Annotated in this window: 48 protein-coding genes and 1 pseudogene; 26 read left to right on the forward strand and 23 right to left on the reverse strand. The window is 65.5% G+C overall.

The genetic code is table 11. From position 1 onward, the window contains the following. Positions 1–102: 102 nt before the first annotated feature. Positions 103–936 carry a peptide chain release factor N(5)-glutamine methyltransferase gene (gene prmC, locus QM612_RS08550; RefSeq protein WP_415253477.1) on the reverse strand — a complete coding sequence of 278 codons (834 nt, stop codon included), beginning with the start codon at positions 934–936 and terminating at the stop codon, positions 103–105. A gap of 186 nt (positions 937–1,122) precedes the next feature. Between prmC and ahpC the strand changes: the two genes are divergently transcribed. The 3 genes from ahpC (at position 1,123) to oxyR (ending at position 4,296) form a co-directional block, all read left to right on the forward strand. Then, positions 1,123–1,686 carry an alkyl hydroperoxide reductase subunit C gene (gene ahpC, locus QM612_RS08555; protein WP_415253478.1) on the forward strand — a complete coding sequence of 188 codons (564 nt, stop codon included), beginning with the start codon at positions 1,123–1,125 and terminating at the stop codon, positions 1,684–1,686. Between the two features lie 123 nt (positions 1,687–1,809). After that, positions 1,810–3,393 carry an alkyl hydroperoxide reductase subunit F gene (gene ahpF, locus QM612_RS08560; RefSeq protein ID WP_415253479.1) on the forward strand — a complete coding sequence of 528 codons (1,584 nt, stop codon included), beginning with the start codon at positions 1,810–1,812 and terminating at the stop codon, positions 3,391–3,393. A gap of 3 nt (positions 3,394–3,396) precedes the next feature. Continuing rightward, complete coding sequence (oxyR, locus tag QM612_RS08565) at positions 3,397–4,296, forward strand: DNA-binding transcriptional regulator OxyR (RefSeq protein WP_415253480.1); 900 nt, start codon at positions 3,397–3,399, stop codon at positions 4,294–4,296. 93 nt (positions 4,297–4,389) lie between these two features. On the opposite strand, the gene msrA is transcribed toward oxyR, so the two are convergent. Genes msrA through QM612_RS08580 form a run of 3 tightly spaced genes read right to left on the reverse strand, consistent with a single transcriptional unit; the run spans position 4,390 to position 7,413 of the window. Then, positions 4,390–5,046 (reverse strand): peptide-methionine (S)-S-oxide reductase MsrA, encoded by a 657-nt coding sequence (msrA, locus tag QM612_RS08570; protein WP_415253481.1) that lies wholly within the window; start codon positions 5,044–5,046, stop codon positions 4,390–4,392. Positions 5,047–5,062: 16 nt separating this feature from the next. After that, positions 5,063–7,213, reverse strand: coding sequence for a diguanylate cyclase (locus QM612_RS08575; protein WP_415253482.1), 2,151 nt, complete (start codon positions 7,211–7,213; stop codon positions 5,063–5,065). Positions 7,214–7,257: 44 nt separating this feature from the next. Then, positions 7,258–7,413 carry a hypothetical protein gene (locus tag QM612_RS08580; RefSeq protein ID WP_415253483.1) on the reverse strand — a complete coding sequence of 52 codons (156 nt, stop codon included), beginning with the start codon at positions 7,411–7,413 and terminating at the stop codon, positions 7,258–7,260. Between the two features lie 110 nt (positions 7,414–7,523). On the opposite strand from QM612_RS08580, the gene QM612_RS08585 reads away from it, so the two are divergent. From QM612_RS08585 to rlmM, 3 genes are all read left to right on the forward strand, one after another. Then, positions 7,524–9,266: a glutamine--tRNA ligase/YqeY domain fusion protein gene (locus QM612_RS08585; RefSeq protein WP_415253484.1), complete on the forward strand. Its 1,743-nt coding sequence runs from the start codon at positions 7,524–7,526 to the stop codon at positions 9,264–9,266. After that, on the forward strand, positions 9,266–9,841 hold the full coding sequence (locus QM612_RS08590; protein WP_415253485.1) for a nucleoside deaminase: 576 nt from the start codon (positions 9,266–9,268) through the stop codon (positions 9,839–9,841). Before QM612_RS08585 ends, QM612_RS08590 begins: the two co-directional genes overlap by 1 nt. 115 nt (positions 9,842–9,956) lie before the next feature. After that, on the forward strand, positions 9,957–11,006 hold the full coding sequence (gene rlmM, locus QM612_RS08595) for a 23S rRNA (cytidine(2498)-2'-O)-methyltransferase RlmM (RefSeq protein WP_415253486.1): 1,050 nt from the start codon (positions 9,957–9,959) through the stop codon (positions 11,004–11,006). Positions 11,007–11,106: 100 nt separating this feature from the next. On the opposite strand, the gene QM612_RS08600 is transcribed toward rlmM, so the two are convergent. Both QM612_RS08600 and ubiH read right to left on the reverse strand, forming a co-directional pair. Beyond that, complete coding sequence (locus tag QM612_RS08600) at positions 11,107–12,309, reverse strand: FAD-dependent oxidoreductase (protein ID WP_415253487.1); 1,203 nt, start codon at positions 12,307–12,309, stop codon at positions 11,107–11,109. Next, complete coding sequence (gene ubiH / locus QM612_RS08605; RefSeq protein WP_415253488.1) at positions 12,306–13,535, reverse strand: 2-octaprenyl-6-methoxyphenyl hydroxylase; 1,230 nt, start codon at positions 13,533–13,535, stop codon at positions 12,306–12,308. Before ubiH ends, QM612_RS08600 begins: the two co-directional genes overlap by 4 nt. Before the next feature lie 46 nt (positions 13,536–13,581). On the opposite strand from ubiH, the gene QM612_RS08610 reads away from it, so the two are divergent. The 3 genes from QM612_RS08610 to QM612_RS08620 all read left to right on the forward strand — a co-directional run bounded on the left by QM612_RS08610 (position 13,582) and on the right by QM612_RS08620 (position 15,811). After that, positions 13,582–14,169, forward strand: coding sequence for a DUF6580 family putative transport protein (locus QM612_RS08610; protein ID WP_415253489.1), 588 nt, complete (start codon positions 13,582–13,584; stop codon positions 14,167–14,169). A gap of 63 nt (positions 14,170–14,232) precedes the next feature. Continuing rightward, positions 14,233–14,781 carry a cob(I)yrinic acid a,c-diamide adenosyltransferase gene (locus tag QM612_RS08615; RefSeq protein ID WP_415253490.1) on the forward strand — a complete coding sequence of 183 codons (549 nt, stop codon included), beginning with the start codon at positions 14,233–14,235 and terminating at the stop codon, positions 14,779–14,781. 118 nt (positions 14,782–14,899) lie between these two features. After that, on the forward strand, positions 14,900–15,811 hold the full coding sequence (locus QM612_RS08620) for a histone deacetylase family protein (protein WP_415253491.1): 912 nt from the start codon (positions 14,900–14,902) through the stop codon (positions 15,809–15,811). Between the two features lie 7 nt (positions 15,812–15,818). Here QM612_RS08620 and msrB read toward each other — a convergent pair whose 3' ends face one another. Next, positions 15,819–16,223 carry a peptide-methionine (R)-S-oxide reductase MsrB gene (gene msrB, locus QM612_RS08625; protein WP_415253492.1) on the reverse strand — a complete coding sequence of 135 codons (405 nt, stop codon included), beginning with the start codon at positions 16,221–16,223 and terminating at the stop codon, positions 15,819–15,821. Positions 16,224–16,359: 136 nt separating this feature from the next. Between msrB and lptD the strand changes: the two genes are divergently transcribed. From lptD to QM612_RS08655, 6 genes are read left to right on the forward strand one after another with little or no spacing between them, the layout of a single operon-like run. After that, a complete protein-coding gene (gene lptD / locus QM612_RS08630) occupies positions 16,360–18,669 on the forward strand; it encodes an LPS-assembly protein LptD (RefSeq protein ID WP_415253493.1) in 2,310 nt (769 codons plus the stop codon). After that, a complete protein-coding gene (locus QM612_RS08635) occupies positions 18,666–20,087 on the forward strand; it encodes a peptidylprolyl isomerase (RefSeq protein ID WP_415253494.1) in 1,422 nt (473 codons plus the stop codon). Before lptD ends, QM612_RS08635 begins: the two co-directional genes overlap by 4 nt. A gap of 5 nt (positions 20,088–20,092) precedes the next feature. Beyond that, positions 20,093–21,070: a 4-hydroxythreonine-4-phosphate dehydrogenase PdxA gene (pdxA, locus tag QM612_RS08640; RefSeq protein WP_415253495.1), complete on the forward strand. Its 978-nt coding sequence runs from the start codon at positions 20,093–20,095 to the stop codon at positions 21,068–21,070. Next, complete coding sequence (gene rsmA, locus QM612_RS08645) at positions 21,067–21,900, forward strand: 16S rRNA (adenine(1518)-N(6)/adenine(1519)-N(6))-dimethyltransferase RsmA (RefSeq protein WP_415253496.1); 834 nt, start codon at positions 21,067–21,069, stop codon at positions 21,898–21,900. The genes pdxA and rsmA overlap by 4 nt, the downstream gene beginning before the upstream one ends. A 46-nt stretch (positions 21,901–21,946) precedes the next feature. Continuing rightward, positions 21,947–22,327 (forward strand): Co2+/Mg2+ efflux protein ApaG, encoded by a 381-nt coding sequence (apaG, locus tag QM612_RS08650; RefSeq protein ID WP_415253497.1) that lies wholly within the window; start codon positions 21,947–21,949, stop codon positions 22,325–22,327. A gap of 13 nt (positions 22,328–22,340) precedes the next feature. Then, complete coding sequence (locus QM612_RS08655; RefSeq protein ID WP_415253498.1) at positions 22,341–23,291, forward strand: symmetrical bis(5'-nucleosyl)-tetraphosphatase; 951 nt, start codon at positions 22,341–22,343, stop codon at positions 23,289–23,291. On the opposite strand, the gene QM612_RS08660 is transcribed toward QM612_RS08655, so the two are convergent. Beyond that, positions 23,249–23,578 carry a hypothetical protein gene (locus QM612_RS08660; protein WP_415253499.1) on the reverse strand — a complete coding sequence of 110 codons (330 nt, stop codon included), beginning with the start codon at positions 23,576–23,578 and terminating at the stop codon, positions 23,249–23,251. The genes QM612_RS08655 and QM612_RS08660 overlap by 43 nt on opposite strands. Positions 23,579–23,582: 4 nt before the next feature. Continuing rightward, positions 23,583–24,782 (reverse strand): formate-dependent phosphoribosylglycinamide formyltransferase, encoded by a 1,200-nt coding sequence (gene purT, locus QM612_RS08665; protein ID WP_415253500.1) that lies wholly within the window; start codon positions 24,780–24,782, stop codon positions 23,583–23,585. A 67-nt stretch (positions 24,783–24,849) separates the two neighbouring features. Between purT and QM612_RS08670 the strand changes: the two genes are divergently transcribed. From QM612_RS08670 to QM612_RS08710, 9 genes are all read left to right on the forward strand, one after another. Then, a complete protein-coding gene (locus QM612_RS08670; RefSeq protein WP_415253501.1) occupies positions 24,850–25,767 on the forward strand; it encodes a hypothetical protein in 918 nt (305 codons plus the stop codon). 104 nt (positions 25,768–25,871) lie between these two features. Beyond that, a complete protein-coding gene (locus tag QM612_RS08675; RefSeq protein WP_415253502.1) occupies positions 25,872–26,756 on the forward strand; it encodes an SPFH domain-containing protein in 885 nt (294 codons plus the stop codon). A gap of 25 nt (positions 26,757–26,781) precedes the next feature. Continuing rightward, complete coding sequence (locus QM612_RS08680; RefSeq protein ID WP_415253503.1) at positions 26,782–26,961, forward strand: Arc family DNA binding domain-containing protein; 180 nt, start codon at positions 26,782–26,784, stop codon at positions 26,959–26,961. Next, the gene (locus QM612_RS08685) at positions 26,958–27,134 is read left to right on the forward strand and encodes a DUF4177 domain-containing protein (protein WP_415253504.1); all 177 of its coding nucleotides are present in this window, start codon (positions 26,958–26,960) and stop codon (positions 27,132–27,134) included. The genes QM612_RS08680 and QM612_RS08685 overlap by 4 nt, the downstream gene beginning before the upstream one ends. Position 27,135: 1 nt before the next feature. Continuing rightward, positions 27,136–28,521, forward strand: a complete 1,386-nt coding sequence (locus QM612_RS08690) for an alpha/beta fold hydrolase (RefSeq protein WP_415253505.1) — start codon at positions 27,136–27,138, stop codon at positions 28,519–28,521. Beyond that, positions 28,522–29,055 (forward strand): hypothetical protein, encoded by a 534-nt coding sequence (locus QM612_RS08695; RefSeq protein WP_415253506.1) that lies wholly within the window; start codon positions 28,522–28,524, stop codon positions 29,053–29,055. It abuts the gene before it with no gap. A 187-nt stretch (positions 29,056–29,242) separates the two neighbouring features. After that, positions 29,243–30,040, forward strand: a complete 798-nt coding sequence (locus QM612_RS08700; RefSeq protein WP_415253507.1) for a DUF4198 domain-containing protein — start codon at positions 29,243–29,245, stop codon at positions 30,038–30,040. Positions 30,041–30,067: 27 nt separating this feature from the next. Beyond that, on the forward strand, positions 30,068–30,955 hold the full coding sequence (locus QM612_RS08705; protein WP_415253508.1) for an EF-hand domain-containing protein: 888 nt from the start codon (positions 30,068–30,070) through the stop codon (positions 30,953–30,955). A gap of 148 nt (positions 30,956–31,103) precedes the next feature. Continuing rightward, on the forward strand, positions 31,104–33,452 hold the full coding sequence (locus tag QM612_RS08710) for a TonB-dependent hemoglobin/transferrin/lactoferrin family receptor (protein WP_415253509.1): 2,349 nt from the start codon (positions 31,104–31,106) through the stop codon (positions 33,450–33,452). Positions 33,453–33,644: 192 nt separating this feature from the next. Here the strand turns inward: QM612_RS08710 and QM612_RS08715 are convergent, their stop codons facing one another. Both QM612_RS08715 and QM612_RS08720 read right to left on the reverse strand, forming a co-directional pair. Then, positions 33,645–35,030 (reverse strand): DNA-processing protein DprA, encoded by a 1,386-nt coding sequence (locus tag QM612_RS08715; protein WP_415253510.1) that lies wholly within the window; start codon positions 35,028–35,030, stop codon positions 33,645–33,647. A gap of 7 nt (positions 35,031–35,037) precedes the next feature. Beyond that, entirely contained in the window at positions 35,038–37,149 is a 2,112-nt protein-coding gene (locus tag QM612_RS08720; protein WP_415253511.1) for a RecQ family ATP-dependent DNA helicase, read from the reverse strand. 263 nt (positions 37,150–37,412) lie between these two features. On the opposite strand from QM612_RS08720, the gene QM612_RS08725 reads away from it, so the two are divergent. Continuing rightward, positions 37,413–38,216, forward strand: a complete 804-nt coding sequence (locus tag QM612_RS08725; RefSeq protein ID WP_415253512.1) for a M15 family metallopeptidase — start codon at positions 37,413–37,415, stop codon at positions 38,214–38,216. 9 nt (positions 38,217–38,225) lie between these two features. Here QM612_RS08725 and rfbD read toward each other — a convergent pair whose 3' ends face one another. From rfbD to QM612_RS08765, 8 genes are all read right to left on the reverse strand, one after another. After that, positions 38,226–39,113: a dTDP-4-dehydrorhamnose reductase gene (gene rfbD, locus QM612_RS08730; RefSeq protein ID WP_415253513.1), complete on the reverse strand. Its 888-nt coding sequence runs from the start codon at positions 39,111–39,113 to the stop codon at positions 38,226–38,228. Beyond that, positions 39,110–39,670, reverse strand: coding sequence for a dTDP-4-dehydrorhamnose 3,5-epimerase (rfbC, locus tag QM612_RS08735; RefSeq protein WP_415253514.1), 561 nt, complete (start codon positions 39,668–39,670; stop codon positions 39,110–39,112). The genes rfbD and rfbC overlap by 4 nt, the downstream gene beginning before the upstream one ends. Next, entirely contained in the window at positions 39,667–40,554 is an 888-nt protein-coding gene (gene rfbA / locus QM612_RS08740) for a glucose-1-phosphate thymidylyltransferase RfbA (RefSeq protein ID WP_415253515.1), read from the reverse strand. The genes rfbC and rfbA overlap by 4 nt, the downstream gene beginning before the upstream one ends. Continuing rightward, positions 40,551–41,606 carry a dTDP-glucose 4,6-dehydratase gene (gene rfbB / locus QM612_RS08745; protein ID WP_415253516.1) on the reverse strand — a complete coding sequence of 352 codons (1,056 nt, stop codon included), beginning with the start codon at positions 41,604–41,606 and terminating at the stop codon, positions 40,551–40,553. The genes rfbA and rfbB overlap by 4 nt, the downstream gene beginning before the upstream one ends. An 18-nt stretch (positions 41,607–41,624) precedes the next feature. Next, positions 41,625–42,134 (reverse strand): single-stranded DNA-binding protein, encoded by a 510-nt coding sequence (gene ssb, locus QM612_RS08750; protein ID WP_415253517.1) that lies wholly within the window; start codon positions 42,132–42,134, stop codon positions 41,625–41,627. Between the two features lie 138 nt (positions 42,135–42,272). After that, complete coding sequence (galA, locus tag QM612_RS08755; protein WP_415253518.1) at positions 42,273–44,825, reverse strand: beta-galactosidase GalA; 2,553 nt, start codon at positions 44,823–44,825, stop codon at positions 42,273–42,275. Next, positions 44,822–45,976: an arabinogalactan endo-beta-1,4-galactanase gene (locus QM612_RS08760; protein WP_415253519.1), complete on the reverse strand. Its 1,155-nt coding sequence runs from the start codon at positions 45,974–45,976 to the stop codon at positions 44,822–44,824. Before QM612_RS08760 ends, galA begins: the two co-directional genes overlap by 4 nt. Before the next feature lie 68 nt (positions 45,977–46,044). Beyond that, positions 46,045–48,690: a TonB-dependent receptor gene (locus QM612_RS08765; protein WP_415253520.1), complete on the reverse strand. Its 2,646-nt coding sequence runs from the start codon at positions 48,688–48,690 to the stop codon at positions 46,045–46,047. A gap of 407 nt (positions 48,691–49,097) precedes the next feature. Between QM612_RS08765 and QM612_RS08770 the strand changes: the two genes are divergently transcribed. Continuing rightward, positions 49,098–50,096, forward strand: coding sequence for a polyprenyl synthetase family protein (locus tag QM612_RS08770; RefSeq protein ID WP_415253521.1), 999 nt, complete (start codon positions 49,098–49,100; stop codon positions 50,094–50,096). 63 nt (positions 50,097–50,159) lie between these two features. Here QM612_RS08770 and QM612_RS08775 read toward each other — a convergent pair whose 3' ends face one another. From QM612_RS08775 to QM612_RS08790, 4 genes and pseudogenes are all read right to left on the reverse strand, one after another. Beyond that, on the reverse strand, positions 50,160–50,951 hold the full coding sequence (locus QM612_RS08775) for a dienelactone hydrolase family protein (protein ID WP_415253522.1): 792 nt from the start codon (positions 50,949–50,951) through the stop codon (positions 50,160–50,162). A gap of 125 nt (positions 50,952–51,076) precedes the next feature. Further along, positions 51,077–52,489, reverse strand: coding sequence for a UDP-N-acetylmuramoyl-L-alanine--D-glutamate ligase (murD, locus tag QM612_RS08780; protein ID WP_415253523.1), 1,413 nt, complete (start codon positions 52,487–52,489; stop codon positions 51,077–51,079). A gap of 7 nt (positions 52,490–52,496) precedes the next feature. Beyond that, positions 52,497–53,951, reverse strand: a complete 1,455-nt coding sequence (gene murL, locus QM612_RS08785; RefSeq protein WP_415253524.1) for a UDP-N-acetyl-alpha-D-muramoyl-L-alanyl-L-glutamate epimerase — start codon at positions 53,949–53,951, stop codon at positions 52,497–52,499. Then, positions 53,948–54,659 (reverse strand): annotated as a pseudogene (locus QM612_RS08790) (bifunctional aspartate kinase/diaminopimelate decarboxylase); the annotation flags it as partial. The gene murL and the pseudogene QM612_RS08790, both read right to left, overlap by 4 nt.

The following is a 54,659-nucleotide window of genomic DNA, read 5'->3' on the forward strand; positions in this document are numbered from 1 at the left end:
TCCAGCTTTTTCAATGACTTACCAAAGAGCTAGATTGGACAAACATTCGTTTGTCAGAAGCAGCCGGCTTTCGCCGGAATGACGGCTTGTTCAGACCTTACCCTAAAGGATGCAGCCCAGCGTCACGCGGTCGCGTTGTTCAAGGTCACGCGCGGTTTCGACTTCGACAAACCCCGCATCGACCAGTAACACGCGCACCGCATCGCCCTGCTCCCAGCCGTGTTCCAGCAACAGCCAGCCGCTCGCTGCGAGATGGCGCGGCGCAGCGCGGACGATGCGGCGGATCGCATCCAGCCCGTCCGCACCGGATGCAAGCGCGCTGGCCGGTTCGAAGCGAAGATCGCCTTCGCCCAGATGCGGATCACCCTCGGCGATGTAAGGCGGGTTGCTGACGATCAGGTCGAAGCGTTCGTTGCCGAGTGCCTCGCACCAGTCGCCACGGCGGAACCAGACATTGTCGATGCCGTTGCGCCGTGCATTGCCCACCGCCACCGCCAGCGCGGCCTTGCTGGCATCGGTGGCGATCACTGCCGCCTTCGGGCGTTCCCTGGCGATGGCAAGCGCAATCGCGCCGCTGCCGGTGCCAAGGTCGGCCACGCGCGCGGGTTCGTCCATCGGCAAGCGCGCCAGCGCCAGTTCCACCAGCAGTTCGGTTTCCGGGCGCGGGATCAGGGTTGCCGCGTTGACGTCCAGTTCCAGTGTCCAGAAGCCCCGGCTGCCGGTCAGGTAGGCCACCGGCTCGCCAGCGGCGCGGCGCTCCAGCAGGGCATCGAAACGGGCCGCGGCATCGGCCTCCAGCGTGTCACCGGCATGCGCGAACAGCCAGCTGCGCGGACGCTGCAAGACGTGCGCCAGCAGCAGGTCGGCATCGGTGGCGTCGATCCGCTGGCGCGCGCGGGCCAATGCATTTGAAATCGTGGTCGGGACTGCATCCATGCGTGGATGTTAGCGGCGCAGGCTTGCGGGGCTGGCATCCGTGCATCATTTCAATAGACTATATCTATCAATCGCATTTCAATAATCGATTTTCAATATCAATCGAAGCCCACTAATCTTGCCGTCCATCGCAACACCCGTTCCACCCACATTTCATCCCCCCAACACAAACAGAGGAACCCCCCGATGTCCCTGATCAACACCAAGGTTCAGCCGTTCAAGGCCAATGCCTTCCACAACGGCAAGTTCGTCGAAGTCAGCGACGAGAGCATGAAGGGCAAGTGGTCGGTCGTGATCTTCATGCCCGCCGCCTTCACCTTCAACTGCCCGACCGAAGTCGAGGACGCCGCCGCCAACTACGCCGAGTTCCAGAAGGCCGGCGCCGAGGTCTATATCGTCACCACCGACACCCATTTCTCGCACAAGGTGTGGCACGAGACCTCGCCGGCGGTGGGCAAGGCGCAGTTCCCGCTGGTCGGCGACCCGACCCACCAGCTGACCCGCGCGTTCGACGTGCATATCGACGAGGAAGGCCTGGCCCTGCGCGGCACCTTCATCATCGATCCGGAAGGCACCATCAAGACCCTGGAAATCCACGACAACGCGATTGCCCGCGACGTCGCCGAGACCCTGCGCAAGCTGAAGGCCGCGCAGTTCGTCGCCAGCCACCCGGGCGAAGTGTGCCCGGCCAAGTGGAAGGAAGGCGCGCAGACGATCAAGCCGTCGCTCGACCTCGTCGGCAAGATCTGATTGCGCCTGCTGTCATCCCGGCGCAAGCCGGGATCCAGCTCTTCCGAAACATCGAAATGAAGAACTGGGTTCCGGCTTTCGCCGGAACGACGGGCTTGTTTTGACCGAAATCTGGAGCACGCCATGTTGGACGCCGATCTCAAGACCCAGCTCGCCGCCTATCTGGAAAAACTGCAGCAGCCGATCGAACTTGTCGCCTCGCTGGACGATTCCGATGCCGCGCGCGAACTCGACACGCTGCTGGATGAAATCGCCGCACTGTCGCCGAAGATTTCCCGCGCGGTCGGCAGCGATGCGCGCAAGCCTTCGTTCCTGATCCGCCGCGCCGGCAGCGATGTGCAGGTGGGCTTCGCCGGTATTCCGCTGGGCCACGAGTTCACCTCGCTGGTGCTGGCGCTGCTGCAGGTCGGCGGGCATCCGGTGAAGATCGACGAGGCACTTGCCGCGCAGGTGCGCAACTTGCCGGGTGAGTACAACTTCGAGACGTTCATGTCGCTGCATTGCCAGAGCTGCCCGGACACGGTGCAGGCGCTGAACGCGATGAGTGTGCTCAATCCGCGCATCCGCCACATCGCCATCGACGGCGCGCTGTTCCAGAGTGAAGTTGAGGCGAAGCAGATTTTGTCGGTGCCGACGATTTACATGAACGGCGAAGAGTTCGACGCCGGGCGCATGAGCATCGAACAGATCGTGGCGAAGCTGGATACTGGCGCAGCGGCGCGCGCTGCCGAAGAACTGAAGCAGCGCGAACCCTATGACGTGCTGGTGGTCGGCGGCGGCCCGGCGGGCGCGGCGGCGGCGATCTATGCCGCGCGCAAGGGCATCCGCACCGGCATCGTCACCGAGCGTTTCGGCGGACAGGTGCTGGACACGATGGCGATCGAAAATTTCCCGTCAGTGGAGTACACCGAAGGCCCGAAGCTGGCGGCGTCGCTGGAAGCGCATGTGCGCAGCTACGGCGTGGACATCATCACCGCGCAGCGCGCCAGCGCATTGCATCCTGCCGCGCGCGAAGGCGGGCTGGTCGGCATTGAACTGGAAAGCGGCGCAACGTTGCAGGCAAAGACGGTGATCCTGTCCCCCGGCGCGCGCTGGCGGCAGACCGGCGTGCCCGGCGAGGCCGAGCATCGCAACAAGGGCGTGACCTACTGCCCGCACTGCGATGGCCCGCTGTTCAAGGGCAAGAAGGTGGCGGTGATCGGCGGCGGCAATTCCGGCGTGGAAGCGGCCATCGACCTTGCCGGCATCGTTGAACACGTCACCTTGCTGGAGTTCGACGGCAGGCTGCGCGCCGACGAGGTGCTGCAACGCAAGCTGCACAGCCTGCCCAACACCACCGTCCACGTGAACGCGCAGACCCAGGAGATGGTGGGCGATGGCAGCAAGCTGACCGGCTTGCGCTTCACCGACCGCACCAATGGCGAAGTCAGTGATCTGGAACTGGCCGGCGTGTTCGTGCAGATCGGCCTGCTGCCCAATACCGACTGGCTGAAGGGCGCGGTGGAATTGAGCCCGCGTGGCGAGATCGTGGTCGATGACCGCGGCCATACCAGTCTGCACGGCGTGTTTGCGGCGGGCGATGCCACCACCGAGCCGTACAAGCAGATTGTGGTGGCGATGGGTTCGGGTTCGACCGCCGCGCTGTCCGCGTTCGACTTCCTGATCCGCCATTCGGCTCCGGCGCAAGCCGAAGCACAGGCGGCCTGAGCCATGAACCTGCGCGACCTCAACTATCTGGTCGCGCTGGCCGACCTGCGTCATTTCGGCAAGGCGGCGGATGCCTGCTTCGTCAGCCAGCCCACGCTGTCCACCCAGATCAGGAAGCTGGAGGAAGAGCTTGGCGTCACCCTGATCGAACGCGCGCCGCGCAAGGTGATGCTGACTGCCGCCGGGCAGGACATGGTGCAGCGCGCGCGGCGGATCGTGGCCGAAGTCGAGCAGATGAAGGAAGCCGCGCGACGCAGCAAGGATCCGGAATCCGGCACGCTGCGGCTGGGCGTGTTCCCCACCCTTGCGCCGTATCTGCTGCCGCATGTGGTGCCGGATTTGCGCGAACGCTTCCCGCAACTCGTGCTGCTGCTGGTCGAGGAAAAAAGCGACGTACTGCTGCAACGCCTGCGCGAAGGCAAACTGGACGCCGCGTTGCTGGCGCTGCCGGTACACGATGAGCAACTGCATGCGCAGTTCCTGTTCGAGGAACCCTTCGTGCTGGCTGCACCACAGCACCACGAACTGGCGAAGAAGAAGCAGCTGGACATGGATCAGTTGTCCGACGAAACCCTGCTGCTGTTGGAAGACGGCCACTGCCTGCGCGATCAGGCGCTGGACGTGTGCCGCCTGTCCGGCGCGCAGGAAAAGGCCGGCTTCCGCGCCACCAGTCTGGAAACCCTGCGGCAGATGGTGGCCGCTGGCGTGGGCGTGACCCTGCTGCCGGCGCTGTCCGTACACGAACCCATCGTGCAGCCTGCCGGCATCAAGCTGGTGCCGTTCCGCAAACCGGCACCCAGCCGCCGCATCGCGCTGGTGTGGCGCAAGTCCTCGGCACTGGATGGCTTCCTGCACACGCTGGCCGATGCCATCGGCGCGCGGGCGCGAGCGCAATTGTCATAGGGCAGATCCAAGCCCGCATCCACGACCGTCGGGCGTCCGCTCCGCCGCTCGAAATGCGGCGTCGCGTTCCACCCAACGCTCTTGCCGCAGCGTTTACGGCATTGCGTCGATGCCAACAGGACAAGCCACGCCGGTGCCGCCCAGTCCACAATAACCAAACGGGTGCTTCGACAGGTATTGCTGGTGTTCGTCTTCTGCGTAATGGAACGTCGGCGCAGGAAACACGATCTCGGTGGTGATCGCGGCATGCCCGGCATCGCGCAACCGCTGCTGGTAGGCATCGCGGCTGGCGATGGCGGCATCGAACTGCGCCTGCGTGCTGCAATGGATAACGGAGCGGTATTGCGTACCGATGTCATTGCCCTGACGCATGCCCTGGGTGGGATCGTGGTTTTCCCAGAATGTCCTCAGCAACGCATCGAAGGCGATATCGGCAGCGGCGTATGCCACCAGCACGACCTCGGCATGGCCGGTTTCGCCGGAGCAGACTTCCTCGTAGCTCGGATTCGGCGTGTAGCCACCGGCATAACCAACGGCGGTGGTGAACACGCCGGGCAGCGCCCAGAACTTGCGCTCCGCGCCCCAGAAGCAGCCCATGCCGAACTGCACCAGTTGCAGGCCATCGAATGCGCAGGCAATCGGCCGGCCATGCACGTGATGCACGTTGTGGATCGGCATTGGCGCGTCACGACCCGGCAATGCGCGGGCGGGATCGACCATGCGTTGCTTCCAGCCACCGATGCCCAGCATGCGAATGCCCTCGCCTTCAGTCCGCGTATGTCGAAGCCGCGCAGATACGGTTGCGCCCTTCGTCCTTGGCCCGGTATAGCGCCTTGTCCGCGCGCGCCAGCAATTGCCCGGCGCTCTCGTCGGTCTGTCGCCACGCGCCCAGCCCAACGCTGATCGTCAGCCGCAGCGTTTCACCCTGCCAGCGCAGCGGCGCGCGTTCCACCGCCTGGCGCAGGCGCTCGCCCACGATCCGCGCGGCAGCGGCATCCAGCCCCGGCAGCAGGATCAGGAACTCCTCGCCACCGTAGCGTCCCAGTACGTCCTCGGCGCGCAGGCCGGCCTGCAGCATCTTCGCGACCTGACGCAGGCATTCATCGCCACAGGCATGGCCGTGGGTGTCGTTGATCTTCTTGAAGTAGTCCAGGTCGATGAACAGCAGTGACAACGGATGCCCGGCGTGGCTGGCGGTGAACTCGGCAGCCAGCCTGCGATCCAGCGCGGCGCGGTTCATGCAACCGGTGAGTTCGTCGGATTCGGCGGAACGGCGCAGGTTCAGGTTGGCACGCGCTTCCTCCAGATGCTGCACCGCCGCCGACGCCATTTCCGCCAGCACCTGACGGTCGGCATCGGTCACGTCGATGCGGCTGGGCAGCACCAGTGCCGCCCAGCCGGGCGATGCCACCCGGATCGGCACGACAAGGTAGCGGTCGGCATGGCCGTCGCGGGCAAGGCTGACCTGTTTTGGCGCGCGCTCCATCGCGCAGCCGTGAACCACAGGGCGCGACATCTGCACCGCGCGCGCGGTATCGGTGGGGCGTGCCACCGCCTGCACGAACAATTGTTCCTGCCCCCAGCAACGCTCGGCCACCACCAGACCTTCATCGGTACCCAGCAGTTGCCCGGCATGGCCACCCAGCAGGCGCAGCGCGACCGACGCGATGCGATCCTCTGGCGCATCGCGCAGCACGCCCTGCAGGCTGCGCAGCAGGCTGGTGCGCACCTGTTCGCGGCGCAGGCGCTCCTCGCTTTCGAGCCGCGCCGTGGTTTCATCAACCAGCTTCCGGCGCACCACGCCAACCCGGCTGCTCATGCCCACGAAGATCACCAGCGATGCCAGCACCAGTGCAAACTGATAGCCGTTGCGCGTGAGCATGCTGTCATCCAGCAAGCCACGAATCATCGCCAACTGCGCGATCGCGCTCACGAACAGCGCCAGCAACGCCACCGCCGTGGCCATCGCCATCGGAATGCCGCGCCGCGCGGCATCGACCGTTGCAACCAGGCCTGCCAGCGCTGCCGCGACCCATGCCAGCGTGGTGACGAATTGCAGCAAAGGCAGTATCGCGCGCAATGGCACCAGGGCAAGCAACAGCGGGACGGCCGTCAGCAGCAGCAACTTCGGCAGGCTGCGCACCACGCGCGATGCCGAATTGCCGACCTCGGCGAAACGCAGCATCAGCCACAGGCCTGCAACGCTGAACAACGCCATCGACATCCAGAACCAGCGCACGCCCAGGACACCCAGCGCGGCAAGCCCGGTCAGGTCATAGACATGCCCCTGGATGGTCGCCGCAAACAGCAGTGCAGTCAGCGCGTGGATTGCGTGCATCAGGAACAGGTCGTCGCGCACTGCCCAGTACAGGCTCAGCGACGTGACCAGCAGGGTGATCCATGCGGCATACAACGCACTGGCAAACACCATTTGCCGCGCGGTGAGCTGCAACGCGCTGTCCACGCTCATCACCCGTGGCGTGGTCACGGCATCCACACCGGGCCCGATGGTCAGCTGGAAACTTTGCGGGCCAACCTTGCTGACCGGCAGCAGGAAGACATGGCCTGCAGGCGCGAAATCATCGCCCTTCGACGGGGTGAAGAAGCCGGGCAGTTCCTCTTGCCACGGCCGCCCGGCGGCATCCAGGCCATCCAGCCGCAGCGATTCCACCGGGTCACGCGGCAACCACAGCACCCAATGCCCCGGGAACCCCTTCGGCAGGTTGAAACGCAAGTTGGCAACCCGTGCGCCTCCTGCGACATCCGCCATCGGGATTCGTCCATGCACCGGCTCGCCCTGCACGAACGGGGTGGACTGCACGATCACCGGCACTTCCGCATTCAGCGGTGCATCGGCGCGCACCAGCCACAACAGGGTCATGCCCAGCACCACCAGCACGGACAAGGCCGCAAGCATCGGGAGCAATCGTTTCAGGGCTGGCCCGTCCAGGGCCGGCGTCTTCAAGGCGGGCATGCAGCCCCCTCGATGTCGTCCACCGCGTCGATGCAGCCCGTCAATGCCCGGCCATGCACGAATGCCGGCAAACCTTCGGCCTGCAGTGCCTGCGGCACCGATTGGGCGTCGATCAGATTGGCGGCTTCATAGACGGTGTGCATTGACCCCTCCCCCCGAGAGGCTTTAAGCATGAATCGTGCCATATCCTTGGAAACGTGTCCGGGATCACCCTCCGCTACACTTGGCAGCTGTCCAGAACGCCTGTTTCCCCGTGTCCTCCAATCCCTCACAGAACGCTGCCGACGCCCCGACCCGGACGGATTTCATCCGCCAGATCGTCCGCGACGACCTCGCCGCCGGCAAACACGCCGCCATCAAGACCCGTTTCCCGCCGGAGCCAAACGGCTACCTGCACATCGGCCATGCCAAGGCGATCTGCCTGGATTTCGGGGTGGCGGCGGAGTTTGGCGGCAGTTGCAACCTGCGGCTGGACGATACCAACCCGGCCAGGGAAGACCCGGAGTACGTGCGCGCCATCCAGGACGACGTGCGCTGGCTGGGCTTCGACTGGGCCAGTCTGCGCCATGCCTCGGACTACTTCGGCGTGCTGTACCTGGCTGCCGAAAAATTGATCCGGCAGGGCGACGCCTTCGTCTGCGACCTCACCGCCGAGGAAGTGCGCGAATACCGTGGCACGCTGACCGAACCGGGCCGCAATTCGCCCTACCGCGAGCGATCCGTGGAGGAAAACCTCGACCTGTTCCGGCGCATGCGCGCGGGCGAGTTCGCCGACGGCGCGCGCACCCTGCGCGCGAAGATCGACATGGGCAGCGGCAACATCAACCTGCGCGACCCGGCGCTGTACCGGATCAAGCACGTCGAACACCAGAACACCGGCAACCAATGGCCGATCTACCCGATGTACGACTACGCGCATTCGCTCAGCGACGCGATCGAAGGCATCACCCATTCGCTGTGTACGCTGGAGTTCGAGGACCACCGCCCGCTGTACGACTGGTGTGTCGATAAGGTGGATCTGGCGAACAACCCCGACCTGCTGGAACCGCTGCTCGCCCACGGCCTGCCGAAGGAAGCCGGCAAGCCGCGACAGATCGAGTTTTCGCGCTTGAACTTCAATTACCTCGTGATGAGCAAGCGCAAGCTGCTGGCGATGGTGGATGACAAGTTGGTCGATGGCTGGGACGATCCGCGCATGCCGACGCTGCAGGGCATCCGCCGCCGTGGTTACACGCCCAGCGCGCTGCGCCTGATGGTGGAGCGCGTCGGCATCAGCAAGCAGAACTCGCTGCTGGACATCAGCATCCTGGAAGGTGCGCTGCGCGATGATCTGGACGCGCACGCGCCGCGTCGCATGGCCGTCATCGACCCGCTGAAAGTGGTGCTGACCAATCTCGATGCGGCGTTTGATGAAACATTGACCTTCGCCAACCATCCGAAGGACGCGGCGCAGGGCGAGCGCGGCATCCCGTTCTCGCGCGAGCTGTGGATCGAGCGCGAGGACTTCGCCGAAGTACCGCCGCCCGGCTTCAAGCGCCTGACCGTGGGTGGTGACGTGCGCCTGCGCGGTGCCGGCATCGTCCGTTGCGATGAAGTGGTGAAGGACGGCGCAGGCAATATCATCGAACTGCGCTGCACGCTTGATCCCGAATCCCGCCCCGGCATGGAGGGCGCGAACCGCAAGGTGAAGGGCACCATCCACTGGGTCAGCGCGAAGCATGCCGTCGCGGCGGAAATCCGCCTGTACGACCGCCTGTTCATCGTCCCCAATCCGGACACCGACGAAGGCGGCAAGACCTATCGCGACTACCTCAACCCCGAGTCGCGCCGCGTCGTCACCGGCTTTGTTGAACCTGCCGCCGCACAGGCCGCGCCGGAGCAGGGCTATCAGTTTGAGCGCCTTGGTTACTTCGTCGCTGACCGCTACGACCACCGCGCCGACAAGCCCGTATTCAACCGCAGCGTGACCCTGCGCGACACCTGGGCAGGCAAGTGATGTTGTACGCGCAGGTGCATCTCACCCTGCCCGCATGGGTACACGACGCGGTCGATCCGGCGCGCGCCTATCCATCCGATGCGGACAAGGTGGCGCTTGCCATCGAACTGTCGAAGTTGAATGTCGAAGCGAACTCCGGCGGCCCGTTCGGCGCGGCGGTGTTCGGCCCGGACGACCGCATCATCGCGGTGGGCGTGAACCGCGTGGTGCCGCATGCATGCAGCGTGGCGCACGCGGAAATGATGGCCTACATGCTGGCGCAGGGCCGCACCCAGCGCCTGCGCCTGAACCGCGATGCCAACGACAACGCCATCGGCCCGATCACGCTTGCCACCTCCTCCCAGCCCTGCTGCCAGTGCTACGGCGCAACGGTGTGGGCCGGCATCGACCGCCTGCTGATCGGCGCACGCGCGGCTGACGTGGAGGCATTGACCGAGTTCGACGAAGGCCCGCTGCCGGCGGACTGGATTGGCGAATTGCACAAGCGCGGCATTGAAGTCATCCGCGATGTCGAGCGCGATGCCGCCTGCGCGGTGCTGAAGGCCTATGGCGAACAAGGCGGGCCGAACTATTGACGGCCTCTGCCAGCCCTGTAGAAGCGCAGCTTGCTGCGCTTTGCGTGACGCCATGCGGAGCAAGCTCCGCATCTACGAAACCGTGTAACGCCTGTCCTGCAAGGCAATGATGACGATGTCGGGTTTACTCGGTTATTGCAGGCAGGGCTTCGAACCGGAACTCGCGGCGGAGCTGACCGAGCGCGCCGCCGAAGCAGGTTTTGCGGGCTATGCACGTACGCAGCGCGACAGCGGTTTCGTGGTGTTCGTTTGCGACGAGGCAGATGCGCTTTCGCGCGCGCTGCCATTTTCCTCGCTGATCTTTGCGCGGCAGAAGCTGCGGCTGATCGCGGAATTGCAGGGGCTTGATCCGAAAGACCGCATCGCGCCGATGATTGAAGCGTTGCACGGCCAGCCGATGTTCGGCGAATTGGTGATGGAGCATCCGGATTCCGACGCCGGCAAACCGCTGGCCGGGCTTGCTCGCAGTCTTGGCAATGCATTGCGTCCGGCACTGCGCAAGGCGGGCTTGCTCGCCGCGCAGGACGATGAACGCTTGCCGCGCCTGCATGTCTGCTTCGTCACAGGTGACCACGCTTTCCTCGCCATCAGCCAGCCCACTGACAGCGCGCCATGGCCGCTCGGCATCCCGCGCCTGCGCATGCATGCGGATGCACCCTCACGCTCTGCACTGAAGCTGGAAGAAGCGCTGTTGGTGCTGCTTACAGAACGAGAGCGTGCATCACTGCTGCGCGATGGCATGCGCGCCGCCGACCTCGGCGCGGCACCCGGCGGCTGGACCTGGGTACTGACCCGCCACGGCCTGCGCGTGCAGGCCATCGACAACGGCCCGCTGCGCCAGCATGTTCTGGATACCGGCCTTGTCGAACACCTGCGCGCCGATGGTTTCAGTTGGCAGCCGCAGCAGCCGCTGGACTGGATGGTCTGCGACATGGTGGAACAGCCGCGCCGCGTGGCCGAGCGCATGGCGACATGGCTGCGCGAGGGCTGGTGCCGCCACGCGATCTTCAACCTGAAACTGCCGATGAAGAAGCGCTGGCAGGAAACGCGGCTCTGCCTTGATCTGTTTGCGCAGCAGGCGCAAAGGCCACTGACTATCCGGGCGAAGCAGCTTTATCACGACCGCGAAGAGATCACGGTGTTCGTGACAGCACCCCGACCATAGGGTGGGGTTCACCCCACCAACCTGCGCGACACATGCTCGGCCATTCATCCACCCTCATCCGCCTTCGGCACCTTCTCCCGCCAGCGGGAGAAGGAAAACATCAAACGCCCGCCGCATGCCGCCACAACGCACGCGCCAGCGGCGGCACTTTCCCGGCAATGCCCAGCGCATGCCCGCGCAGCAGCGTGGGCAGCAAGGCGTCATTGCTGTAGGCGCGGTTGATCGCTTCGAAGGCATGCGCGTTCACCGCGTTTTCGCTGCGTCGCGTGCGCGCCCAGCGCGCCAGCCGCGAAGGTGATGCGATATCGCCGCCCTTCGCCTTCGCATCGCGCAGCATCGCTTGAAGCGCGGAAACATCGCGCAGGCCAAGGTTCACGCCCTGCCCGGCCAGCGGATGCACGACGTGAGCGGCATCGCCCAGCAGCAGCACGCGACCAGCGACGTGACTCTTCGCCAATTGCCTGCTCAGCGGGAATGCGGCACGCGGCGATTGCAGCGTGAAGCAGCCAAGCTCGCCGCCGAAGGCCTGCGCCAGTTCGCGCCCGAACACATCGTCATCGACCGCAAGCAAGCGCGTCGCCTCGGCATCCGGCAGTGTCCACACGATGGAACCCAGCCGCCCGCGCAAGGCTGCATCGCCATCGGCATTGCATGGCAGCAGTGCAACCGGGCCGGTCGGCAGGAAGCGCTGCCAGCAGGTGTCGCGATGCGGCGCTTCGCTGGCGACGAAGGCAACCAGCCCGCGCTGCCCATAGTCATGTGCGCTGGTTTCGATGCCGGCAAGCTGGCGTAGCGCCGACTGCCCGCCATCGGCGGCGATGGCGAGCTTTGCATCGAGCATCACGCCATCGTCCAGCCCAACACGCACGCCGCCTTCGTCCTGCTCCAGCGTTTCGATGCCGGCAGGGCAATGCAGGCGCACGCCCGCCGCCGGCAGCGCCTGCCACAGCGCATCGACCAGCAGGCCGTTTTCCACGATCCAGCCAAGCTGCGGCTGGCCCAGTGCATCGGCATCGAACACCAGCGGATCGCCGCCTGCCGCATCCCAGACGCGCATGCCGCGATACGGCTGCACCCGCGCTGTCGCGACCTGCGGCCACACGCCAAGATCGCCGAGCAGCGCGGCGTTGTCCGGGGCGAAGGCATACACGCGCAGGTCGCGCGTCTCGCGCCGCCACGGTGCGGGCCGCTTCGGTTCCACCAGGGCGACTTGCAGGCCTTCGCGCGCCAGCATCAGCGCAGTGGCCGCGCCGACCACGCCGCCGCCGGCGATGACTGCATCCAGCATCCCGCGCCGATTCATGCCGCCGCCTTTCGACACAACGCCGGCACATCGCCGCGATACCCCATCGCGCCGCCAACCAGCCAGCCCTGCAACCAGCCCATTGCATCGCCCGCCACCAATCCGGCGCTGCGCAGCGGGCGCAGCAGCGGTGCATCGTTCGATGTGAGCTTCGCCAAGCCATCCGAAAACGCCAGCGTGCGGCTGCGGTCATCGCTGCGGCGCGCGGCATAGCGCGCGAGCATCGCGGCATCGCCCGGATCGCTTGCAGCTTCAATACATTCGGCCAGGGTCAGCGCATCGCGCAGGCCGAGGTTGAAGCCCTGCGCGCCGAGCGGATGCAGCGACTGCGCGGCATTGCCGACCACCACGCCGCGCGATGCCGTCAGCGCATCGGCCATGCAGCCGACGATGGGATAGGCGCTGCGCGGGCCGACCGCGAGGAAGCGCCCGGCGCGCCAACCGAAAGCGTGCTGCACGCGGGCGAGGAAGGCATCGTCATCGAGCGCAGCCACGGCGTCCGCTTCGTCGCGCGGCACGCCATGCACCAGTCCGTAATGCCCATCGCCGCGCGGCAGCAGCGCAGTCGGGCCGTGATCGGTCAGGCGTTCATACGCAGTGCCGTCGGGCGCGCGCTGCGTACGCAGGCGGGTGACGAACAGGGTCTGCGCGTAATCGTGTTCATGTGCATTGATGCCGAGTGCGTCGCGCACCGCGCTGCGGCTGCCGTCGGCGGCGACGACAAGCCTTGCGCCGATCTGCCGTTCGCCGTTGTCATCCGCGATGCGAATGATGCGGTGTGCTGCATCGGCATCACCCAAGCCGATGAAGCGCGCAGGACGATAGCGAGTCAGGTGCTTCAATTGCAGCAGCCGCGCCTCCAGCGCCTCGCCGAAATCACGCGCCACCACCACCCGCCCGAACGCCTCGCGACCATGCGCGGCGGCGTCCAGCTTCACCCGCCCGAAATCACCGGCACGGCTGATGTGGATGCGCCGGATCGGCCCGGCCGGCGCGCGCAGCAGCGGCAACACGCCAAGTGCGTCCAGCGCGTTGACGGTGGCCTCGGCGAAACTGAGATTGCGCTGGTCGAAGACCGCGGGCAACGCGCCGGCCGGCGTGGCCTCGACCATGCCAACGTCCAGCGCCAGTGCGTCCAGCGAGATGGCAAGGCTGGCACCCACCAGCCCGCCACCCACGATCAGCACATCGTGAATGGGAGTTCCGCTGGGGGCGCCTGTGACCATTGCGCTATGCTACCGGCTTCGCTGATTGCATCGAAATCACACAGCCATGAATCGTCCTGCATCGCTCGCCGCCGGCCCGCTCACGCTTGCCGCGCTGATCTTCGTCGCGGCGCTGACCCGCATCATTCCGCATCCGCCGAACTTCTCGCCGATCGAGGCCATCGCGCTGTTCGGTGGCGCGTATTTCGCCAACCGGCGCATGGCCATCGCCGTGCCATTGCTGGCCATGCTGGTATCCGACATCGCGCTGGCCGCGACCAAGGGTTCGACCTATCTGGAATACGTCACCAGCCTGGCCTATCTGCCCAGCCTGGTCGCCATCTATGCCTGCGTGCTGCTGTCCACGCTGCTCGGCTTTGGCCTGCGCGGCATGGTCACGGGCGGTCGCGTGCTGGGCTACTCGCTGGCAGGTTCCCTGCTGTTCTTCGTAGTCACCAACTTCATGGTATGGGTCAGTGCGCTGGTGATCCCGGGCTATCCGGCCTGCAACGCTGGCCTGCTGGCGTGCTACGTCGCCGGCATCCCGTTCTTCCAGTGGACGGTGCTGGGCACGCTGTTCTACGCGGCGCTGCTGTTCGGCGGCTTTGAACTGCTGCGCCGGTACAACCCGGCGCTGCACGCGCAGACGGTCTGACGCCCCTCATCCGCCTTCGGCACCTTCTCCCCGCATGCGGGGAGAAGGAAAAGCAGAAAAGACATGGGCAATCGTCTTTCGAAGATCTACACCCGCACCGGCGATGACGGCAGCACCGGGCTGGGCGACGGTTCGCGCACCGGCAAGGATTCGGCGCGAGTCGCGGCGTATGGCACGGTGGATGAAGCCAATTCCTGCATCGGCCTGCTGCTGGCAAGCGATCTGCCGGACGACATCCGCGAACTGCTGACCCGCATCCAGCACCAGTTGTTCGATCTGGGCGGCGAGCTGTGCATCCCCGGCCATGCGGCGATTTTCGATGCCGACATCGATGCGCTGGAAGCGCGGCTCGACCACTACAACGACGACCTGCCGCCGCTGAAGGATTTCATCCTGCCCGGCGGCGGCGAAGCGGCGGCACGCTGCCACATCGCCCGTACCGTGGTGCGCCGCGCCGAGCGCGAGACGGTGGCGCTTTCGCGGGTGGAGGACGTGCGCCCGCAGGCGGTGCGCTACCTCAACCGCCTGTCCGACCTGCTGTTCGTGCTGGCGCGCGTGCTGGCCCGCGCCAGCGGGCATGGCGAAGTCCTCTGGGCGAAGCAACGCCGCTAGCCGATGCCCTATCGGCATCGGCTGCGTTGCCGAGCGACCGGCCATGGATGGCCGGGCCGGGGTATCCGCAGTCCATACTGCTGCGCCATGGATGGCATCTTCGGAGTCAATCGAAGCGATGCGGATTTACACTCACTCAGCCTGTCTGGATCACGACACCGGCGCAGGACACCCCGAGCGTCCCGAGCGCCTGAGCGCGGTCACCGATGCGCTGCGCAAGGCACTGCCCGCACTGGAATGGCATGACGCCCCGCGCGCGACACGCGGCCAGTTGCTGCGCGTGCATGCGCCGGAACTGCTGGATGCGGTGCTGGAAACCCGCTCACCGGAACTGGTGCGGCTCGACCCGGATACCGTGCTTTCGCCCGGTTCGGCGCAGGCTGCGCTGCATGCCGCAGGCGCGGGCGTTGCCGCCGTCGATGCCGTCATCGCCGGGCATATCCCGCGCGCGTTCTGCGCGGTGCGCCCGCCCGGCCACCACGCTACTGCCGACATCGCGATGGGCTTTTGCCTGTTCAACAACGTGGCGGTGGCGGCGCGCCATGCGATTGACAAGCATGGGCTGGAGCGGGTCGCCATCGCCGATTTCGACGTTCACCACGGCAACGGCACGCAGGCGATCTTCGAACGCGATGCCCGCGTGTTCTACGCCAGCTCGCATCAGTGGCCGCTGTACCCGGAGACCGGCGCGCGACACGAAACCGGCGTTGGCAACATCCGCAACGCGCTGCTGCCGGCAGACGCCGAGGGTCTGCGCTTCCGCCGCGCGTGGGAGGAACTGCTGCTGCCGGCAATGGACGATTTCCGCCCGCAACTGCTGCTGGTGTCCGCCGGCTTCGACGCACACTGGCGCGACCCGCTGGCGCAGTTGCGCCTGCAGGCGGAGGACTTCGACTGGATCACCCGCGAACTTGTGCAGCTTGCAAACCGCCACTGCGGCGGGCGCATCGTGTCCACGCTGGAAGGCGGCTACGACCTGGACGCACTGGCCGAATGCAGCGTGGCGCACGTCGCCGCACTGGGCGGCTGAAGCACGTTCAGGCCGGTTCCGGCTGGAAGGCCAGCGCCGCCGAATTGATGCAGTAGCGCAAACCCGTGGGCGGCGGGCCGTCCGGGAACACATGCCCGAGGTGCGAGTCGCAGCGTGCGCAGCGCACTTCGACGCGCTGCATGCCGTGGCTGTCGTCGGCATGCTCGGCAATCACGCCCGCTTGCAGCGGGCGCACGTAGCTGGGCCAGCCGCTGCCGGAGTCGTATTTGTCGGCCGATGCGAACAGCGCAGCGCCGCAGGCCACGCAGGCGTAGGTGCCTGCTTCCTTGTGATCCCAGTACTTGCCGGTGAACGGAGGCTCGGTGGCCGAGCAACGGCAGACCGCGTACTGCTGCGGGTCGAGGCGTGCGCGCCATTGCGCGTCGGTGCTGGGCAGATCGTGGCCGGCCATGGGTGAAAGGCTCCTTCTTGCGCCGATGCGCAGGGTGGACCATACCCTGCGCAGCGGGCGTGAAACGCGGCGCTGTTTGCCGCTTCAGGCCGGTTCCGGCAAGCTAACCGCCCGTTTTTCCCGCCCTGGATCGCCCGTGCGCCCAATCCTGCGCCTGCTTCCCCTGCCGCTGATGATCGCGCTGTCGTTGCAGGCGCAAGCCGGCGATGACGACCCGCCGAACTGGCGTCTGTGCCCGATCGGCGACGTGATCCCGCCCTTCGCCGAGGCGCAGGCCGCGCCGGAAGGCGTGAACATCGACAACACCAGCCAGCCCACCGACATCGAGGGCGATGTGCTGTCCGGCACCGAGGCCAACCCGATCTTCCAGGGCAACGTGACCATGCGCCGTGGGGATCAGTTCATGGGCGCGGACCAGATCACCTTCGATCAGGAGCAGGAGCGCTATACCGCCGAGGGCAGCATCCGCTATCAGGGCGGTGGCCTGCGCATGCGCGCGGCGCGTGCGGAAGGCAACCAGGGCGACGAATCCCACACCATCCACGACCTCGACTACCAGCTGCTGTCGCGGCGCGGCAACGGCGGCGCAGACCGCGTGACCCTGAACGGCAGCATCGGCGCGCTGCACGGCGCCACCTATTCCACCTGCACGCCGCAGGATCGCCATTGGGAGCTGCGCGCCAGCAGCATCGAGATCAATACCGACACCGGCATGGCGGTGGCACGCGGGGCAACGCTGAAGGTGGGCAAGGTGCCGGTGCTGTACATGCCGTGGTTCATGTTCCCCACCGATGACCGCCGCCGCACCGGCCTGTTGATGCCGTCGATTTCCAATTCCGGGCGCAATGGCTTCGACTACCGCCAGCCGATCTACCTGAACCTCGCGCCCAACTACGACGCCACCCTCAACCCGCGCCTGATGAGCGAGCGCGGCGTGCAGCTTGGCGGGCAGTTCCGCTACCTGGTCGAAGGCGGCAAGGGCACGCTGGACGTGGCCTGGATGCCGGACGACAAGCTGCGCGACCGTGAGCGCTCATTGCTGCATTTCGATGGCGTGCAGAATCTTGGCCCGCACTGGCAGGCACGCGCCGACCTGAACTGGATCAGCGACCCGCGCTATTACGAGGATTTCAGCAGCAGCATCGATGGCCTGTCGCAGGCGACCTCGTACAGCGCGCTGGGCGTGTATGGACGTGGCAGCGGCTGGACTGCCGGCATCACCGCCGACCACTGGCAACTGGCCGACTACACCCTGACCGATGCGGTGCTGCCCTACAACCGCCTGCCGCGCGCGTATGCAAATTGGGAGTCGAAACTGGCTGGCCCGCTGCGCGGCGGCATCAATGCCGAGGCCGTGCGCTTCCAGCACCCGGACCAGGCCATCGCCGGCGGCAGCCGGCTTGACCTGTACCCGTGGCTGGCGGTGCCGCTGGAAGGCGATGCCTGGTTCCTGCGCCCGCAGCTGGGCTATCGCTACACCACCTATGCGCTGGATCGCGCGCTGGGGCAGACGCTGGCCGGCAATTCGCCCTCGCGCGGGCAGTCGGTCTTCAGCGTGGATGCCGGGCTGTTCTTCGAACGCAATACACAGGTCAAGGGCCACGACTACCTGCAGACCATCGAGCCGCGCCTGTTCTACCTGAACGTGCCCTATGCCGATCAGGCCGACATGCCGGTGTTCGATACCCAGCCGCTGACCTTCAGCTGGGGCCAGCTGTTCCGCAGCAACCGCTATTCCGGCGCAGACCGCCAGGCCGATGCCAACCAGCTCACGCTGGCGGTCAGCACCCGCATGATCCGCCAGTCCGACGGGCGCGAGCGGTTCTCCGCCAGCCTCGGCCAGATCCGCTATTTCGAGGATTCGCGGGTGCGCCTGCCCGACGAGCCGATCACCGAGAAAAGCCGCTCGGCCTGGGTGGTTGATACCAATTACGCACCCACCGACCGCTGGAGCTTCGGCGCTTCCTACCAGTGGGATCCCAAGTTCAAGCGCACCGACCTGGCCAGCGCCCGCGCCCGCTACCTGCTGCCGGACGACGGCGTGTTCAACCTCGCCTATCGCTACCGCCGGTCGCAACTGGAGCAGATCGACCTGTCCTTCCTGTACCCGGTCACGCCCAGCTGGAGCGTGGTGGGTCGCCAGTACTACTCGCTGCACGACGACCGCACGCTGGAAACCCTGGCCGGCGTGCAGTGGGACAGCTGTTGTGTTGCGGTTCGGCTTGTGGGCCGCCGCTACGTGCACAATCGGGCCGGTGACCTGGACAACGCCATCCTGTTCGAGATCGAACTGAAGGGCCTTGGCTCCGCTGGTCAGGACACCAGACGCACCTTGCGGCGTTCGATCCTCGGCTACAATCGGGACGACCTGTATCTGGTGCCGCCGCAGACCGCCACGGGCCAGTCCCAACCGCCCGACACCGCCGCCACCGACACGACCCCATGACCCCAATTTCCCGCCTGCGCCTCCCCCGCACCCTGATCGCCACCGTTCTGTCCGGCCTGCTGCTCGCCAGCGGCGTACAGGCACAGACCGCCACCCAGCCGGTGGACCGGATCGCCGCCGTGGTGAACGAGGACGTGATCCTGCGCAGCGAGCTGGACCGCGCCGTTGCCAACATCCGCGCCCAGTACGCCGGCAGCCAGACCCAGTTGCCGCCGACCGATGTCCTGGAGCGACAGGTGCTGGAGCGGCTGGTGCTGCTGCGCCTGCAGATCGCGCGCGCTACCGATGCCGGCATCACCGCCAGCGATCAGGACGTGGCGCAGGCCGTGCAGGGCGTGGCCGAGCAGAACGGCATGACCGTCGAACAGCTGGCCGCGCGCCTCGCGCAGGATGGCATGTCGATCAACGAGTTCCGCAACAACCTGCGCGACGAAATCATCACCCAGAAGCTGCGTCAGAGCTTCGCGCAGGGCCGGATCAACGTGAGCGAGGGCGAGGTCGATGCCGCCATGGCCTCGGCGACCGCCACCGCCAGCCAGCAATACCGCCTTGCCCACATTCTGGTCGGCACGCCGGACGGTGCCAGCCCCGAGCAGATCGCCACCGCCGAGAAGAAGATCGCGGGCGTGAAAGGCCTGATCGACCGTGGCGAGATGGACTTCGCCACCGCCGCCGTGCGCTACTCGGACAGCCCCAACGCACTGGAAGGCGGCGATCTGGGCTGGCGCGCCCTGAACGAAATCCCGCCGGCCTTCGCCAACGCCATCCAGCAGATGCAGAAGGGCCAGATCCTGGGCCCGGTGCGCGGCCCCAGCGGCTTCCAGCTGCTGCAACTGGTGGACAGCCGCACCCAGGCGGCGGGTGGCGGTGAGCAGGTGACCCAGTACTCCGCCCGCCAGATCCTCATCAAGATCGACGACAAGACCGATGACGCCGCCGCCAAGGCCAAGGCCGACACCCTGGCCGCGCGGCTTGCCGGTGGTGCCGATTTCGCCAAGCTGGCGACCGAGTCCTCTGACGATGCCGGCACCCGCCGCCGTGGCGGTGACCTGGGCTGGTTTGTTGCCGACCGTTACGGCACCGACTACGGCGTGCAGGTCGCCTCCTTGTCCGATGGCGAAACCTCGGCCCCGTTCAAGACCGATGCCGGCTGGGTGATCCTGCAGCGCGTCGGCAGCCGCCAGGTGACTGCCGGCAACGAGCAGCTGCGCGCGCGGATCCGCGAAACGATTGGCCGCCGCAAGCTGGAAGAGGAATGGGATCGCTTCCTTCGCGAGATGCGCGGTGAAGCCTATGTCGATGTGCGCGACGCGCAGGGCAAGTCCACCCGGCCGGAACTGCCGGAAACACCGAAGGAGCAGCACAAGGTGACCCCGGTGGACGCGCATCCCGAAGGAACCCGCGCCGCCGGCTTCTGACCCGCATGCGCCCCCGGCTCGCACTCGTCCCCGGTGAGCCCGCGGGCATCGGCCCTGAACTCATCGCCCGCGCGGCCCAACTGGGCTGGGACGCCGAGCTGACGATTTTCGGCGATGCCGCCAGCCTGCAGCGCGCCGCCGATGCGCTGCACCTGCCATTGGAACTGCATCGCGCAGGCAGCACGCCGGCATCGGCACGCAGCATCGGCATCATCGACATCCCGCATCCGGTCGCAGCGGCATTCGGCAGGCCGGAGCCGGCCAATGCCGCGTCCGTCGTCGAAGCGCTGACTCGCACCGCGCAGGCCTGCCTCAGCGGCGAAGCGGACGGCCTCGTCACCGGCCCTGTCCACAAGGCCGCGATCAATGACGGCGGCATCGCCTACACCGGCACCACCGGGCTTTTGGCCGCGCATGCCGGCTGCGAGGTGGTGATGATGCTGGCGAACCCGGCCATGCGCGTTGCCCTGCAAACCGTGCATCTGCCGCTGCGCGAAGTGGCCGGGCGGATCACGCCCGATGCACTGGAACGCACGCTGCGCATCGTCGATACGGCGCTGCGCACGCAGTTCGGCATCGCCGCACCCACCATCGCCGTTCTGGGCCTGAATCCGCACGCCGGCGAGGACGGTCATCTTGGGCGCGAAGAACTCGACATCATCATCCCCACGCTGGAACGCCTGCGCTGTGCGGGCATGCAGCTGGTCGGCCCGCTGCCTGCCGACACCGCCTTCCTGCCCGGCAAGCTGCGCGGCTTCGACGCGGTGCTGGCGATGTACCACGACCAAGGGCTGCCCGTGCTCAAGCACGCCGACTTCGCGAACGCGGTGAACATCACCCTTGGCCTGCCCTACCCGCGTGTTGCCGTGGATCACGGCACCGCGCTGGATCTGGCCGGCACGGGCGTGGCCGATCCGTCCAGCCTGTTCGCCGCGATCCGCTGCTGCACGCAGTTGGCCGCGCATCGGAGGGGCCTGCCATGAGCACTGGCTTTACCGAACCGGCCAAATCAAACCCTTCTGGCTTTTTCGCCGAGGCGAAAAAGCATCTCGGCCAGAACTTCCTGCACGAGAAGGGCGTGATCGACAAGATCGTGCAGGCCATCGACCCGAAGCCGGGCGATGCCATCGTCGAGATCGGGCCGGGGCAAGGCGCACTGACCTTCCCGCTGCTGCGCCGGCATGGCGAAGTCACCGCCATCGAGTTCGACCGCGACCTGCACGCGCCGCTGCAAGCCGCCGCGCGCGAACACGGCACGCTGCGGTTGATCGAAGGCGACGTGCTGGGCGTGGATTTCAGCAAGCTTGCGGCAGCGCTTGGCGTCGAAAAAATCCGCCTTGCCGGCAACCTGCCCTACAACCTCAGTTCGCCGATCCTGTTCCACGCGCTCGACCACGCCGCCGCGATCCGCGACATGCATTTCATGCTGCAGAAGGAAGTGGTGGAGCGCATGGCCGCTGGCCCCGGCAGCAAGGTCTATGGCCGTCTCAGCGTGATGCTGCAGGCCTACTGCACGGTGACGCCACTGTTCGTGGTGCCGCCGGGCGCGTTCCGGCCCGCGCCGAAGGTGGATTCGGCGGTGGTGCGGCTGGTGCCCAAGCCGCTTGAACGCATCGAGGTGCAGGATCGCGCGGTGTTCGCCAATGTCGTCCGCGCCGCCTTCGGCCAGCGCCGCAAGACCCTGCGCAATGCCCTGAACGGCGTGGCAGATGGCGCGTCCATCGAAGCCGCCGGCTTGCGCCCGGACGCACGCGCCGAGCAGGTGGAGGTGGCCGGTTTCGCAAAGCTGGCGAACCTGCTGGCACCGGGCTGAACGCCGCTTCATGCGCCGCGCCGCGCAGGCTCGCTAGAATGCGCGCATGAGCAGCACCGATTACGAACTCGACATCGCGGTTGATACCCGCTTTCTGGACGACCAATCCGCGCCGGAAGAGGGCCGCTTCGTCTTTGCCTACACCATCCACATCCGCAACCAGGGCAAGGTGCCGGCGCGCCTGCTGGGTCGCCACTGGCTGATTACCGACGGCAACGGCAAGGTGCAGGAAGTGGTGGGCGAAGGCGTGGTCGGCGAGCAGCCGTGGCTGCGCCCGGGCGACGGCTTTGAATACACCTCCGGCGCGGTGCTGGAAACCGACATCGGCACCATGCGCGGCAGCTACGACGTGCTGGCGGACGACGGCACCCGCTTTGCCGCGCCGATTCCGCCGTTCACGCTCGCCATCCCGCGCACCCTGCACTGACGCGGGTGGACTGATGGCCGTCTGGGCAATTGGCGACCTGCAGGGTTGCTACGACGTGACCCAGCGCCTGCTGGAGAAGATCCGCTTCGACCCGGCGGTGGACAAGCTGTGGTTCTGCGGCGATCTGGTCAACCGTGGTGGCCAGTCCATCGAAACCCTGCGGCTGGTGCATTCGCTGCGCGATGTCAGCCATGTGGTGCTGGGCAACCACGACCTGTCGCTGCTGGCGATTGGCGAACGCACGCCGGACGAACAGCGCAAGGTCAATCCCGACCTGCAGGGCGTGCTGTTTGCGGACGATGCGCGCGTGCTGCTGGACTGGCTGCGCGGCTGCGAACTTGCGCATGTGGATCGCCAGCTCGGCTGGATGATGGTGCATGCCGGCCTTGCGCCGAAGTGGACCACGCAACTTGCGGAGAAGCATGCGCGCGAAGTCGAAGCCCGCCTGCGCGGCGAACATTTCCGCAAGCTGCTGAAGAACATGTACGGCGACGGCCCGGAATGGTCACCGCGCCTGAACGGTGCCGAGCGCGACCGCGCGATCATCAATGTGTTCACCCGCATGCGCTATTGCAGCCCGCGCGGGCGCATCGCCTTCGAGCACAAGGGCGAACCCGGCACCCAGCCGCCCGGCCTGTACCCGTGGTACGCGGTGCCGGGCCGCGCCCAGCGCGACCTGAAAATCGTCAGCGGCCACTGGAGCACGCTGGGCCTGTTCGTCGGTCAGGGCGTGCATGCCATCGACACTGGCGCGGTCTGGGGCGGCAGGCTCACCGCACTGCAACTGGATGCCGACACCCTGCACGTGGTGCAGGTGCCGGGCCGCGACGTGCCCGCGCCACCGCCAAAGACGCGCCCACAGAAACACCGGCACCACCACCGTCACGGGCCACGTCGCGAGCCACGCGCGGATGGCGGCAGTCAGGCACCCGCTTCGGGTTCGGGCGGCGCTGCACCTGGCTGAGCCGCGCTGCGGTTGCGGTCACGGAAGCCGAACGCGGCGGTGTCGCTGCGCGCCGACACGATCATCCGCACCATGTTGGACGGCACCATCAATTCCAGCTGCACCTCGCGGCCTTCCGGCGTGCGGCCTTCCAGCGTCATCTCGATGAAGGCACCTGCGGTATCGACTTCGACACAGGACACATGCGGGCCGGCGGGGCCGTCCTGCAAATAAGGCTTGATGGCACCGCCCAGCGCGTCCAGCGCCTGCGGAAAGAAGAACACGGCATAGCCGGCGGCATCGTTCATGCAGTCATTCCTCCACGTCAGCAAGCAGGTGTACGGTCAGTGCGGCGGCGGCATCGCGGGCGATGGCGCGGGCTTCGTCCACGCTCGCGCCGCGCGCCAGCGTCACCGCAACCCGGCGATGGCCCGCCACCTTCGGCTTGCCAAACAGGCGCAGCGCAGTGTCCGGCTTTGCCAGCGCGGCATCCACGCCTTCGAATACCGGCACGCCATGTCCGTGCGCCAGCACCGCGCAGGATGCCGACGGCCCGTTCTGGCGAATCATCGGAATCGGCAATCCAAGGATGGCGCGCGCATGCAGGGCGAACTCGGAAAGCGCCTGCGACACCAGCGTCACCAGACCGGTGTCGTGCGGACGCGGGCTGACCTCGCTGAACCAGACGTCATCGCCCTTGATGAAGAACTCCATGCCGAATACGCCCCAGCCGCCAAGGTCATCGGCCACCGCGCGGGCAATGTCCTGCGCGCGCTGCAGCGCCAGTGGCGACATCGGCTGCGGCTGCCAGCTTTCGCGATAGTCGCCATCGCGCTGCAGATGGCCGATCGGCTCGCAGAAACTGGTGCCGCCGGCGTGGCGCACGGTGAGCAGGGTGATTTCGTAATCGAAATCGATGAAGCCCTCGACGATGCAGCGCCCGGCACCGGCACGACCGCCGGTTTGTGCGTAATCCCACGCAGCGTCGATGTCGGCATCCACGCGCACCAGCGACTGGCCCTTGCCGGAGGAGGACATCACCGGCTTGACCACGCAGGGCAGGCCCAGCGCGGCCACCGCTTCGCGATATTGCGCATGCGTATCCACGAAACGATACGGCGAGGTCGGCTGGCCCAGCGTTTCCGCCGCCAGCCGGCGGATGCCCTCGCGGTTCATGGTCAACTGCGCGGCGCGCGCGGTGGGGATCACGCGGGCGATGCCTGCGGCTTCCAGCTCCACCAGGGTCTGCGTGCTGATCGCCTCGATTTCCGGCACCACCAGATCGGGGCGCTCGCGTTCAATCAGCGCGCGCACGGCATCGGCATCCAGCATGTCCAGCACATGGCTGCGATGCGCGATGTGCATCGCCGGTGCGCCCGCATAGCGGTCGGCGGCGATCACCTCCACGCCGAAGCGCTGCAGTTCGATGGCGACTTCCTTGCCGAGTTCACCCGAACCCAGCAACAGCACGCGGGTGGCGTGCGGGGAAAGCGGCGTGCCAATGCGGGTCATGCGCAAATCCTGCGGTCGGGCGTGGGGACCTGCGCATTCTAAAGGCGCGCCATGCGATCCTTTGCGGATGCCGATTTCCCTTTTCGCGCGATTGTCACTGCCGGCCTGCCTGCTGGCGACCTGCTTATTGACGGCTTGTTCGTCGCCACCGCTGCCGTTCTCGCGCCTGTCCGGGCTGATTACCAGCGGTGAACTGGATGAAATCAGCGGCATCGCCGCATCACGCGCGCATGACGACGTGTTGTGGGTACACAACGACGGCGGCAACCCGGCGCGTCTTTACGCAATCAGCCGGCGCGGCAGGCTGCTGGCACGGTTCGACGTGCGCGGCGCCAAGAACATCGACTGGGAAGACATCGCCGCGTTCGAACTGGACGGCAAGCACTACCTGCTGGTGGCCGATACCGGCGACAACGGCGGCCAGCGCCGCGACTTCGTCCTGCATGTATTCGAGGAACCGGCCACGCTGGAACCAGGCAGCCTGAAGCCGGCATGGCGCATCCGCGCGCGCTGGCCGGACGGCCCGCGCGACTGCGAGGCGGTGGCGGTGGATGCCGCAAGCGGGCAGGTGCTGCTGGTCTCCAAGAAGCGCAGGCCGGCGGAATTGTTTTCGATGCCGCTGGCCGACCCCGGCAACGCATTTGTCGAACCGCGCCGGATCGGGCGGCTGGAGGGCGTGCCCGAAGCCGACGCCGAGCTGCAACGCAGCGACCCGAAGCTGGCAAAGCTCTTTCCACACGTCACCGCTGCCGACATCTCGCCCGACCGCAGCACGCTGGCGGTGCTGACCTACGGCAGCGTGCTGTTCTACCGCCGCGTGGGCGACGAAAGCTGGGCCGATGCCGTGGCCCGCCCGCCCGAGACCCACGACGTGCCACTGATCCCGCAGGCCGAGGCCTTGGGCTGGAGCGCGGGCGGCGGTGGCCTGTACGCCACCGGCGAGTTCAACCCCGCGCCGCTGTTCTATCTGGTGCCGCAAGGCTGAACCGGGCTGCGCCGTTTGTCGGAACGGCCTTGCGAAACTGATATCATTTTGATATCAATCTCTCGAACGCCGCTTCCTGCGGCGGACTTGCAGAGGCCGCAGCCATGAAAGAACGCCCCATCCACTCGCTTCCCGGCATCCCCTATCTGATCGGCGTGTTCACACTGACCGTCCTCGCCGTGTGGCTGGTCGCCACCGGCATCGGCCCGGATCCGGACATCAACGGCCCGGTCTCGGGCCTGCGCATCGTCGCCGGCATCGTGGTCGGCATCTTCGCGTTCCTGAGCCTCATCGGCCTTTACACGGTGCAGCCCAACCAGGCCGCCGTCATCAGCCTGTTCGGCAAGTACATCGGCACGGTCAAGGACAACGGCCTGCGCTGGAACAACCCGTTCTTCTCGAAGAAGAAGGTGTCGCTGCGCGTGCGCAACTTCGAAAGCGGCAAGCTCAAGGTCAACGAGCTGGACGGCAGCCCGATCGAAATCGCCGCCGTGATCGTGTGGCAGGTGGTGGATGCCTCCGAGGCCGTGTTCAACGTGGATGACTACGAAAGCTTCGTGCATATCCAGTCCGAGGCCGCGCTGCGCTCGATGGCGACCAGCTACCCCTATGACCAGCACGAGGAAGGCCAGCTTTCACTGCGCAGCCACGCCGCCGAAATCAGCGAACACCTGCAGAAGGAACTGGCCGAACGCCTGGCCGATGCCGGCGTACAGGTGCTGGACGCGCGCATCAGCCACCTTGCCTACGCACCGGAAATCGCGCAGGCCATGCTGCAGCGCCAGCAGGCCAACGCGATCATCGCGGCGCGCACGCGGATCGTCGCCGGCGCGGTGGGCATGGTCGAGATGGCACTGGCCGAATTGCAGAAGAACGGCGTGGTGCAGCTGGACGAGGAGCGCAAGGCGCAGATGGTCAGCAACCTGCTGGTGGTGCTGTGCGGCGAGCGCAGCACCCAGCCCATCGTCAACACCGGCACGCTGTACTGAAGCCGCGCCACGGACGCCACGCGACGTGAACGAGAAGAAGGCCTACCCGCTGCGCATCAACGCCGACGTGCTGGCGGCGGCGCAGCGCTGGGCCGATGACGAGCTCCGCAGCCTCAACGCGCAGATCGAATACGTGCTGCGCGACGCGCTGCGCAGGGCCGGGCGGTTGCCCGCGCCAAAAACCAACCCGGAGGATGAAACATGAGCAATCGCTGGCAATACAAGGTCGTCGAGGTTTCACCCGCGTTCTTCGGGAAATCCGGCGAAAAGCTGCAGGACGAACTCAACAAGCTGGGCACGCAAGGCTGGGAGCTGGTCGAGGTCATCCAGTCGCAGGCGATGGATACCTACCGCATGTTCCTGAAAAAGGAGGCCTGACATGCTGCACATCGCACACCTGCTGGAACAGCGCTTCCACGCGCGCAGCAGCACGCGCATGCTGATTGTCTCGCTGCTGTTGCTGGCGCTGGGCCTCGGCCTGTTGCTGTCAGGCCGCGCCAGTGCGCAAACTGCCGACACGCCCGCCGCACTCGCCACCCGCGCACTGGATCATCTGGATGCCGGGCAGTACGCGCAGGTCGAAGCGATGTTCAGCGCGAACATGGCGGCGGCAGTGCCCGCCGACAAACTCAAGGCGGTGTGGGAATCGCTGCCGGCGCAGGTCGGCAAGGCCGGCGGGCGCGGCGAAGCCAAGGTGTCCACAGAGGGCGGCGCGACACTGGTGAAGGTGCCGCTGCACTACGAACTGGCGGAACTGGTGGCGAGCTTCGCCATTGATGGCGAAGGCAAGATCGTCGGTTTCCTCATCCAGCCCGCGCAGGCCGCTGCGCCCGCGCCCGCACCGGCAGTTGCCGAAGATGCTGCCTACATCGAACGTGATTTCAGCATCGGCGAAGACGCACGTGCCCTGCCCGGCACGCTGGCAATCTCGAAAAATATCGACAAGCCCGTGCCCGCCGTCGTCCTCGTGCATGGCTCCGGCCCGCAAGACCGCGACGAAACCATCGGCGCGAGCAAGCCCTTCCTCGACATCGCCCGCGGCCTGGCCGCGCAGGGCATCGCCGTGCTGCGCTATGAAAAACGCACCAAGGCACGCCCGCAGAATTTTGCCAACGGCAACTTCGGCGTGGACGAGGAAACCACCTTCGACGCCGTGCAGGCGGTGGATGCGCTGCGCAAGACGGACGGCATCGACGGCAAGCGCGTCTTCGTGCTCGGCCACAGCCAGGGCGGCATGATGGCCCCGCGCATCGCTGCGCTGTCCGGCCACGTCAGCGGATTGGTGTTGCTGGCCGCGCCTGCGCGCCCGCTGCTGGACATCGTGATCGAACAGAACCGCCGGCTGGCCGTGCTGGACGATGGCAAGACCAGCGATGCCGAACGCGACGCCATCAACGCGCTGATCGAACAGGTACGCATTACCCGCAACGCCGCCACCGATCCGGCGACGAAAACGGTGATGGGCCAGCCGGTTGGCTACTGGCGCAGCATCGATGGCGTGGATCCCGTCGCCGAAGCGCAACGCGTGGCGCTGCCGATGCTGGTGCTGCAGGGCGCGCGCGACATCCAGGTGGTCGATGCCGACTGGCAGGCATGGAAGGCCGCGTTCGACGGCGATGGCAAGGTGCAGTTCAAGCTGTACGAAAAACTCAACCACCTTGCCATCCCCGGCGAAGGCGAAGGCTCGCTGGCCGAATACCAGCAGCCGGGCCATGTCGATCCGCAGTTGATTGATGACGTGGCCGCGTGGATCAAGGCGCACTGAATGACGCACGCATCGGCATCACGGTCGTTCGAGGTCAGCCCGCCCGCCGCGTTCGCCTGGGTGACATTGGTGTTGCTGGGCGGCGTGCTGCCGCTTGGCATCATCGGCGTGGCATGGTTGACGCATCAGCAGATGCACGGCGTGTCGTTCGCGCTGATCGTCATTCCGTGCGTGTTGGTAGCACTACTGCTGTTGATGCGGCGGCGCTCGGTGCGGTTGCACGACGGCATGCTGGACGTGCGCGCGGCGCTGTATCGCAAGCGCGTGGCGGTGAGTGAACTTGATCTGCAGCGCGCACGCATCGTCGATCTGGCCGAACGCACCGAACTGCGCCCGTGGCTGAAAAGCAACGCCGTGTCGATGCCGGGCTTCCACGCCGGCCACTTCCGGCTGCGTGGCGATTTCGGCAAGGCGTTCTTCCTGCTCACCCAACGCGAGCGCGTGCTGTGGCTGCCGCTGCGCGACAGCAAGACCCAGTTGCTGCTCAGTCTGGAACGCCCGCAGTCACTGCTGGACGCGCTCGCCGCGTCGTAACCACAGTTACGTAGGCGTGGAGCTTGCTCCACGCATCACCTGCGTCTCATGTGCCGAGCAAGCTCGGCACCTACGGGTTGATTACAAACTTGTTGCAACTCATTCTCGTTTAGGCGCACAATGCGCGCCGCCAGCAGCCGCATCGTCCGGTTTCGCCAGCCCTACTCTCCCCGGACTGGAACCGTCGATGAAACCGCTGCCCCTGCTGGCTGGCCTGTTGGCCGGCATCGCCACCTTTGCCGCCGCCGCGCATACGCCCTACCTCGCGCCCAGCGATTTCGCGCCGCAGCCGGGCGCGACCATCGCGCTGGATGCCGCGTTCGCCGAAACCTTCTTCGTGCCGGAATCGGCATTCGACGGCAGCACGTTTGAAGTCACCGGCCCGGACGGCAAAGCCATCGCGCCGGACAAGGTGCAGCCGTTCAAGCTGCGCGTGGTGGCCGAGCATGTCCTGCCGAAGACGCCGGGCACCTATCGCTTCAGCACCGGGCCGCGCCTCGGCGCGTTCTTTCGCACCTGGGAAATCAACGGCAAGCGCGAAAGCTCGCGCGATGCCGATGCAAGGATTCCGGCAGGCGCAAAGATCATCTCCGATTTCCGTTCGCTGACGCGCGCAGACACCTACGTCAGCATCGGTGCGCCCGACCGCGCCGCGCTTGCGCCGCGTGGCGAAGGCCTTGAACTGGTTGCCATCGATCATCCCAATGACCTGTACGTGGGCGAACACTTCGCCTTTACCGTGCAATACGACGGCAAGCCGCTGGCCGGCCAGAAGGTGGAAATCACCGAGGCGACGTGGACGTCCGACCGCAAGCCGCAGGTCATCGAACTGACGACCGATGCCAACGGCAAGGCAACGATGGAGCTGAAGCAGGCCGGCACCTGGCTGGCGCTGAGCCGCCATCGCACGCCCGCACCAGCAGATGCCGGCGTCAGCGAATACAGCAACAGCACCACCCTCAGCTTCCGCGTGCTCGCGCAGTAAGCGCACGCCACTTCCGGAGACACCCGCATGAACACCCAGCATTCCGCACTGCTTGCAGCCGCCATCGCCTGCATCCTTGCCACGCCCGCCATCGCCCAGAACGCACCTGCACGCCCGGTCATCGGCGGCCACGGCGAGAACGTGACCGCCTTCATCGCCCAACACGACGACAACGGCGACGGCAAATTGACGTGGGCAGAGTTCGAAGCCTTCCGTCGCGCACGCTTCGATGCCACCGATGCCAACAAGAACGGCACGGTCGATATCGAGGAATACGCGAGCGAGTACGAAACCCGCCGCATCGAAAACCTGAAGCGCGAACGCGATGGTCAGGTGGCGCAAACCCAAACCCGCTTCGCCGCGCTGGACAAGGACAAGGATGGCGTCATCGCGCGTGCGGAGTTCGATGCCAGCGGCGAGCGCGTGTACGCCGAAGGCCAGAAGGTGCTGGCCGCGCTGGATGATGGCAGCGACACAGCGCTGCGCGCACGCGACCGCAACGCGCTGGCACCGACCAGCCATACCGCCGAAGGCTTCCTCGCCCTGTATGACGCCAACAGTGACGGGCAAGTGCCGCGCGCGGAGTTTGATGCAAAACGCGATGAACAGTTCACCCGCACGGATGCAAACGGCAACGGCACCATCGACGCGAGCGAATACCAGGCCGAGTTCGAGGCACGCATGGATGCGCGCATGGCCGAACTGGCGAAGGTACCGGATACCCAGAGCCGCGTGCGCTTCGCTGCGCTGGATGCCGACAAGGACGGCGCGATGACCTTTGCCGAATATCAGGTGTCCGGCAAGCGCCTGTTCGACGCGGCGGATCGCAACCATGACGGCACGGTCGATGCGCAGGACGCCAAGCTGCCGCCACCCGAACGCCCACAGGCCAACGACAAGGCCGACAAGAGATAAGCATCCGCGCCACACCGGCGCGGCATTCCATCAACGCGGCGTGCCCATGCGCACCGCTCCCAGCAACGCATGCCGCGCACAGCGCGACCGCAGCCAGGACACCCGCGCCCAACGGCGCACCCCTTCTTTCCTGACTGTGGAGCATCCCGTGATACCCAACCCCCGCCTGCTGGCGGTGGCGATTGCCGCCGCCCTGACCCTGCCCGCGCTTGCGCACGCCGCCGACGAGGCCGACGACGACCCGAAGCGCGCCAAGACCCTGGACACCGTGGAAGTGCATGGCACGCGCGAACCACAGCAGTCCAGCAACCAGAACGTGGTGAAGAAAACCGCATCGGACCTGGAGGACGAACAGGCCGAAAGCATGGAAGACCTGATCCGCTACATCCCCGGCGTCAGCGTTTCCGAGATGGGCCGCTTCGGTGACAACGGCTTCAACATCCGCGGCATCGAAGGTGACCGCGTGGCGATGACGGTGGATGGCCTGCCGATGGCGGAAGGCCTGGAGACCGCGCGCAGCTACGAGTTCTTCCGCGCGGGACAAGGCGGCGTGGACATCGATTCGCTCAAGAGCGTGGAAGTCATCAAGGGCGCCGACTCCATCACCGCCGGCAGCGGCGCGCTGGGCGGCGCGGTGCTGTTCACCACCAAGGACGCGCGCGACTATCTCGACGCCAGCGGCAACGACACCTATGTCGGCGGCAAGTTCGGCTACACCGGCCACAACGAGGAGAAGCTGGGCTCGCTGACCCTTGCCAACCGCACCGGCATCGTCGAATCGATGCTGGTCTATACCCGCCGCAAGGCGCAGGAATCCGAAGGCTGGTACGACAGCACCGCCATCGCAACCGGCAGCGCGCGCCGCCTGCCCGACCCCATCGACCACGACAGCACCAACGTCCTCGCCAAGCTTGATTTCGTGCTGTCCGATGCGCACCGGCTGGGCTTCGTCTATGAACGCAACCGCGTCGAGAACCTCGTGGACAACCTCAGCCGCGTCAGCCCGCCGGGCTACCTGACACGCGTTGGCGATGACAGCAACAGCCGTGATCGCTATGGGCTGGTTTACCACTGGGCCGCCGGCAATGCCGCGTTCGACGACATGGAACTGCGCATCGACCGGCAGGAAACCGAAAGCCGTGGCATCACCCGCATCCTCGCCGGCAGCGGCACGTCCGCCAACCCGACGCCGACCCCGCGCACCACGCCCTGCACGCTGGCCCTGCCCTGCAACCGCACCGAAGATCGCAGCACATCGCAGACGCTGGACAAGATCGCGCTGGACTTCGGCAAGCAGGCCGGCAGCCACGCGCTGGCATGGGGCGCGGCGGTGCAGGAACGTGGTATCGACTACACCGCGACCGATTACCGCTGGAACAACACTGGCGAGCTGGACACCGCCACCGTCGATCCTGCGCAGGTGCCGGGCACCGACGTGCGCGCGTGGAACCTGTACCTGCGCAACCGCATCAGTCTGCTCGATGATCGCCTGCAACTGAGCCTGGGTGCGCGCTACGACCGCTATGACTATTTGCCCACGTTGTCGCCCACCTTCAAGGACACCACCGGCAGCGTGCGCGATGTCAGCTTCTCCGCGCCCAGCGGGCAGTTCGGCATCAGCTACGAGTTCCTGCCCAATCAGTCACTGTGGTTCCAGGCCGGGCGTGGCTTCCGCGCGCCGACCACCGGCGAGATGTACGCGCCCACCAGCACCACGCAGCTCATCGAAGTCGCCACCGGCAACGTGGTCACTGTACCCAACACCGCCGCCAATCCCGATCTGCAAGCGGAAACCAGCCTGAATCTGGAAGCCGGCTGGCGCTGGCAGAGCGACCGCGCGCGCTTCGGCATCTCGGTGTTCCGTGACCGCTATGACGATTTCATCGACAGCACGCGCATCCTCGTCAACCCGAATGTGAAATACGCCTGCACGCGCCCCGGCTGCGCCCAGACCGATGGCTACCTCGTCACCACCACCGCCAACGTCGGCACTGCCACCATCAAGGGCGTGGAACTGGAAGGCCAGTGGCAACTTGCCCAGAGCTGGCTGCTGCGTGCGGCGTGGACGCACAACGATGGCGAGGATGCATTCGGCAAGCCACTGAACAGCATCAATCCGGATCGCGGCGTGATCGGCCTGAGCTGGCAGGGGATGGACGGACGCCTGCGCCTGACCGGCAACCTGACCCATGCGGCAGGCAAGCGCGAAGCCGATGTGCAACCAGTCGAAAACGTCATGACCGGCACGGTGACGTATCCGTACATGAGCAATTCCTACACCGTGTTCGATCTGTCCGGCAGCTACCGCTTCAACGAACACCTGCGCATCAACGCCGGCGTCTACAACCTGTTCGACGAGCGCTACTACCAGTGGGCGCGCATCCGCAACGTCACCCCCGGCGTGCTTGACCTGTACGGCTACGCCACCGTGGACGGCATCGGACGCTATTCGGAACCGGGCCGCAACTTCCGCGTCTCGGTGTCCTGGAACTTCTGATCCGCGCTTCTGATCCGCGATCCACGTCGCGGGCGGCATGGACGCCGCACCCTGCCCGGCTGACGCACGGCCGGGCAGGCTCTTTTCAGGAGCCCGAAGTTGCACTTGAATGCCGAGGCCAAGTCTCAGCCATACCTGATCGGCGAAGATTCCCGGTTGAATCCGCCGCTACCAGCGATACACCGATGCTGGTCAGAACTCGAAGCCAGTTTGCTTGCCTGTACCTGCTTCCAGACTGGTCTTCTTCCTCACTTTTTTTTCTTTCGCCCGTCCATCGACATCATCGGCGGTGCGTAGTCGGTATTTCACGGGCGACCTCGTCTTGATGACAACACCATCAGCTTCCGCTTGCTTCAACCATGCGGAAAGTTCTTTCTGCTTGAATAATGTTTCACCCTGCAATTCCTTCAAGGTCAATGCCTGTTTACTCAGAAGCACGCCAAGACGATGCAGAAAAATCTGATGCGAGGTTTTTTGTGCATCAGCACTTTCCGTTAATTTCGGAAAATCATCGCCTTCTTGGCATCCTCCCTCAGGAGTTGCTTCTTTCGCAGCGTCCTGACTCCCCACAACGCCATCCTCGCGTCGCTCAACTACCGACTGCATTGAATATTCCACAACATCTTCGGCCACGCGGGATGCAGTGAGCCATCCAGCCGAATCAGGACTTCTATCAACCAGATATTGGACATCGAAATCGTCAGGCAACCAGTATGCGCCCTTATCCACCAGAGCCCTATTCCCCGGGACGGCACCTTGTCGCACCCACAGTGGCACCCAGCCCTGCTTCAGATTTTCAACGGCGCCTGCCCACGTGCCGCCCTTGCTTTCAGTGGCTGCAACAACGATCGCCGCATCGGACAAGCAATAGACATACCTGTTGCGCGCCATCGCGTTACCCACGTTAAACCCTGCTTCCGGATTGAACGGAGAGACCAAGGCAAGATCATTGCCTATCAACGCCTTGCGGTACTTCGAGGAAGTGCAGGCACGCAGCAAAGAGTCCGCCAAGACACCAATTGCCATGCCCTCGGACTCCAACGCGCCAAGCATTGCAGCCTCATCCGCCCCGCGTGCGCCACCCGAAATTACAGTTAGCCCTTGGAAGGCAATCTCGCGACCAAGCCGACCTGTAAATGCCACCTGCGACTCATCCAAGTCGCGGGAGCCAACCACGGCGATTCCACCACGATTGAGCAAATCGCGATTGCCGGCACCAAACAACACAGGCGGAGCATCATTCTTCAGCCGCTGCTTCCAGCATCGTGGGTAATCCGCATCTGAGCGGGTCATGACCCACAAACCGGCACGCTGCCATTTCTCCAGTGCAATGCCCAAAGCCGCAGAGCGCTCCAGCAATTTACGGACCCGCCCAGGCGTAATCTTCTTGTCCTCAAAACCGGACAGCACCGCATCCACATCTGACACATGCAACAGATCGGCCGGCTTTCGACCGATATCGAGCAGAAACAAGGCAAAACGCCCCCACTCCGTCGGCGTCAGAGGCGTCGGACCCGCATCACCCTGTTTGCCGAACCATGCGGTCAGCAACAGAATGGCTTGGGTCTGTTCGCTCATTTGCATCTCAATCTCCGTCACTGGTGGCGGCCAGCGCAACCGGGAACACTGCCGGGCAACCCGCCTGTCGCAACAGAATGGCCGCGACCGTCATAGTCCACGCAGAATCGACCATGTCGTCCACCAACAAGACCGCCCCATCAGGCAACCGGCCATCCAATCCGAATACGCCATCCAGATTGCTGCATTGGTGGTAGCGGTTCTGCTGAAACTTCTGTTGTTCATTATCGCGCAGCTTGGTGATTGCCGGATGGAACGGTAGCCCAAGCCGCCGTGCCAGTCGGCGACTGAAATCGGGCACCAGTTCCGGGTGATTGCGCGAAGGAATGCACGTTACCCAAACCGGAGCAGGCTCTGGATCCCAGCGCTCCCGAATCATCTCTGCAGTCGCCTCGACCACATCGTCTCCGAAGCGACCTGCGTGCTTGCCCGCTTCCACGACCTTGCCCCAACCAGCATCACCCCATCGGGAAAGTGTGCGCCCTGTTTCGGCACGCAGATGACGCGGGATGTTCCCCAATCCTCCAAAATTGAAGCGGTACAAGGGAAATGAATCAACCGCAATTTGCTTCTTACACTCCAGTTTGAACTCGGAGTGCCTGAGGAACCGGGCAGCACTTACGCCAAGCTCATGGGGGAATGCCTCGGCCACAATCGGTCTGCCAAGGCAAGAGGCGCATTTGCCACATGGCGCAGGCTTCGGGTCATCCAGCACGCGTGCGAGGAACTCCATTTTGCAGGCCGCAGTGTCAATGTAGTCCTGCATTTCCTGCCATTCCTGCTCACGGATATTGGTCAGGTGGCCGATTCGCTCATGGTTCAGGCGATAAGGAACCGGTGTGCGCACCCACTGACCATCCTGTTTGAGGACGGGTGCCGGGTTCTCCACCGAAAGGTACTTCAAGACTTGAACAATCTGGCCATTACGGAAGTTGAGCCGCTGCTCCAGTGCCCGCTCACTCAATCCGTCGGAGTTCTCCAGCTCGGCCAACAGACCGGAAACTTGCTGATCGTTTGGAAAAGCACTTCGGCGGAAAAAATCATGGATGCGCTCATCCTCATCGCCGGCAAGCAATATGCCCAACGCACGATCAATGCCACGACCGGCACGGCCTACCTGTTGGTAGTAGCCAACAATGGAGCCCGGCGACTGATAGTGGATGACGAACCCGAGGTCTGGCTTGTCGTAGCCCATGCCAAGCGCCGTGGTTGCCACGAGGACCTTCAACTGATTTCGCTGCAGGCGATCCTCCAGTTGTTCCCGCCAGACATTGGTATCTTCGCCACCAGGTCCGGTCGCTCCGCTGAAGTAGGCCTCGGCCAATATGTGGTTCTCATTCAACCAATGCACAACCTGTTTCGCATCGCGCTTGGTCAAAACGTAGACAATGCCTGACCCTTGCATCTGCGGTATGTGGTGAGCCAGCCAAGCAAGCCGGGCAGCTTGATCGTGTAGCCGAGTGGTCTGCAGCGCCAAGGACTCGCGTGTCAACGAGCCACGCAGTACGCGAATATCACCCAGCTGCCCAACAATATCGTTGACCACTCGATCATTGGCAGTAGCCGTGGTGCCCAAGACTGGCAGGTTTGGGGGCATTCGACGAAGCACATTGACCAGGCGCTGATAGTCAGGGCGGAAATCATGACCCCAGTCGGAGATGCAGTGTGCTTCATCCACCACGAACAACCCGAGATTCCGGGCTATAGGCAATAAAACTTCCTCACTGAATTTATCGTTCGCAAAGCGTTCGGGCGAAACCAGAAGCACATCAACCTGATTCGCCAACACACCCCTGATGACTTCCGGCCATTGATCCGTATTGGATGAATTAATGGTCAAAGCCCTGACACCCAGTCGTCGGGCCGCTTCAATCTGGTTGCGCATCAGAGCTAGCAAGGGAGAGACAATAATGGCCGGGCCGGCACCAGCATCGCGCAGCAGTCGTGTAGCGATGAAATAAACCGAGGATTTGCCCCATCCAGTACGCTGAACCACTAGCAACTTTTGCCGGTTGTTGACCAATGCCTCAATTGCCTCCCATTGACCATCACGGAAGCGCGCTTCCGGCTGGGCAAGTGCAAGCTGCAAAAGGGCTTCTGCCTGCTCACGTGTCGCCATATTCGATCCCTTACCTCACTATTCCAATCAATTTCCCGACGCTGTCACCATTGCATCGTACTTGAGGCTTCCTGGAGGACAAAACAACACCTGATTGGCCGCGAACAAGAGCCGCGAACAAGGACACCCAGCTAGGCATTGACGAGCATCTGGCATGTGGTCAAACAGGACAATCAGATAAATCCTGTAAATGGGTGAGAGAACGCCGGTGAGTGGAGATTGAGTGAATGCCCTCATCCTCCTATCCTTCACGGATGCCGCGCATGCCTCCGGTTCCGCTCAAGACCACCCTGTTCAACACGCCGGAAATTGAACTCTGGCCCGGTGGCCTGCTGCGTGCGCGCAGCAATGCGGATGCGCGCACGTTGTCACGCGCCCGCCGCGTGCTGCGGCGCAAGCGCGATGGCTTGTACCTTGCCGCCGAGTTGCCGGAAGGCCTGCAACCGCTGGTGCCGCAACTCGCGCACGAACCTGGTCTCGATGACGCGCTGGATGCACTGGAAGCAGTAATACCGCGCGCTGGTATCACGCAGACAGGCGAACTGCCGCTGCATCGCCTGCACGAAAGGCTGGACGCACTCGGCATCGATGCCGATGACTACGCAGAGCAAACCGGTCTTGCCCTCGTAGCCGAACCCGACCGGCTCGCCTTTGCCGGTTTCGACCGCTGGCGGCGCGCACTTTGGCTGCACATCGACGCCGCCCGCGCCTGGCTGCGCATGCGCGAAGCTGCATCACGCGATGGCATCGTGCTGGACGCTATTTCCGGCTATCGCAGCCACGACTACCAGCTTGGCATCTTCGAACGCAAGCTCGCGCGCGGGCAAACGGTGGAACAAATCCTTGCCGTCAATGCCGCGCCCGGCTTCAGCGAACACCACGGCGGCTGCACGCTGGATATCGGCACGCCCGGCGAACCACCTGCCGAAGAATCATTCGAAACCACTTCCGCATTCGCATGGCTGCAAACCCACGCAGGCGAACACGGTTTCACCATGAGCTACCCGCGCGACAACCCGCACGGCATCGTCTATGAGCCGTGGCATTGGTGTTTCACTGCGGCCTGAGCCTAAGGTTCAGATTGCGGACAGTTCCTGCAGCGTGCTGCGCAGGCCATCGCGCCAATGCGGCGGCGCGATGCCGAAATCGCCGCGCAACTTCACCGTATCCAGCACCGAATACGCAGGACGCTGCGCCGGTGTGGGGTAATCGGCGGTCGTGATCGGCAGCACGCGCGGCATGCGCGCAAGCAAACCAAGCGCATGCGCCTCGTCCATGATCGCTTCGGCAAACCCATGCCAACTGGTTTCACCATCGGCCACCAAGTGCCAGATGCCGGACCGCGCAACGCCATGCCGAATGACCTCGGCCGTCACATCGGCGATCCACGATGCCGGCGTCGGTGCGCCGACCTGATCGGCGACCACGCGCAGTTCGTCGCGCTCGCCCGCCAGCCGCAGCATCGTCAACAGGAAGTTCTTGCCATGCGCGGCATACACCCAGGCCGTGCGCAGGATGGCGTGGCGCGCGCCGCTGTCGCGGATTGCCTGCTCACCGGCCAGTTTGCTTGCGCCGTACACGCCCAGCGGCGCGGTGGCGTCATCCTCGCGATATGGACGCACACCGCTGCCATCAAACACGTAGTCGGTCGAGTAATGCACCAGCAGCGCGTTGATTTCGGCGCAGGCCTGCGCGATGGCCGCAGGCGCTTCGGCATTCACCCGATACGCGGCATCAGCATCGGTTTCCGCGCGATCCACGGCGGTGTAGGCCGCAGCATTGACCACCACGTCCGGCGCTAGTTCGCGTACCAGCGCAGCCAATGCCGCAGGATCGGAAAAATCCGCCGCAACATCGGCATCCACGCCACTGCGGGTGGCGACGATGACTTCACCCAAGGGCGGCAGGCTGCGGCGCAGTTCGCGCCCAACCTGACCTGTGCCGCCGAGCAAGAGCAGCTTCATGCGATGTACTGCGGCAGGCGCTCCGCCGGCACATCCGCCAGCAGCTTTGCGGCGGCATCCTTGGGCGACAGCGACACATCCGCCAGCGGCCAGTCGATCGCAAGCTGCGGGTCATCCCAGCGCAGCGAATTGTCACTGTCGCGGTCATACAGCGCGGTGCAGAGGTAGGTGAAGGTGGCGGTTTCGCTCAACACCAGAAAGCCATGGGCGAAGCCTTCCGGGATCCAGAAATGGCGCTTGTTGTCCGCGCTCAGGATCACCGCCTCGTGCTGGCCGAAGGTAGGCGAGCCGCGACGGATATCCACCGCCACGTCATACACCTCGCCTTCCAGCACGCTGACCAGCTTGCCCTGCACGTTGTTCGGCCACTGGTAGTGCAGGCCGCGCAGCACGCCGCGCTGCGAGCGCGAGACGTTGTGCTGGACGAACTGCGTGGGCAGGCCGTGCTGGCCGAAGCGCTCCGCATTCCAGCCCTCGTAGAAGAAGCCGCGTTCGTCGCCGAATACCTGCGGCTCGATCACCACGCAGCCGGACAATTTTGTCTCGATGATCTTCATTCCACGCGGCCCTGCTCAACCAGACCCAGCAGGTACTGCCCGTAGCCGTTCTTCGCCAGCGGCGCGGCCAGTGCGCGCAACTGCTCGGCATCGATCCAGCCATTGAGGAAGGCGATTTCCTCCGGGCAACTCACGCGCAGGCCCTGCCGCTTTTCGATGGTCTGGATGAAGGTGGACGCCTCCACCAGCGATTCGTGGGTGCCAGTGTCCAGCCACGCATAACCGCGCCCCATCTTTTCCAGATGCAGCGAACCGTCTTCCAGATAGCAGCGGTTGAGGTCGGTGATTTCCAGTTCGCCGCGCGGCGAAGGCTTCAGCGAGGCCGCAAAATCGCTGGCGCGCCCGTCGTAGAAATACAGGCCGGTGACGGCGTAGTGGGACTTCGGCTTGTCGGGCTTTTCTTCCAGCCCGACCACCTTGCCGTTTGCGTCGAACTCGGCCACGCCGTAGCGCTCCGGATCGCTCACCCAGTAGCCGAACACGGTCGCGCCATCGTCACGCGCATCCGCGCGTTGCAGCAGTTCGGTCAGGCCGTGGCCGTGGAAGATGTTGTCGCCCAGCACCAGGCAGCTCGGCCCGCCGGCAAGGAACTCGCGCCCGATCAAAAACGCCTGCGCCAGCCCGTCCGGGCTGGGCTGGGCGGCGTATTCGATGCGCATGCCCCACTGCGAGCCATCGCCCAGCAGGTTGCGGAACAGCGCCTGCTCATGCGGCGTGTTGATGATGAGCACGTCGCGGATGCCCGCCAGCATCAGCACGCTGAGCGGGTAATAGATCATCGGCTTGTCATAGACCGGCAACAGCTGCTTGCTGATTGCGCGGGTGATCGGATACAGGCGGGTGCCGGAGCCGCCGGCGAGGATGATGCCTTTGCGCGTGCTCATGCCGCCGTCCCGATGCGTTCAAGCCGATAGCTGCCATCCAGCACGCGCGTCACCCAATCCTGATTGTGCAGATACCAGTCAACCGTTTCGGCGATGCCGCGCTCGAAGCTGTATTTCGGCTCCCAGCCCAGTTCATCGCGCAGCTTGGTGGCGTCGATGGCATAGCGGCGGTCGTGGCCGGGGCGGTCGGCGACGAAGGCGATCTGCGTTTCGCGCGGTTTGCCGTCTTCGCGCGGGCGACGCTGGTCGAGCAGCGCACAAATCGTCTTCACCACTTCGATGTTCTGCTTCTCGGCATTGCCGCCGACGTTGTAGGTCTCGCCCACGCGGCCCTTCGCCAGCACGGTGCGGATCGCCTCGCAGTGGTCGGCCACGAACAGCCAGTCGCGCACCTGCTTGCCATCGCCATAGACCGGCAGCGGTTCGCCGGCCAACGCCCGCGCGATCACCAGCGGGATGAGCTTTTCGGGGAAGTGGTACGGGCCGTAATTGTTGCTGCAGTTCGTCGTCAGCACCGGCAGGCCGTAGGTGTGGTGGAAAGCGCGCACCAGATGGTCGGAGGCGGCCTTCGACGCGGAATACGGCGAGTTCGGCGCATACGGCGTGGTCTCGCTGAACTTGCCGGTTTCACCCAGCGTGCCGTAGACCTCGTCAGTGGAAACGTGCAGGAAGCGGAAGCCCTGCTTCGCCTCGCCTTCCAGCGCCTTCCAGTAGTCGCGTGCGGATTCCAGCAGAGCCAGCGTACCGACCACATTGGTCTGGATGAACGCCGCCGGGCCGTCGATGGAGCGATCCACATGGCTTTCGGCGGCGAAGTTCACCACCGCGTCCGGGCGATGCTCGGCCAGCAGCTTCGCCACCAGCGCGCGGTCGCCGATGTCGCCATGCACGAACACGTGGTTCGGATTGCCCTCGATCGATGCCAGCGTGTCGCGATTGCCGGCGTAGGTCAGCGCATCAAGGTTGACCACCTTGATGCCGTCCGCCACCGCGCGCAGCACGAAATTACCGCCGATGAAACCGGCACCGCCGGTGACCAGCCAAGTTGCCATGTGCAGCGTCCTTGCAGATTAGAACGGGATGTCGTCGTCGAACGGCACGTCGTCGTAATTGGCGGGCTTGGCCGGTGCCGGGTCACGGCGCTGGGCCGGGGCGCGCTGCGGGCGGTCGCCACCGCCACCATAGCCACCGCCTCCGCCGCTACGCTGGAAGCCGCCTTCGCCGCCGCCGGAACGCTGGCCACCGCCCTCGCCACCGCCGAGCATCTGCATCTCGTCGGCGATGATGTCGGTGGTGTAGTGCTTGATGCCGTCCTTCTCGTACGAGCCGTACTCGATGCGGCCTTCGATATAGACCGAGCGGCCCTTCTTCAGGTATTCACCGGCGATCTCGCCGAGCTTGCCGAACAGCTTGACGCGGTGCCATTCGGTTTTTTCCTGCTTGTTGCCGTCGCGGTCATTGCGCACGCTGGTGGTCGCCACCGACAGCGTGGTGATCGCCATGCCGCCCTGCGTGTATTTCACGTCCGGGTCATTGCCCAGGTTGCCGACCAGAATCACCTTGTTGACGCCGCGTGCCATGTGCTACCTCGACTCGTAATCGCCCGGATCGGACGATGGACAGTGAAGTATAACGGCCCGCCCGAAACCACCGGCGAACCACCCGTCAAAGAGTCGGGAAAACCCGCACAGCGCCTGTGGTTGCGTGCTTTTGCCGGTTCAGGCCACGCGCGGGCGCAACCGCGCCGGCGTGGCGGGCATCTCCAGCACCGCATCGCGCAGGCCGGGCGAACTGGCCCGCAGGCGCAGCCGGCCGGGCTGGCTGCCGGCCTGCAACAGGGCCATGCACAGGCCGTTGAAGGCATGCCGCCGGTCGGCCTGGTCGGGCTCGTGGCTGCGCGGGTCGCCATTGCCCACGCCGATCAGCCGGCCCGGCCCGGACAGCGCAAACTGGATCAGGTTGGCCGCAGTCGGCACCGGCCTGCCCTGGGCATCCACGATTTCGACCTCGACCACGGCCACGTCCTCGGCGTTGGCCTGCAGCGATGCGCGGTCGCAGCGCAGCACGATGGCGGCGGCCGGGCCGGCGGTCTCGCGCCGTCGCACCAGCAGGCGTTCGCCGTTGCGATAGCCGTGCGCCTCGATCGCGCCGGGCGCGTAGCGCACCCGCCATTCCACATGGCCGTGGCGCGGCATCGGCTGGCGTCCCTGGCTGACGCCGTTGACGAACAGTTCCACCTCGTCAAGATTGCCGTGACACCAGACATCCACCATGCCGTTGTCATCGGGGCCGACCAGCGCCTCGCCGTTCCAGTGCGGGAACAGGTGCAGCACCGGTTCGTCTGTCCATTGCGCACGGTAGTACCAGTAGTTGTCCTTGGCGAAGCCGCAGCTGTCCAGCACGCCGAACTGCGAGGCCACGTTCGGCCAGCGGTTGTAGGGCGTGGGCTCGCCGCGATAGTCGAAGCCGGTCCAGATGAAGCCGCCGGCCACCCACGGCCGCTCGGCCACGAAGGCCCACCATGATTCGGACGAGGACGCCCACCACGGGTAATTGCCGTCGTAGCCGCTGGTGTAGCCGCTGGCCGGATCGCGCAGGTAGTGGCCGCGCACGGAAACCGCGCTGGCGGTCTCGCTGCCATAGACCGGCACAGTGGGGAAGCGCGCGTGGAAGTCGTCCATCTGGTTGGTGCGGTAGTTGAAGCCGACCACGTCCACCACCCGGCCAACGCCTTCCGGCGCGTCCCAGCCCTTGTCCATGGCGAAGGTGGTGGGCCGGGTCGGGTCCAGCCGCCGCGCCAGCCGCTGCATGCTGGCAACGATGCGCGCGCCGCGCGCGGTCGCCATCTGCGGTTCCTCGTTGCCCAGCGACCACAGCACGATGCAGGGATGGTTGCGACCGCGCCGAATCATCCGTTCCAGTTCGTCCAGCGATTCGGCATCCGAGCCCATGCGCCGGGTCTCGTCGATCACCAGCATGCCCAGCCGGTCGCAGGCTTCCAGCAGTTCCGGCGTGGCCGGGTTGTGCGCGCTGCGGTAGGCATTGCAGCCCATGCTCTTCAGCCTGACGATGCGCCAGTCGATCAGCGCGTCGGGCAGCGCGGCACCCACGCCGGCATGGTCCTGATGGTTGCAGGTGCCATGCAGTTTCAGCGGCTTGCCATTGAGCAGGAACCCGCGCTGCGCGTCGAACACCGCCGTGCGCAGGCCGAACGCGGTCTCCACGTCATCGATGGCCACGCCGTCTTCCTGCAGCTCGGTATGCAGGCGATAGCGCTGTGGCGCATCCGGCGACCACAGTGCAGGGTTTTCGATGGCGATGGCGCGCTCGACGATGCGCAGTTCGCCCGGCGCGATGTCGATCGCCGGCGCGGCATCACGCGCGATGCGGCGTCCGTCCGGCGCGAACAGGGTGGACACCACCACGCAGCGGCGCGGCGTAGCGCCATCGTTGCGCAGCTCGGTGAGGATGCCGGCACGGGCGCGCCCGTCCCGCAGTTCGCTGCGCACGGCCACGCCGCCGGCTGGCACATGCAACGGATCGGTCTTGCGCAGCCAGACGTGGCGGTACAGGCCGGCACCTTCGTAGAACCAGCCTTCGCCAAGGCTGGCATCCACCCGGATCGCGAGCTGGTTGCGCGCGCCGTAGTCCAGCACGTCGCTCAGATCAACCTCGAAGCCGCTGTAGCCGCCTTCGTTATGCGCCACGATGTGGCCGTTGCAGAACACCAGGCAGTCGCGGAACGCGCCGCCAAACTCCAGCACGATGCGCTTGCCAAGATCGGCGGCATCGACCTCAAGCACGCGCCGGTACCAGCCCACGCTGGTGTCCGGGTATTCGCGGCCCAGCTTGCGATAGCCATGCGCGGCCGCGGGATCATCGCCACGCACCGGCGCCAGCGGATTTTCGACGAAGGGCAGTTCCACCGCCCAGTCGTGCGGAAGGTCCAGCAGACGCCAGCTGCTGTCATCGAAATCCAGTTTGGCCGCATCGGCAACATCGCCGCCGGCCTTGGCGTAGCTGCGCTGGTACACGCCGAAATTGAAATCGCGCGCCGGATCGGCGGCATGCCCGAGGTGGAAGCGCCAGCCGGCATCCATCAGCAGGCGCTGGCGCGGGCCGGCGGCGGCACTGGCTTGCGATGCGTGCGCCTTGGCGGCAAGAGCCGTGCCGGCATGCATGCCCGCCGCCAGCGTGCCCATCGGCAGCGCAGCGCGGATGCTGCCGGCCAGCATGGCGCGCAGAAGGTCGCGGCGGCTGGCGTCGGTCATGGCGTGGCCTGCGCGGGCCAGCGGTACTCGTGGCGCATGTAGCCGATCCCCGGCAGCAGTTCGTTGCCGTGTCGGAAATCGAAGAAGGTCGCGTTTTCCCAGGCCGAGCCGCGGCCCCAGCGGGTCTTGCAGGCGCTGGTGGTCCAGGCCGGTTCCCAATAGACGATGCCGTTGCCGCCGGCGTCGATGATGGTCTGGGTCAGATCCACCAGATAGCGCAACTGCCCGTCCGGCGTGGCCGGATAGCCGTCCACCAGCGCATCCTTGCCCAGCAGGTTGTGGTGGGTGTCGGCGGCCTCCAGCGTCCACGGATAGGCGGTTTCCACCACCATCACCCCGGCCTGCGGATAAGCCTTGCGCATAGCGCGGATGGTGTCGGCCAGGCCCTGCTCGGTCTGGCTTGACCATTTGCGGTAGTAGCTGATGCCGATCAGGTCGAAGTCGGTCACGCCCTGCGCCGTCATCGCGGCAAACCACGGTGCCACGTTCTCGGGCTGGGCGATGTGCAGCATCACCTTAGGCTGCAGGCTGGCTTTCGCACCGGCGTCGCGCACCGCGCGGATGCCGGCATTGAACAGCGCCGCGTTGCGTTGCCAGTCGGTCGGCGCGTGCTTGTCCCACGGTGCCTGCGCCAGCAGCGGCGGATTGGTCTCGTTGCCCACCTGCACCAGTTCCGGCATCAGGCCGGAGCGGTCCAGCGCCATCAGCACGTCGTAGGTGTAGTTGTAGAGCGTGCGCGCCAGGTCGGCGGTGTCGCTGATGTCGGCCCAGGCCTTGGGCACGATCTGCTTGTCGCCGTCGGCCCAGTCATCGGAATAGTGGAAATCCAGCAGCACCTGCATGCCCTGCGCATGCGCGCGGCGGATGGTTTCCTTGACGTCGGCCAGGTCGCTGTAGCGGGTCCAGCGCGCGTCGTTCCACAGCCGCACGCGCACCAGGTTGGTGCCGTGTTCGCGGAACAGCGCATAGGCGTCCTTCGGCTGCCCGCCTTCGCGATAGACCACGCCGCAGTCTTCCATCTCGTTGACGTAGGACAGGTCGGCGCCGAAATGGAAATGCTCGCGCGACGGCCCGGCGGCGCAAGCAACGCCGGTCGCCAAGGCCAGTGCGAGGATCAGGGCACCGCGCCGGATCGTGGATCGGTGGGGCATGGGGACTCCTGTGCTTTTGCGGCGAGCAGGCCCCTCTCCCGCCGGAGAGGGGCGCGCCGATGTTGCTTTCAGAACTTGTAGGTGGCTTCCAGCGCGATCCGGCGACCGAACTTCTGGTAGCCGCCATCGTCCTGGTTGGCAAGGCGGTTGACCTTGTTGTCCAGATAGATGCGCATCGGCTCGTTGGTCAGGTTGCCGGCCTGCAGCTTCAAGCCCCAATGCTCGTTGACCTGCCAGCCCACGCTCAGATCGACCGAGCCCTCGCTCTCCAGCCGGTTCAGGCTCGAGCCGTTCCAGCCGTAGATCACCGTATAAGGGCTGTGGTACTTGTAGCCCAGCCGCGCCTCGAAGGTGCCATTGCTGTACCAGAGGTCGAAGGTGCCGGTGTTGCGCGCCAGGCCGCTGAGCATCAGCGGGTCGTTCTCCGGCGAGAACTCGTGCAGGTTGGAATCCACGTACGAGTAGTTGGAATAGACGCCGAAGTTCTCCAGCCCGTTGATGAAATAGAACGGGGTCTGGAAGGTCAGCTCGACGCCGTTGATGTAGCCGCCACCGCCATTGAACGGGCCGCTGATGAGGTAGTCGTTGCCGTCGATGGTCTCGTGGCCGACCTTGTAGCCGATGGTCGAGTCCACCCATTTGCGGTACACCGACACGGCGGTCATCGATTCCTCATGGAAGTACCACTCCCACGATGCGTCGAGCTGGGTGGCCCGGAACGGTTCCAGATGCGGGTTGCCGCCAGTGCCGGTGAGCTGGCCGACGGTGGTCTCCGGATCGTCCAGTGCGCGGCCCGTGCGCAGCTCGTCCAGCGGCGGGCGGGCCACCACCTTGGCGGCGGACAGGCGCAGCACATGGTCATCGGCCAGCTGGAAGTTCAGCGTCGCGCTGGGCAGCACGTCGGTGTAACTCTCGGTGGCGCGGCTGGCGACGATGTTGCCGCCCACCGAGTCGTAGCCGGTGCTGGTGGTATCGACCTTGACCACGCGCACGCCGATGTCGCCGGTGGCGCGGTCGCCCAGTGCATAGCGCGCCTTGATGAAGGCTTCGCGCACGTCTTCCTTCACGTTCCAGTGGTCGAGCAGTTGCTCGGTGGTAGCCCCCAGGCCACCGAAGGCCAGGTCTGCAATCGCATCGACATCGCCGACGTACAGGCCCGGCACGTTCAGGCCCGGCATCGTCACCGGGTAATACAGGCCGTCATAGGCACTGATCGGCTGGCTCCAGCCCTCAAAGCTGCCCGTGAAATGCCGGTTCTGCTTCTCGCGCGAGGCCACCCGCAGGCCGAAGTCCAGCGAGGAGAACGCCGAATCATCGAATGCACGGCTGGCGGCCAGCGCCAGCGCGGTGATCTCGTCGCGCAGGCCACCGGGCACCAGCTGGCCCTGCACGCCCCAGGCCGGCGCATTGGAGCTGGTGCTGATGTACGGATCCACGCCCTTGCGGAAGTCCCAGGACACCGTATCCGGATTGCTGCCAAACCACACCGCGCCCCAGGCGTTGTCGCGCTTGGCCTGCGACCAGGACAGGTCGCCCGTGAGGGTCCAGACATCACCATTCCAGCGGGTCTTCAGGCCGGCAGCGGCCAGCGTCTTGTCCTCGCGGTAGTTGGCCATGACGTGGTTCACGGCAAGCCCGGAATTGGCCATGGTGCCGGCGACCACGTCGTTGTCGATGATCGTGTAGGAGGAGCCCGGCGTGGTGTACGGGTTGCTGCCGGACCAGATGCTGTAGGCCCAGCCGTTGAACCAGGTCTGCGCCTGATCCTCGTCGATCTCGATCCGCGAATACAGGCCGTCGAGCTTGAGTTCGAAGTTGCCCGACCGCCACTGCAGCACGCCCATCGCGCCGGTGCGGGTCTGTTCGATCAGCTTGAGCTGGTCGGCCGCGCCCCAGGGCGTGTAGTCCACATCGCCGTCGCCGTCCACGTCCGCCGCGTTGCTGTCGTCGGTGTAGCCCCAGCTGCCGACAAACGAGTTGGCGTTCTTCTGCTTCTGGTGGGTCGCGCCCAGCGCCACCGCCAGGTTGTCGTTGATCTTGTGGATCCAGCTGGCACCGAAGCGGTTGCCCCAGGGGCTGTAGCCTTCCACGTCCTTGCCCTGGTCGTAATAGACCGTGCCGGCGGTGCCGACGAATTCCGGCCCGCTGTACTCCAGCGGATTGACCGTGGCCACGTCCACCGTGGCAGCGATGCCGCCGGCGATCAGGTCGGCCGACTGGGTCTTGTACACCTTGACCTGTGACACGACCTCGGTCGGGAACACTTCCCAGCGCACTGCGCGGGTGGGTTCGGACGAGGCAATCTCGCGGTCATTGACGGTGCCCATCGTCATCCGCGGCCCCAGCCCGCGCACCGTGGCCAGGCTGGCATTGCCGCGGTCGCGGGTGCCGTTGACGCCGGGCAGGCGCACCAGCGCTTCGGCGATCGTGACCGTGGGCATCTGGCCCATGTTGTCGGGGGCGATGACCTCGACCACATGGTCTTCGGCCTGCTTGACGTTGATCGCCTTTTGCATCGCGGCGCGGTTGCCGGTGACCACCACGCTGTCCAGGGTCTTGGCATCGCCATCCTGGGCGGGCTGGTCGCCGGTGCTCTGGGCGCTGACGCCGAAGCTGGCCAGCAAGGCCATGGCGATGGAGGTGGACAGCAGGTTGCGGATGGCAGGCCGGGGGCTTACCCGGTCGCGCGAATGGCAGTTTTGATTCGACGGCATGGCTTGTTCCCTCCCAGGGACACGTGACCGATATGGATTCGTTGTGCGTGCGCCCCGGGGTCGGCGCACTTGTGTTCGAACAACGCCGGCTCCCGGTGACGGCGTCATCGCAGCGGCATCCGCGTTCCCGCGTGTGCTGCCGGTCTGTCTGGGTGCCTTCCTGGCAGCTGCCCGGCCGCGATACCGGGCGAGATTAGGAACAATTAGATATTCCAAACAAATGAAATATTCAACATCATGTATTCTTTTGACGAATACAACATCCCGACATATCCAGCTCCGGTCTGTCGCGCCTGAAAGGCTGTCCGGCACCCGCAGGCAGTTGCGGCCGGATCGCCGCGTGCCGTGTCCGGCCGGGGTTGTCATGCCCGCCGCCTATAATCGCGGCACGTTTTCAGGTGGCCCGCATGGCAGACCCTACCGTTCCCCCCAGCTCCGCCCCGCTGCCCCGCATCCAGGCGCTGGCCGCACCCGAAATGGCCGCCGTGGACACGCTGATCCGCCAGCGGCTGGCCTCGGACGTGGTGCTTATCAACCAGGTGGCCGAATACATCATCGGCGCGGGCGGCAAGCGGCTGCGGCCGATGCTGTTGCTGCTTGCGGCCGGCGCGTTGGGCCACCGTGGTCAGGACGCACACCAGCTGGCAGCGGTGGTCGAGTTCATCCACACCTCCACCCTGCTGCACGACGACGTGGTGGATGAATCCGACCTGCGCCGTGGACGCAAAACCGCCAATGCGGTGTGGGGCAACGCGGCATCGGTGCTGGTTGGCGACTTCCTGTATTCGCGCAGCTTCCAGTTGATGGTGGAACTGGAGCGGATGGATGTGCAGCGCATCCTCGCCGATACCACCAACACGATTGCCGAAGGCGAAGTGCTGCAACTGCTGCACGTGCGCAACCCGGATACGGATGAAGCCGCCTACCTGCGCGTGATCGAGCGCAAGACCGCGATCCTGTTTGCCGCCGCCACCCGCCTTGGCGCGCTACTGGCCGGTGCCGATGCCGCAACGCAAGACGCCCTGCATGATTACGGCCTGAATCTTGGTTACGCCTTCCAGATTGCCGACGACGTGCTGGACTACGCTTCCGATGCCGCCACCATGGGCAAGAACCTTGGCGACGACCTCGCCGAAGGCAAGATGACGCTGCCACTGATCCACGCGATGGCGCACAGCGATGCCGCCATCCGCGCCGAACTGCGGCGGATCATCGAACACGGCGACATCGACGGCATGCCCATCGTGCAGAACGCGATTGCCGCCTGCGGCAGCCTGGCCTACAGCCGCGCCCGTGCGATGGATTACGCCAATGCCGCCGAGGCCACGCTGTCAGCGTTGCCGGACAACGACCACGTCGCCGCACTGCGCGGGCTGGCGCGGTATTCGGTCAGCCGGGATCACTGACAACCGCACCAATCTGCGTGGAGCAAGCTCCACGCCTACGGGAATGACCGCGAGACTTCGGCATCAATCGCCGAAAATCTCCTCGAAGAAGTCATCCATCATCCGATAGGCGCGCTTCGCGGCGCGCGCGTCGTAGGCGCAATTGGTTGAAGGGTCATTGCCGGCGGACGGCTCGGCGAAGCAGTGCATCGCACCGCTGAAATCGACGAATTGCCAGTCCGCACCGGCGGCATCCATTTCCTGTTCGAAGGCTTTGATGTCGCCATCACTCACCGCCTTGTCGGCGGCACCGTTCAACACCAGCACGGATGCCTTGACCGGGTGCGTCTGCGATTTCGCGCCCGGTGCCAGCCCGCCGTGCAGGCTGACCACGCCGGCCACATCGCTGCCCATGCGCGCCAGTTCCAGCACGGCGGAGCCGCCGAAGCAGAAACCGAACGCAGCGATCTTCCCTGCATCCAGCGGCAGCTTGCCTGCTTGCGCCTTCAACACATCCACTGCCGCCTGCATGCGCGCGCGCAGCGGGCCGCGATCATCCCCACGCAGGCTGCCGGCCAGCTTGCCGGCTTCGCCGCCGTTCTTCGGCTGCTTGCCCTTGCCGTACACATCGGCAACCAGCACTACGTAATCGTCGCCGGCAATGGCCTTGGCGCGTTCGACGGCATCCTTGGTGACGCCCATCCAGTTGGGCACCATCACCAGACCCGGACGCTTGTCACCTTCGGCATCGTCATAGACCAGATAGCCGCTGAAACGCTCCTTGCCGACCTTCCATTCAACCGGCCTGGCCTGCATGGCGGCAAACGCGGGCGCGGTGGCGATGAGCAATCCGAGGGCGAGCAGGGGGCGGCGCATGACGGTATCTCCGTGAACTGTGCGCCTACGCTACGCGAGATGGGTTCAACCGGCGTGAATCCTTCAATCGTCATCCCGACGAAAGCCGTGATGACGAGCAGAGGTTTGGGATGACGACTCTTGCGTCAGGCAATACCCATGCCCGCGATACCGGAAATCGCATCCGGATCGAAGCCGGCCAGCTCCGCGAAATGGCGTCCGCGCGCAACGTAATCCTTGTACATGCCGAAGCTGGGTGCGCCGGGCGAGAGCAGCAGCACGCCGCCATCGGGCAGCGCCGCGCGTGCCTTGCGCATCGCTTCGGCAAGATCACTCGCCGCTTCCAGCGTGAAGCCGGCCTGCTTCGCGACCGGCTCCAGCAACGCATGGATGCGCGGGCCATTCTGCGAAGCAACGCCATGGCCCATCGTGATGATCGCCTTTGGCGCGCGACTGCGCATCGCCTCGGCGAACTCGTCCCAGGGCAGGCCGCGATCATGGCCACCCACCAGCACCGCCACCGGGCGATCTGCATAAAGATCAAGCGCCGCCAGCGTCGCCATCGGCGTGGTGCTGATCGAATCGTTGACGAACAGGATGCCCTCGCGCTGGCCCAGCGCTTGCAGGCGATTGGGCAGCGGCTGGAACGTGGCCGCATGCGGTGCCAGTGCGGCTGCATCCAGTCCGTAGGCTTCCAGCGCGGTCAGCACCGCACACAGATTGCTGCGGTTGTGTCGGCCCGGCAGCGGCAATGCCGAGGTGTCCATGACGAACACATCACCACGATGCAGCGCGTCGCCGCGCAGATGCCAGCCTGCCTCATCGCCATACCAGCGCACCTCGCTGTCCGGCAAATGCAGCGCGGCCAGCACCGGATCGGCGGCATTGAGCACGGCGATGCGCGGCTTCGCATCGGTCAACAGCGCCAGCTTGTCCTCGACATAACGCTGCTGACTGCCATGCCAGTCCAGATGTTCGGGATGGAGATTGGTGACGATGGCGATGCGTGGGCGCGCGCCGGATGCCGCCACGTCACGGGTCTGGTAACTGGACAGTTCGATGGCCCATGCATCGGCTTCGTCATTGAGCAATTCCAGCAGCGGCACACCGATGTTGCCGGCCAGCGCGGTGCGCAACCCTGCCGCGCGCAGCAAATGCGCCAGCAGCGAGGACGTGGTGCTCTTGCCCTTGGTGCCGGTCACGCAAATCGCATTGGCGGTCTCGCCATCGGCATCCGCATGTTCGGCAAACCACAGCGCAGTGCCACCGACGAAGCGGGTGCCGTGCGCGGCGGCTTCCAGCGCTTCGGGCTTGTACGGGCTGATGCCGGGCGACTTCACCACCACATCGAATGCAGACAGGCGCTGCGCGCATGCATCGTGTTCGATGGCGAGCAGTGCATCGCCAAGCGCTGCGGCATCCGCCGCTTCCGACGCGCCGCAGAACAGGACGAGTGGCTGCGAAGGCAGCCGCGCGCGCAATGCCGAATACGCCGCGCGGCCTTCGCGGCCCCAGCCCCACAGGGCAACGCGCCTGCCGGCGAGGTCGGCGATCTTCAACGAATGCTCAGGCCGAGAAGCGGACACGCAGGCGCTCCCACAGCGCGGCGGGGATGCGATGTTCGCCGTCCAGCGCCAGCAGCGGTTCGATGCGCAGGGCATCGGCATCCAGTTGCGGGGCGATTTCGCTGGCGAAGCGCGCCACCAGCACGTCCTCGCGCCATTCCGGGCGCTGCGCCAGCGCCGCCAGCGCCGCGCGCGATTCGCGGCCTTCGCCCACGCATTCAAACGGCTTGTGGTCGCCGTATTCCAGCAGCGCGTCGAAGCCGGCGGTCTGCGCGGCATCATCCAACAGGTTGCGTCCGACGATGCCAACCAGCCGCGTCTTCGGCATGAACGGTGCCAGCGCGAGGAACACGAAATGACACTTCGGGCAGACCCCGCACCAGCGGCTGGTGGGGCGCTCGCCAAGGATGTGGAAATTGCGGTTGCAGCTTGAGAAGTGTGCATCAAAGCGGTCTGTTTTCGCGAACTGCCGCGCCACCGCAAGCTCGCTCAGCGGGCGCAGCAGCGAGTAGTAATGCAGGTCGGCGGCAACATGCGATTGCAGGTAGTCGCCGAACGCGGACTCGAACGCCCAGCCCTTCGACCACTGGTGATTGACCTCGCCCGTACCGGGAATCAGCGAGCCGTAACTGGCCGAGCGCTCGTTGGAAAACACCACCTGGTCCACGCCCAGCAGCACGGCGGCGAAGGCCATGATCGCGGAGTTCACCGCGGTCACCGGGATGTGGCCGTTCCACGCACCCTGCCGGTTGAAGTCGAACAATTGCGGCGCAAGCTGGCGACCGATGTTGAGCGTCGGCAGGCCGGTATGCGCGGCGCAGGCAGCGATCAATTGCGAGCCGCCGATCCACGTCACCGTCTGTTCGATGCTCTCGGCGCGCAGCGCCTCGATGCTGACCAGCGAGTCCTTGCCGCCACCGATTGCGACCAGTGCATGCGCGCGCAGGCCGAGTGCAGGTGCAAAGCCCCTCTCCCGTTCGGAGAGGGGTTGGGGTGAGGGTTCGGCCTCCGATGTTGCATCCACAATGCCCGTACCCTCACCCCCGGCCCCTCTCCCGCTGGGAGAGGGGGGCGAAACGGGAAACCGGATGCGCCCGCGCAGATCCAGCCCGTTGCGATAGGCGAACTCGCCCAGCCCGTTGAGGTAGATGCCCTCCAGCAGCGTCGCCGTGGCGGCATCGATGGCCTCGCCCTCGATGCGGATTTCCTCCGGCACCGCCGCCTTGTAATTGCTCACGCCGGCAATCAGGTGCAGCAGGCGCAGCGCGCGTTGCACTGCCGCTTCGCGCGCGGCATCGAAGGCGAACGGCGCACCTGGCACGGTGACGGTTTCCACCAGTTCCGGGCCATCGTCGAAGGCATAGACCAATTGCGCCACGCCGGTCTGCGCATCAAAGCCGCAACGCACGAAGCGGAAGGCGCGGATCGCGTCGCGTTCGAAAGTCCAGTCGCTCATTCCAGTACATCCTCTGCCGGCAGCGCGCGCAGATTGTAGGTGCTGGCCATGCTGAAACCGTAGGCACCGGCATCGGCGATCAGCACCACGTCACCCGGCCCAGTTGATGCCGGCAGCTTGACCCGATGGCCGAACACGTCGCTGGATTCGCAGATCGGCCCGACCACGTCGAAGCTCCCGTCGCATGCCTCGTCCAGCCGCGACAGATTGATGATGTCGTGCCATGCGTCGTACAGCGCGGGCCGGATCAGCGCGTTCATGCCCGCCTCCAGCCCGACCCGGCGCACGCCGTCCTTCTCCACCACCTGCGTGACCCGCGCCAGCAACACGCCGGATTCGGCAACGAGGAAGCGGCCCGGTTCGATGGCAAGCCGGAACGCCGGATGCACGGCCTTGATCGCGTCCATGCCCTGCGCCCAGCCATCCAGATCGAAAGGCTCGTCGTCATCGCTGTACGGGATCGGCAGGCCACCGCCGATGTCGATGGTTTCCACGCTGCCGATGCGCCGCGCAAAGCCGGCCAGTTCATCGACCACCTGCATCCAGTGCTCGGGCTTGTCGATGCCGCTGCCAAGATGCGCATGCACGCCGGTGATGCGCACGTCCAGCGCACGCGCTGCCGCGACGAACTCCTCCACCCGCTGCGCGGACAGGCCGAACTTGGCCTCCTTGCCGCCGGTGTTGACCTTCTGGTGGTGGCCATCGCCA

Source organism: Thermomonas sp. (assembly GCF_047606765.1).
Lineage (GTDB): Bacteria > Pseudomonadota > Gammaproteobacteria > Xanthomonadales > Xanthomonadaceae > Thermomonas.

Excerpts from the sequence above, each read along its gene's own strand:
- ssb (WP_415253517.1), bottom strand. The coding sequence starts at position 42,134 with ATGGCACGCGGCGTCAACAAGGTGATTCTGGTCGGCAACCTGGGCAAT.
- QM612_RS08635 (WP_415253494.1), top strand. The coding sequence starts at position 18,666 with ATGACCCCAATTTCCCGCCTGCGCCTCCCCCGCACCCTGATCGCCACC.
- galA (WP_415253518.1), bottom strand. The coding sequence starts at position 44,825 with ATGACCGACGCCAGCCGCCGCGACCTTCTGCGCGCCATGCTGGCCGGC.
- QM612_RS08725 (WP_415253512.1), top strand. The coding sequence starts at position 37,413 with ATGCCTCCGGTTCCGCTCAAGACCACCCTGTTCAACACGCCGGAAATT.
- rfbA (WP_415253515.1), bottom strand. The coding sequence starts at position 40,554 with ATGAGCACGCGCAAAGGCATCATCCTCGCCGGCGGCTCCGGCACCCGC.
- rfbB (WP_415253516.1), bottom strand. The coding sequence starts at position 41,606 with ATGGCAACTTGGCTGGTCACCGGCGGTGCCGGTTTCATCGGCGGTAAT.
- prmC (WP_415253477.1), bottom strand. The coding sequence starts at position 936 with ATGGATGCAGTCCCGACCACGATTTCAAATGCATTGGCCCGCGCGCGC.
- apaG (WP_415253497.1), top strand. The coding sequence starts at position 21,947 with ATGAGCAGCACCGATTACGAACTCGACATCGCGGTTGATACCCGCTTT.
- QM612_RS08760 (WP_415253519.1), bottom strand. The coding sequence starts at position 45,976 with ATGCCCCACCGATCCACGATCCGGCGCGGTGCCCTGATCCTCGCACTG.
- QM612_RS08660 (WP_415253499.1), bottom strand. The coding sequence starts at position 23,578 with ATGAACGATGCCGCCGGCTATGCCGTGTTCTTCTTTCCGCAGGCGCTG.
- QM612_RS08765 (WP_415253520.1), bottom strand. The coding sequence starts at position 48,690 with ATGCCGTCGAATCAAAACTGCCATTCGCGCGACCGGGTAAGCCCCCGG.
- rfbC (WP_415253514.1), bottom strand. The coding sequence starts at position 39,670 with ATGAAGATCATCGAGACAAAATTGTCCGGCTGCGTGGTGATCGAGCCG.
- murL (WP_415253524.1), bottom strand. The coding sequence starts at position 53,951 with ATGAGCGACTGGACTTTCGAACGCGACGCGATCCGCGCCTTCCGCTTC.
- rfbD (WP_415253513.1), bottom strand. The coding sequence starts at position 39,113 with ATGAAGCTGCTCTTGCTCGGCGGCACAGGTCAGGTTGGGCGCGAACTG.
- QM612_RS08700 (WP_415253507.1), top strand. The coding sequence starts at position 29,243 with ATGAAACCGCTGCCCCTGCTGGCTGGCCTGTTGGCCGGCATCGCCACC.
- QM612_RS08685 (WP_415253504.1), top strand. The coding sequence starts at position 26,958 with ATGAGCAATCGCTGGCAATACAAGGTCGTCGAGGTTTCACCCGCGTTC.
- purT (WP_415253500.1), bottom strand. The coding sequence starts at position 24,782 with ATGACCCGCATTGGCACGCCGCTTTCCCCGCACGCCACCCGCGTGCTG.
- QM612_RS08575 (WP_415253482.1), bottom strand. The coding sequence starts at position 7,213 with ATGCTTGCGGCCTTGTCCGTGCTGGTGGTGCTGGGCATGACCCTGTTG.
- QM612_RS08690 (WP_415253505.1), top strand. The coding sequence starts at position 27,136 with ATGCTGCACATCGCACACCTGCTGGAACAGCGCTTCCACGCGCGCAGC.
- QM612_RS08705 (WP_415253508.1), top strand. The coding sequence starts at position 30,068 with ATGAACACCCAGCATTCCGCACTGCTTGCAGCCGCCATCGCCTGCATC.
- QM612_RS08715 (WP_415253510.1), bottom strand. The coding sequence starts at position 35,030 with ATGAGCGAACAGACCCAAGCCATTCTGTTGCTGACCGCATGGTTCGGC.
- rsmA (WP_415253496.1), top strand. The coding sequence starts at position 21,067 with ATGAGCACTGGCTTTACCGAACCGGCCAAATCAAACCCTTCTGGCTTT.
- QM612_RS08620 (WP_415253491.1), top strand. The coding sequence starts at position 14,900 with ATGCGGATTTACACTCACTCAGCCTGTCTGGATCACGACACCGGCGCA.
- QM612_RS08615 (WP_415253490.1), top strand. The coding sequence starts at position 14,233 with ATGGGCAATCGTCTTTCGAAGATCTACACCCGCACCGGCGATGACGGC.
- QM612_RS08695 (WP_415253506.1), top strand. The coding sequence starts at position 28,522 with ATGACGCACGCATCGGCATCACGGTCGTTCGAGGTCAGCCCGCCCGCC.
- ubiH (WP_415253488.1), bottom strand. The coding sequence starts at position 13,535 with ATGGTCACAGGCGCCCCCAGCGGAACTCCCATTCACGATGTGCTGATC.
- pdxA (WP_415253495.1), top strand. The coding sequence starts at position 20,093 with ATGCGCCCCCGGCTCGCACTCGTCCCCGGTGAGCCCGCGGGCATCGGC.
- QM612_RS08770 (WP_415253521.1), top strand. The coding sequence starts at position 49,098 with ATGGCAGACCCTACCGTTCCCCCCAGCTCCGCCCCGCTGCCCCGCATC.
- oxyR (WP_415253480.1), top strand. The coding sequence starts at position 3,397 with ATGAACCTGCGCGACCTCAACTATCTGGTCGCGCTGGCCGACCTGCGT.
- QM612_RS08580 (WP_415253483.1), bottom strand. The coding sequence starts at position 7,413 with ATGCACACCGTCTATGAAGCCGCCAATCTGATCGACGCCCAATCGGTG.
- QM612_RS08720 (WP_415253511.1), bottom strand. The coding sequence starts at position 37,149 with ATGGCGACACGTGAGCAGGCAGAAGCCCTTTTGCAGCTTGCACTTGCC.
- QM612_RS08675 (WP_415253502.1), top strand. The coding sequence starts at position 25,872 with ATGAAAGAACGCCCCATCCACTCGCTTCCCGGCATCCCCTATCTGATC.
- QM612_RS08600 (WP_415253487.1), bottom strand. The coding sequence starts at position 12,309 with ATGAATCGGCGCGGGATGCTGGATGCAGTCATCGCCGGCGGCGGCGTG.
- msrA (WP_415253481.1), bottom strand. The coding sequence starts at position 5,046 with ATGCTGGGCATCGGTGGCTGGAAGCAACGCATGGTCGATCCCGCCCGC.
- ahpF (WP_415253479.1), top strand. The coding sequence starts at position 1,810 with ATGTTGGACGCCGATCTCAAGACCCAGCTCGCCGCCTATCTGGAAAAA.
- QM612_RS08655 (WP_415253498.1), top strand. The coding sequence starts at position 22,341 with ATGGCCGTCTGGGCAATTGGCGACCTGCAGGGTTGCTACGACGTGACC.
- QM612_RS08610 (WP_415253489.1), top strand. The coding sequence starts at position 13,582 with ATGAATCGTCCTGCATCGCTCGCCGCCGGCCCGCTCACGCTTGCCGCG.
- rlmM (WP_415253486.1), top strand. The coding sequence starts at position 9,957 with ATGTCGGGTTTACTCGGTTATTGCAGGCAGGGCTTCGAACCGGAACTC.
- QM612_RS08590 (WP_415253485.1), top strand. The coding sequence starts at position 9,266 with ATGTTGTACGCGCAGGTGCATCTCACCCTGCCCGCATGGGTACACGAC.
- ahpC (WP_415253478.1), top strand. The coding sequence starts at position 1,123 with ATGTCCCTGATCAACACCAAGGTTCAGCCGTTCAAGGCCAATGCCTTC.
- msrB (WP_415253492.1), bottom strand. The coding sequence starts at position 16,223 with ATGGCCGGCCACGATCTGCCCAGCACCGACGCGCAATGGCGCGCACGC.
- QM612_RS08775 (WP_415253522.1), bottom strand. The coding sequence starts at position 50,951 with ATGCGCCGCCCCCTGCTCGCCCTCGGATTGCTCATCGCCACCGCGCCC.
- QM612_RS08670 (WP_415253501.1), top strand. The coding sequence starts at position 24,850 with ATGCCGATTTCCCTTTTCGCGCGATTGTCACTGCCGGCCTGCCTGCTG.